This window comes from Arenibacter hampyeongensis (genome assembly GCF_002909255.1).
Classification (GTDB): Bacteria; Bacteroidota; Bacteroidia; order Flavobacteriales; family Flavobacteriaceae; genus Arenibacter; species Arenibacter hampyeongensis.
The window spans coordinates 1-57671 of the sequence record NZ_PIOB01000011.1 but is presented as its reverse complement, the minus strand read 5'-3'; the positions used below and the strand labels follow the sequence as shown (position 1 = coordinate 57671).

Here is a 57671-nt window from a genome sequence, read left to right as displayed (position 1 = left end):
GCATCCGACACCAAAATGGTTTTATCCGGCCCTTTTACCTTGTAAAAACTTCGGACTTCCTCCTTGGTCAAATGATATCCGTCTGCAATAATGCTGGGCGTAATCCGATCATCGGCCAACTGTGGCCAAAGTGGATTATGGTGTCTATTGATTTCGTTGGCACAGCCGTTACCCAAGTGGGTAGCCATTTTTGCCCCGGCATCTATGGCCCGTTCTATATCTTCTGCACTACCATTGTGATGCCCTAGTGCCACTGTTATGCCATTGGCCACACAATTGCGGATAAAGGGAATGGCACCGATCAACTCAGGAGCAAGGGTTATCAACTTTATGCCGTTATTGGCCGCCCGTTGCAACTCCTGAAATTCTTCCCAATCCGGATTTTTAATATACTTCTCCAAATGGGCTCCCCTAAAGCCTGGAAGTGGCGATATGTATGGTCCTTCCAAATGAAAACCGGGGATTGAACCTCCTATTTCCGGATCTTTTTGTGCCTGGGCAAGAATAGCAAAATTCTTTTTTAATCTATTGAAATCGCTAGTAATGATGGTTGGGAAATATGTGGTTACACCAGCTTTCCACAGAGCCTTTGTAGCTTTCCGAATCCCTTCAACCGTAAGATCGGGACCCGAAAAATCGACGCCCATAAATCCGTTGATCTGGACATCTATCAAACCTGGGGCAATATACATTTTGGATTTGTGGGATTCTTGGTCAAGGCGGTTAATTCCCGAAATTTTTCCGTTTGTGGTGGAAAGGGAGACCCATCCCTCATCGGAATACAAAACACCCTCTATCCCGTCAGTATCATTGGATTGTGCTGCTGCCATATTACAAAAAAAGAATAGTGCCAAAATTGATGTACATTTAAATATCATAACAATTTGTTGATTTTACAATTAGCTGAACAGAATCAAATAAATAAAAACTAATCATCCATTTTAATTTTACGAATCTTAATATTCCTAAACCAGGCATCGTCCTTATGGTTCTGCAGAACTATATGGCCATTTCTCTTTTCCAAAAACCCTGGAATATCCACATATTTGCTCTTTTTAAACAGCGAATCCAAATGTTGGGACCCAAATTCATAAGTCACTACCTTTTTACCGTTTAGCCAATGCTCCACTTGTTCACCATTGATTAGTATGCGACTTGAATTAAACATCCCAATTGGCCTGACAGTTGCATTTTCGGCTGCAATCATATCATAAAGACTCCCAGTATATTGGGAAGGTTTTAGTTTGCCCGCATAAAGGGTATCTGAATCATCCAGTAGCTGGTATTCAAATCCTAGAGCGGAATATTCTGAACCGTATTTTTGCGAGATTTCTTCGGATACATTGTACTTCAAGCCTGTATTGCCCGCTTTCAATATTTTCCATTCAAAATACAATTCATAATTATCAAAAGTATCTATGGTCATTAAATCACCACCCTCTATGGGTTGGCCATCTGGCATGGATGGTACCTCTCCGCTATTCAGTTTTCGTATGCTGCCATCCTCAATTTTCCACAGTTCGTTTTGAACATTTTTTCTGCCCAAACCTCGCCATCCCGTGAACGAAACCCCATCAAAAAGCAATTCCCAGCCTTGCTCCTTCTCCAAATGGGTCAGGCTATTATTCACTTCCTCTACAAGTTTTACTTCTTCCACCCTCCTTTCCTCCTTGAGTTTGCAACCAATAAATACCAAAACGACAATGAATGAAATTGCCCAATACCATGGATGCGACTTCTTGTAATACTTCATGACCATGATACAACGGATTCCCAATTACCGGAAATTATTGATTTTTGAAGCGCTTCCAGGACCGCAATACCATGAATGATGTTTTCATGGCTCCTGGGTTCCTTTCCTGTACTGAACATGGTCACCATATCCACATAATTTCGATCCGGATCCACCTTTTCCTTTTTGGATTTCAATTCCACCACCCCTTCATCTGTCTCAACAAAGGTCTGCCAGCCGTACTTTTTACTGGTTATTACCAAAGTCGCCATCCTACCATTTTCAAATACCAAGCTAGCACTACTGTTTAAATTTTCTTTATCATTTTTATTGAACCTAGCGGAAACAATTTTTTCATCAAACATATAGATAAGGGGTTCTACCATATGCACCCCATAAAAGAAAAAGCCACCATAAATGGAATTTATATCGGCCTTACCATAACAGGTTACCTGATTTATATCTTTCATTTTCGCCAATTGCTCTCTCATATCTTCTGTGCCGTAACTATGGGCTATGGAACTGTAGGAGGTAACCGGAGTCCCAACCGTTCTTGCCATCTCTAGAAATATTTTTGCCGCCTGGCTGCTATAGCAAAATGGCTTATCGATAAAGGTGGGTATCCCGGCTTGAACGAACGGTAGTGCAGCATCTAAGTGAAGATCGCCATGCCTATGATCTACGATCAGTGCATCGATCTTGCCCATCATTTCCACCGGGTCTTTTACAATAATGGGTATACCTCCTTCATCTTTGGCAAGTTGGGCAAACTCTTCCTTTTCGCCCCAAATGTATTTAACCTCCCAACCTGGAAACTTCTTATCCAGATTGAACATTTTCCCAAAACCTCTGCTGTGGGAGTTTTCAGCACCTATGATACCTATAATCTTGGTTTTCATTACCGACTTTTTCCTTGATTTCAGTTGAGAAAATAAGGGTGAAGGTAAGGACAGTGCCAATGTTGAAAAGGCGGCCCCTTTGCCTAGCTTTTCCAAAAACGATCTTCTATTTGCCATATTTTTATATTATAATTTCATTTCCCATCCTTTTTCATAAGAACGGCTCCATAATTTTTGAGCATCATTATCCTCCAAGATATGTCCATTCTGAGGATTTATGTTCAACGACCTGCCGGTACGTTGGGCAATATTCCCCAGCTGCACCAACAAGGTGCTTTTATGTCCAGAGTCTATGTCTGCATTTAGGGCTGTATCATTTACAATGGCATCGAACATATTCTGGATATGTAAAGCGTCCAGAAGTTCGGCCGGATTGGATTTATTCCTAGGGTCTATTTCTTGAGTGTTTTTCACCTCCTTTACAAGTTCACCCTCCAGATCGAAGATTGAATAACTATTACCACTTGGTATTAACATACTACCGCTTTCCCCATAGAACATGACACCAACAGCACTCCCCTCGATAGGCTTTCCATTGCAGCTCCTTCCTTCCCAGGACATGGACATTCCGTCGGCAAAATCCAAATTGATTACTTGTGTGTCCGGAGCCTCCCAATCGTCCTGATATCTATACCTGCCACCGTTGGAGCTCACCTTGATGGGATAGTCTACCTGCATGCCCCATCGTAGTAAATCGATCATATGGGTGCCATTATTAAGGGCTTCCCCAGTACCCCAATGCCATAACCAGTGCCAATTATAGTGAACAATATTGTCCTTGTAATTTTTTCTGGGTGCTGGACCTTGCCATAGGTCCCAATCCAACCACTTGGGAACCTCAACTTCCTTCCCTATCCCAATAGATTGCCGGTTGTTGGTATACCACCCCTTACCAAAATACACCCGTCCAATGGCACCAGACTGTAAGGCTTTTATACCTTCAACTACATTGGGCCACGAGCGGCGCTGGTTTCCCATCTGTATTACCTTTCCGTATTTTTTTGCGGCCTGCACCAAAATCTCTCCTTCATTCGGGTTGTGACCACATGGTTTTTCCACGTATACGTGTTTTCCAGCTTCCATGGCCAGTAGGGATGCCGGAGCATGCCAATGATCCGGTGCGGCTATTACCAATGCATCCACATCCTTGCTTTCCAAAGACTTTCGGAAATCGGTATAAGATTTTGGTACCCTGCCTTGACGCTCTTTTACGACAGACAGACAATTCGCTATTGCCCTACTATCCACATCACAAATATGGATGACCTCACTGTTCTTTTGACTCGCAAAATTTTGGGCCAAGGCCTTTCCCCTACTATTTACCCCCATCATGGAAACATTGATCCGATCGTTGGCACCGAGAATCCGGGCATAGCTTTTGGCACTAAATTGTGGGAGCATCCCCGTAGCCGCAATTAAAGCCGAACTGGCGGCAGTTTTTTTAATAAAACTTCTTCTTGAGTTTGAATTTGATTCCATTTTATTCAAGTTTGAACGTTAATTGTTTTGTTAATTTACTATGCTGCTAAAAACAGCTAGTAAAGCTTCGAAAAATCCTCCCCAAGGCTATTGATCTCTTGGTCGGAGACTTCCCCGGAACAGATTAGGGTACGAAAGGCGAAACGAACCGAATCTCCCTTTTTTAAGCTCAGATTCATTGATTCCTTACCGTCCGAAAATACATTCTGCCCTAATGGATTTATTGCAAAAAGGCCATAGCCCCTAGCGTGCCAATAAGCCGGATAACCAGGGTTCTTTTTATGGTCAAGAATCACCACTGCCACCTTTTCGTCCTTGTATTTTCCATAAAGTTTCATCCATTTGGCACGGGTACCCCAAACATCTCCACCTACAATTCCTTCGCTGCTTAGATAATCTCCAGAAACCGCATCATTATTAATTACTTTGATCGTTTCAGGATTTCCGTGTGCATCCGTTAGCGTTAGTGGATCATCGGATGGCAATTCCAGTTCACGACTCACCCTAATGGCAAACATACCTTCCTTAGTATCCTTGAATAAAATATCCTCTTGGGCCGTTAAAGTACTTATCCAATCAATGATCCTGACCTTGCCCTTATCCATAAAATGAAATACAATGTTTTCTGTAATTTGAGTACGTCCCCCGGCTTCCCAATTGGTTTTGACCCGAATAGTTCCCTGTGCATCATCGGCCTTGGCTTCAACTACCTCTTGATGTCTAATTACGCCACTAAATGCCTTCCTGTCTTCAGGGGTTGCCTCTGAATGCCCCCAATAGTCAATTCCATTTACATCCCCATAATTCATCCACATCCCAATATGGTGTGGGTGATCTGCACGCTCTCCGGCCACAGTTTTCAATGGATATTTACGTGTAATTTCCGTGCCTTCCGGTGTCACAATGGGCCACAAACATGGCTTCATAATATTGTCCGGGTAGATGTAGGAAGTAAACAATTCATCCCCGAAGTAGACATCCACTTTTTGTTCAGACACTTTATTGTCTACCCGTATTGCCGGCTTTTCAGCTTCCTGCTCAGGCTCCTCCTTATTCTTATTTGTTTTGCCATTTCCACAAGAACTCAGAATTAGGAGCAAAAGAATGCAAACCGGTATTCTTAATTTAAATCTCTTTTTCATTTCTTACAATTATTGAAAATTAATATAGTAGTCTACGTTTTCCTTTATAATTATATCCAAGGGCACATACTGCACAGCGGGAGGCGATTTTTTATAAACAAAAAAATCAAACAAAGTCCTCACCGCCATTACTCCTTGAAATACGGGTCTTTGAGAAATAATATAATCGATATTTCCATTCTTCAACTCTGCCACATTTCCGGGAACAATATCAAACCCCACCACCTTTATATCCAGTTCGTGCAGTTCGTGATACCTAGAAATCAGATGGGCCCTGGAATTACTGACAAACACCCCTTTGGTACCTGGATTTTTAATATAGTATTTAGTTAGTTCCCTGCTAACCTCTGTCTCGAGGGTAGAAGGTATGGTAATGGAATTAATTTTCCTATTTGCCAATGTTGAGGTGGTTTTAAAGAATTCCCTAAATCCCCTTTCCACAATTCCGGTGTGGGAACTATTCTCAAGGCCCTTTACCATGTTTACAATAAGAATATCGTCTGAAGGGCCCAAAATTGAGTTCAATAATTTACCTGCTATATATCCACTACCTTTTAAGTCCGGCCCAATATAACTCAGGTTTTTCTTGTTGGGAATATTGGCATCAATAAAGACATAGGGAATATTCCTTTCATCCAATCTTTTCATGAACCATAAACTTTCCTTTTCAAAAAGAGGAGCCAAGATTACTCCACTGGGATTCTTCCCTAAAATGATATCGGCATTATTAATAAAACTGGATTCGTCAAACAAACTGTACTCATATGAATCTAGCTCCAATCCAAAATCCCTATGCACTTCAATGGCCTGATCCACTCCAACTCTTGGTAGCGCCCAATAACTTTGGGAAGTGGTTGCTTCCGGAAAAAGAGTGCAAATTGTGAACTGCTTTCCCAAAGCCAAGGTCCTTGCCAATAGATTGGGATTAAAATTCAACTTCTCAATGGCTTCTTCCACTTTTTTTCTTTTGGCGATGGAGACCTTGCCCCTATTGTGCAAAACTCTATCAATGGTTCCAATGGAAACATTGGCATAGTCCGCCAAATCCTGAATAGTGGTTTTCTTATTTTTAACCATTGGGAATCAATCCTTACAAATACATGATATTTAATAATTTACAAAAGTGTGTAGGTACACAAATATAAAAATAATTAGGACATACAAGGTATTTCTTATAACAATTAGCGTATATTAAGTAGTAAAAACACACAAATGTGTAAGCACACACTTTGAGGGAAAAAGATAAATATGATTTCAGCCTAATCTACAGCGACCTCCTAATGGCGATAAACAAGAAAATAAATATGGAGTAAATAATAAAAAAAGGAACTATATAATCTACCCATCCCAAAACAAGCATAACGCTTATTGTCAATAGTTGAAACCCAAGTCCAAAGGTAGACACTGCAGTCATAAGCCAATTAGGCAGGCGTCTTCCGTTAGCGGCCTTGGCATCGAGCTTATAGATAATAAGGTCAAAGCTCCCATAAAACATTTTATACCACCAAAAAAGGATGTTCACATTTCGTTGTTGTTCCCCTACCATTGCCACGGGAGTCCCAGATTCAAAGATTCGACTAGTCACATCGCCCTGAAACCTATTTCGCAAAATTACATAATAGTAGTTATACAGCGTCCCCTGTAACTGAAGGCCTAAAAAAGCAAGAAGCGTTAAACCAAAATCAGTATTGGTAATACGCCAGAGCACCAAAAATATGAGGATATTCAATACAATATCGGAAACGGAATCAAAATAACGACCGGTATAGGAGGGTGTATCCTTTATTCTTGCCAACTCGCCATCAGCAGCATCCAAAATAGATTTTAAAATAAAAAACATGGCGGCGTACCAATTATAACCATGATACATACACTCAACAGCTATAACCCCGCAGATGAGGAATCCCAAGGTAACATGAATAGGGGTAACGGCAGTTGTCTTAAGTGCGTTCGCAATAAGCCTAGCTATTGGCCTCCCATAATCCGAAAGGTCTAAAAATTTATGGTCTTCCGGTAATTTAGACATTTCTAGCTTTTTTAATGGAGCATTTTTAATGACTTAGCTACCTAAATTTTAAAACAGCACACTATTTAATCGTTATTAAATATACGATTAAATAAGAAGGAAATATTTGCATCAATAAAAAACAAAGATATAATCCTTCCGGAATTCCCTAGAATTGGACAGGCTTTTAATAAATTTGGTAACAACCCCAAAAGCGACTAAATCCTATTTACCCTTCCAAAATCGCCAATTGCAGTAAAATATCATTTTCGGTAATAGGATATGGAATTCCTTCCGCAAGGGACTTATAGACATCTTCAAATAAATTAATATAGGACGATTTAGCAGATTCAATTTTTTCGACTTGTTTTTCGCCATTGGCTGTAATGGTAGTGAGTACACCAAACTTATCGGCTTCCTCGATTCCGAACAACGGGTCCACTGGATTCATTCCCGCCAACAATTGCTGCTCTTGAATATCCGTTCTCGGCTTAACAAAGGTACCCTTGGTGCCATTAAGAACAAATGAGGCCTGTGGCTGCACCACCAACATGCTCATGGTTATAAACACCTGTATCCCCTTGGGATACAACAAATGTATATGCGCATAATCATCGACTTGGGTCTTGGGCCTAAATTGCCCCGTATGCTTTCGCCACTCCAACGGATATCCAAAAAGTGCTATTGCAGCGTCCAATAAATGGGGACCAAGATCATACATTAGGCCGCTTCCGGGCACTGGGGTTTCCTTGGCTATTTTAGGACCTATATGATGGCGGTACCGATCGTACCGCATATGGGCTTCTACCAAAGAGCCAAGCTTACCGGCCTCCAATACACTTTTGACGGATAGAAAATCGCTATCATACCTTCTATTCTGATAGGGCAGAATGCAACGACCAACCTTTTTTGCTTCTGCAAAAAGTTCTTTGGCCTCTGAGCTGGTAACACAAAATGGCTTTTCTACCAAAACGTGTTTTTTGGCCTTTAGTGCCTTCAGTGCAAATTCGAAATGCGTAAAATTGGGCGTATTGACCACGACCAGCTCGATATCATTATCCGCGATGAGCTGGTCAACGGTATCGTAACTTTTAATATCGGGATAACTCTTGTTGGCCAGCTTTTTACTTCTCTCAACAACTGCCATTAAGTGAAACCCAGGATGCTCATCTAAAAATGGGGCATGAAATAATTTACCCGACATTCCAAAAGAAAGGATACCTGTTTTTATTATCTTCTTCGCCATTAACTGGATGCTTTAATTAAGTCATGTGTATTTTACTCACTAAGTGAGATTGGAATGCTACGACACTTGCCCGCCCGTATCGTTCAGGCGGGCGTCGAAATTTTATCAGTAGTTTCCACCCGATGCCTCATGGGCTTGCCCTGAGGTAATCCATTTAAACTGAGAGCCCCTTAATGATAAGGATTGCAAACAGCTACTCCAAACTGGCCAAACTTTTCTCCAAAGTATCCATTTTTGCAAGGGCATCGGCTTCCTTTTGCCTTTCCAGGGCTATAACCTGGGCAGGTGCATTGCTCACAAATCGCTCATTGGAAAGTTTCTTTCTTACCGAAATCAAAAAGCCCTTGGTATATTCCAATTCTTCTTCCAACTTTTTAATTTCAGCCTCAATGTCAATCGCCCCGATCATGGGAACAAAATATTCATTGGACTTCACCCTAAACGTCAAGGCGCCCTCCACCGCATTGTCCACATACTCAATTGCCGATAAATTGGTCAACTTGGCAATGACAACATCCCAATCTTGCGAAATGTCCCCATCATTCAAAACCGCCAGCTGAAGCATTTCCTTCATGGGAATATTCTTTTCCTTGCGAATGGTCCTAACTCCGGCAATTACCTCGGCAGCAAAATCAAAACCTTCGATCAGCTCCTCGTTTATAGCCTGCACGCTTGGCCATTTAGCGATAACCAATGCCTGCTCGGGAGTTCGTTCTGCAATATGCTGCCAAACTTCCTCGGTTAGGAAGGGCATGAAAGGGTGCAATAATTTTAAGTTTTCTTCAAAAATATGGATTACCGCATCAAACGTAGTTTTATCTATAGGCTGTTGGTAGGCGGGTTTTATAATTTCCAATAACCAGGAACTATAATCATCCCAAACCAATTTATAAATGGCCATTAATGCATCAGAGATACGGTATTTGCTAAAATGATCTTCAATTTCGGCAAGGGTCTTGTTAAATTTTGCCGTATACCAATCAATTCCCAACTTGGAAGCCTCTGGCTGTGGCAGATCGGCAACCTCCCATCCTTTAACCAAACGGAAGCCATTCCATATTTTATTGGCAAAGTTTTTTCCTTGTTGACACAATGCCTCATCGAACATTAAATCATTACCCGCCGCAGAGCTTAATAATAGACCAACACGAACTCCATCTGCACCGTAATCCTCAATTAATTTAAGGGCATCAGGTGAATTACCGAGCGACTTTGACATTTTACGTCTTTGCTTATCACGTACCAATCCAGTAAGATAAACGTTTTCAAACGGTTTTTCCTGTCGATATTCATATCCGGAAATAATCATTCTTGCCACCCAAAAGAATAGGATATCCGGACCAGTCACCAAATCGTTGGTGGGATAGTAGTACTCTATTTCTTTATTATTGGGTTCCAAAATCCCGTTAAAAACACTTATTGGCCAGATCCAAGAAGAAAACCAGGTATCCAAAGCATCAACATCTTGCTTAAGCCCATCCAAGGTCAAGTCCGGATTTCCGGATTTTTTCTTAGCCAAATCCAAAGCTGCTTCCTTGGTCTCTGCCACAACAAAATCGTCCTGTCCGTCCCCAAAATAATAGGCCGGAATTTGTTGTCCCCACCATAATTGTCTGGAAATATTCCAATCGCGGATGTTTTCCATCCAATGGCGATAGGTATTTTCGAATTTTTTAGGAAACAATTTAATATCGTCATCCTCCAAAACTGCCTTGATAGCAGGTTTGGCCAATTGTTCCATACTTAAAAACCATTGGTCGGATAATCTTGGCTCTATGACCGCTTTGGTTCTTTCCGAAGTACCAATTTTATTAAGATGCTGCTCGGTCTTTACCAAAAAACCCTTTTCTTCCAATTCCTTTGAAATGGATTTCCTTACCACAAAACGGTCCTGACCTTCGTAATGAAGTCCAAAACTATTTAAACTGGCATCCTCGTTAAAGATATCAATGGTCTCCAGATTATGTTTCTCTCCCAGAGCCTTGTCGTTAATATCATGTGCCGGTGTCACTTTAAGGCAACCAGTTCCAAATTCAACATCAACGTATTCGTCCTCAATTATAGGGATTACCCTGTTACAAATTGGTACGATGGCATTTTTACCCTTTAAATGGGCATAGCGTTCATCATTGGGGTTAATACAGATGGCAGTATCCCCTAAAATAGTCTCCGGTCTAGTTGTAGCAATGGTTACGGTTTCGTCAGAACCTTCTATTTTATAAGCTAAATAGTAAAGTAGACCTTGTCTTTCCTCATAAATTACTTCTTCATCGGACAAGGTAGTTTTCGCCTCTGGATCCCAATTTACCATACGGTAGCCCCTATATATCAATCCTTTATTGAACAGGTCCACAAAGACCTTGATAACCGAAGCGGACATATTGTCATCCATGGTAAACTTGGTGCGGTCCCAATCGCAGGAACAGCCCAATTTCTTTAATTGTTCCAAAATCACTCCACCATATTCATGGGTCCAATCCCAGGCATGCTTCAGAAACTCTTCTCGGGAGATATCTTTTTTATCTATTCCCTGTTCTTTTAATTTGGCGACCACTTTGGCCTCCGTAGCAATGGAAGCGTGATCGGTTCCTGGCACCCAACAGGCATTTTTACCCATTAAACGTGCCCTACGGATCAATACATCCTGCAATGTATTGTTCATCATATGCCCCATATGCAGTACTCCGGTGACATTTGGTGGGGGTATAACTATGGTATAGGGCTCCCTATTATCTGGGGTGGAATGAAAATAATTATGCTTTATCCAATAGTCGTACCATTGGCCCTCTATCTTCTGAGGCTCATATTTTGAAGGAATTTCCATTATTTGGAACAGTTTTTGCTAACCCATAACGGGCGATTACTAATTGAGTGCAAATTTAATGTTAAACATGAAGTAATTCTAAGGTTTTAGTCCAAATAGAAATACGAAACAAAAATAAGTAACGTTATTACATAACAAAAGAATTTTGGAGGTTCATTAAAAACATTTACTTTTGAAATTCACCAAAAACTAAAAATAATGAAAAAAATAGTACTAGTTCTATTTATTGGTCTCTTAGGTTTTGGCCTAACCGCTCAAGAAAATGTAGCGAAAATTAAATTCAAAGCAGAAACCGTTGATTATGGTGATATCGCTAAAGGAAGCGATGGTGTTAGGGTATTTGAATTTACAAATACCGGCGATGCTCCACTAGTTATAAGTAAAGTTAGCTCTAGCTGTGGATGTACCATTCCGAAAAAACCGGATGCTCCAATTTTACCAGGCAAAACAGGTGAGATACAAGTAAAATATGACACAAACAGAGTAGGTCCCATTGCAAAGGCAATTACTGTTATTTCCAATGCTGACACTCCTACGAAAGTCTTAAAAATAAAAGGAAAAGTATTGCCTGCCGAAGGCAAATAAATTCTTCCTTAAAAACAATAAGCTTGTTAGTACTTTATTAAGTATTTAACAAGCTTTTTTTATTCGTGAGATCCGTCTTTTAAAAGCCTTAGGCACATTGAAAGTCGATAGTCTTACGAATCCCGCCTTTTTGGCCGGGATTCCTGTTTAATACCCCGACCCTGAAATCGGTTCCCGAAAGTGACCGTGGCCCGCCTTGGTGTTTAATACACTTTATTTAAAAACGTCTTTAAGGACATAGGTAAGCAACATGTCCTTTTGGTAACGCTCTATTAAGACCTTCACCCTTTTACCTTCCTTCTCATTGAGCAAATGCAAGATTTGTTGGAGTTTGTAATTGTGAACCTTTTTCCCATTGACCGCGAGAATAATATCCCCTTCCTGCAAACCCGCTTCATGACCTGGACTTCCGGCACGTATTCCGGATACTATAATCTCCGGGACCACACTAAGTCTGGTTCTATTCTCAAAGAGAAGCTGCACATTCCCAAAAGATTTCCCATCATCCTTTATTACTACGCCCCTATCATCGGCTAAGCTTTCTGAAATATAACGCACGCCATTATGTTGAAGATCAATCCCACTCAAATTAAAATCGAATGGGTGATCAAAGAGAGCATTTTTACGCAAACTAAGCGTACGGTCTCCATAATTGAACACTAAGGTAAATCTTTTTAAGACCTCTCCGCCCAAACTGCCATTTCGATCTCCAAAGGAAGTTATGGAGTTAAAATACTGCAAATCAGGAAATGCCGCCTTCGCATCCTTAAGTTGAAAATTACCCAAACTAATACCTTCTATTTTTGTCCTCTTTCCAAAAATGCTGCCACTGAGTCCCTGACCCAAAAAATCCTCATAATTGTTTTTGGGGACACCCAGCCCTTTTTCAACATCTTCAAAAAGCCAAATGGCATCAGAACTACCGGAGTCTATTAACAGCTTAACAGGAATGCTGTGTTTATTTTTTATAAATACAGTCCCATGAACATAGGCCTTGTTTTGAACAATGTTCAAAGGCAGTGTTTGGGTCCTTGCTTTTTGCTTGGACTTGAATAATTTAGGGGAATGGAGTTTTAGATATTTTGAGGTATAATTCACCTCAACAACAAAATCCCTAAAGAGGTCATACCCTATAATTCCGTGAACCGGCAAACCCAGCCTGGGCGAGAGGTTCAACTCCTTATCCATGACTACATATAGCAATTGATCGGTATTGACTGCATTACCAATTTTAAAGACGTTGTCACTAGAACTCAAAGCATCAATGGCTTCACCATCTCCAAGACCTTTTATGGCAATCTCCGATACATTGTTAATTTGAATGGAATCCTTATCCAATAAATTAAAAAGTATGGGCCTGTTAACCCCTGAATCCAAAATAAATGAAAGTTTTGTCCCATTCACCTCTACAGGTAGAATAATGAGATTGTTGATCAGTTTAAACTTTACCTTTTGATACTTTTCACCTACAGGCAATTCGTAATTTTGGGAAAACAATAAAACTGGACAACACCAAATAAGGAAAACCATATGTCTTAAAAAATCCATCATTTTTCCATATTTCAGTAACCTATTCCCTTAAATTTACAAACAATAAATTATGCTGCAGAATGATTTAACATATTAATATGGAATCAAATAAGGCTGTTTTATTGTTTTGTCCATATTGATTTCCCATTTTTGCTTAAAATTACAACTCATATGCCATCAATTTCTCGGAGAGGCGCAGCAATGCCGGAATCTCCCATTAGAAAATTAGTGCCTTTTGCTGAAGCTGCGATAAAAAGAGGAATCAAAATAATTCACCTAAATATTGGTCAGCCCGATATAAAGACCCCTAAAATTGCCTTGGATGCCGTTAAGAACAATACCCTTGAGGTATTGGCCTATAGCCGAACCGAAGGAGCTGAAACCTATAGGCAAAAAATTGCTGGATATTACGCCAAGAACCACATACATGTAGCGGCCGACGATATTATAGTTACCACCGGAGGATCTGAAGCACTTTTCTTTTCAATGGGCACTATAGCGGATACTGGTGATGAAATTATTATCCCGGAACCCTTTTATGCCAATTATAACGGATTCGCAAATGAAACCGGAATTAAGGTAGTCCCGATCGTGTCACATATCGAGGATAATTTTGCATTACCTCCCATTGAGGAATTTGAAAAATTGATTACACCTAGAACAAAAGCTATCCTAATTTGTAATCCAGGCAATCCTACTGGATATTTATACAGCAAGGAAGAAATAAAAAAACTTGCCGATATTGTAAAAAAGCATAACCTATTCTTGGTCGCCGATGAGGTGTACCGTGAATTTACCTATGACAATAGGGAGCATTATTCCATATTACAGGAAGGTAGTTTGGCAGAACATGCCATTATAGTTGACTCGGTTTCCAAAAGATATAGCATGTGCGGCGCCAGAATTGGATACTTGGTCTCTAAAAACAAGGAGGTAATACAGACTGCCCTAAAATTTGGACAGGCACGCCTATCGCCACCTACCTATGCGCAGATTGCAAGTGAAGCTGCCTTGGATACCCCACAGAGTTATTTTGATGACGTAAAAAAGGAGTATGAGGAGCGTAGAAATATCCTTATCACTGAACTGAACAAAATTGAGGGCGCGGTAGTTGCCAAACCGCAGGGTGCCTTTTATTGTATAGTAGAATTGCCAATTGAAAATGCCGATACATTTGCAAAATGGCTATTGGAAGATTTCAATTTGGATGGGGAGACCGTAATGGTAGCGCCAGCTGCAGGTTTCTATGCCACTGATGGTTTGGGCACAAACCAGATCAGAATTGCCTATGTTTTGGAAAAAGAGGAGCTTAAAAGAGCAGTTCACATTCTAAAGGAAGCCTTAAAGGTGTATGCCAATTAATGGAAGTACAACGAGACATATCCCTTAAGAAGTACAATACTTTTGGTATAGAGGCAAAGGCAAAATTCTTTTGTGAAATAAACTCGATCGAGGGGCTTAATAAAGTTCTGTCGCTTAAGGATTATCCCAATTTTTTTGTCCTTGGGGGTGGAAGCAATATGTTGATCACAAGGGATTTGGAAGACCTGGTGGTGTATATTAATATGAAAGGTATTGATATATTATGGGAAAATGCGGACGAGGTATGTATTAAAGTCAATGCCGGTGAAAATTGGCATCAAATGGTGTTATGGACCCTGGATCAAAATTATGGAGGCCTGGAGAATTTATCCCTAATTCCAGGAAACACCGGTACCGCGCCAATTCAAAACATAGGTGCCTATGGGGTTGAACTCAAGGATACCTTTGTAAGTTGCGAGGCAATGGAAATAGCCAACCAACAAATTAAGACCTTTACCAAGGAAGATTGCCAGTTCGGATATCGGGATTCTTATTTTAAAAATGAAGGGCTTGGAAAATTTATAATAACTTCGGTCAATCTTAAATTATCCAAAAGAAATCATATTCTACATGTAGGTTATGGGGCCATTGTTTCAGAATTACAAAATAAGGGCATCACCAACCCAAGTATTAAGGACGTCTCCAACGCGGTTATAGCCATAAGAAAAAGCAAGTTGCCAGACCCCAAAGAATTGGGGAACAGCGGAAGTTTCTTCAAAAATCCAGTAGTAAGCAAGCGAGAATTCGATAAATTTACCAAGACATACCCTGAAGCCCCTTTTTATAAGGTGTCCGAAAAGGAATATAAGATACCGGCAGGTTGGTTGATTGAGCAATGTGGATTTAAAGGAAAGCGATTCGGGGATGCCGGCGTTCATAAGAATCAGGCGCTGGTATTGGTAAATTACGGCCATGCAACAGGCCAGGAGATAATCGATCTTGCGGAAAAAATTATAGAAAGCGTAATGAAAAGGTTTGGAATCGGAATTACCCCAGAGGTCAATATCATAAAATAGCCCCTGACACATAATGACAGGGGCTATACCAAACCAAACTAACCAAAAATTAAATGAACAGTTACCAGCTGTCCATTTATCCAATAAAACGCTAAGTATAACAATCAATTTTATAATTTAGCGTTTGTGTATATACGAGAAGAATTACGTTATTGGATGATTACCAAGAATCTTTTTTTTGAGAACACACTTATTATATGAGCATATTACTTGAAAATCATATTGTTGAGCTCCTTCAAGAGCGAAATGACAAGGCCATTTCACTCCTATATGAACACTATGGGGATACCTTATACGGTGTTGCTTACAAAGTGGTGCGCGATGAAGATTTGGCCCAAGACGTGGTACAGGAAAGTTTTGTTAAAATATGGAAGAAATCTGATTCCTACGACCCTACCAAAGCAAAATTATTTACTTGGCTTTTTAGGATTACCCGCAATACGGCCATAGACAAATTACGAAGTGCAAACAACAAATCCGACAAAGAAATCCAAATGGACGTTTCCGACGTATATAAACTAGGAACTGAAGGAATAATTCCCGAGTTGATGGACGTTCAGGATAATTTGGATAAAATAGATTCAAAATATCAAATTGTATTGGACGCCTTATTTTTTCAAGGAATGACCCAACAGGAGGCAAGCGATGAATTGGACATACCACTAGGCACTATTAAATCTAGATTAAAAATAGGTCTAAGGGAATTAAAGAAAATATATGGTTCAAGCATGGTGCTCGCACTTTTACTAAGTTTATTTATGAATTAAAGCACAACGTTGATTATACAAAGGCCCAACAATTCAGCTGACCTAAAAGCATATCCAACCCAGTGGTGCTACAAAAACAAAAGCCATGAAAGAGAAAATTAAAATATTTTTAGAAACAGACCTCCTTGAGAAATATCTCTTGGGAACAACCAATCAGGAGGAAGCATTGCAGGTAGAAAGATACATCGCCATGTATCCTGAAGTAAGGAATACCTACATTGAACTACAGGAAAACCTTGAAATATTTGCCAAGTTACACGCCATTAAGACTCCGGCAGGCCTAAAAGAAAGGATTCAAAATAGGGTCAAAGCGGAGAATTCCATCAGATCAAAATTCTTTAAGTACGCTATAGCGGCCAGTTTTGCTGCCCTATTATTTGCGGGAGCGTCCTATTTCTTTTGGAACCAGAACCAAAGTTTACAAGAGGAAAATGTTATTGTGAACAATAAGATTCAAAACTTGGAGGAAAATATGCGTTTGCAGTTGGAGGATGTTAGAAATCAATTCATAGTTCTTAACAATCCTAGAACAAAGCGACTGACGGTGCAGGGCAACAACAAGGCCAAAGAACTTAAGGCCGTGGCCTATGTTAATCCTGTAAAAAAACTATCCTATATTAATGTGAGTAAATTGCCCAACCTACCGGAAAACCAGTGCTACCAAATGTGGGCAGAGGTCAATGGCCAAATGCTTAACCTGGGAGTAATACAGGAAGCGAGCAACAGTGAAAAATTAATGGCCCTACCCTATGGAGAGAATGCTGTTGGATATATTACCATAGAACAAAAAGGAGGTAATTCCAGTCCTACAATAGAAAATATAGTGGCCAATATCTCCTATTAGGAACCAAGATTTAAAGTAATCCCAATCCTTCTTGGGAAGGTTATAAATTTCATATCTTTGCATTAAATAATGCAGGGATATGAAATTTTTACTTTTAACTATAGGGCTACTTGCACTTGCTTTTGCAGGTATAGCAATAAAAATATGGTCTAAAAAAGATGGCAAATTTGCAGGAACATGCGCCAGTCAAAGTCCATTTTTAAACAAGGAAGGTGAAGCATGTGGCTATTGCGGCAAACTTCCTACCGAACAGGACTGCAGAAAAGATTCCATAACACAATAGCCTTTATTGCACATTATATAAAACCTTATCTTGGACAAAACCGAAGAACCACTTCCCCAACTTATTGAAAAAGCCAAAATGGGCAATCAGATTGCCTTTAGCGCATTATTAAATAGCTTTTGGAACGACGTATACGGGTTTCAATTGATCCGGACCAAAAATGAGAATGATGCAGAGGATATAACAATCCAGACATTTTCCAAAGCTTTTGACAAGATTCACACCTTCGACGATTCCTACCAATTTAAAACGTGGTTGATAACCATTTCCAAAAATTTGCACATCGATTTAATTCGGAAGAGCAAAAGAAACGTCATACATGGCAACCAGGAAAACAGCAACGAAGCTATAAAGAAGGTTTTGGATGAAGGCCCTTCCCCTGAGGATAGTTTAATTACAGAACAAAACTTGGCCGCTCTGTTGGAATACATTAAAAGATTAAAGCCACATTACCAAGAAGTAATAAATCTTAGATATTTCCAAGAGCTCCCTTATGCAGAAATAGCTGAAAAATTGGGGGAACCCGTCAATAATGTAAAAGTGAAATTATTACGGGCCAAAAGGCTTCTAGCGGAAATTATTAAAAACAAACAATAGGCGGTTTTTTGGATCACTATACTTTGCCCCAAATTGGCATTTTAACTATATCCCATTTCGTATATTTGCATAAAATCATAGTATGAGTATTGAAACTACAGAAAGTGTGATTCCTCCAAAAGGCAAACCCAAATGGTTAAGGGTTAAACTTCCGACAGGTAAAAAATACACCCAATTAAGGGGATTGGTGGATAAATATAACCTTCACACCATCTGTACTTCGGGCAGTTGTCCCAATATGGGCGAATGTTGGGGAGAAGGTACCGCCACATTTATGATTCTAGGAAACGTCTGTACCCGCTCCTGCGGATTTTGCGGTGTAAAAACGGGAAGGCCAGAAGATGTGGACTGGGAAGAACCGGAAAAAGTGGCCAGATCCATAAAAATTATGGATATTAAACACGCTGTTATCACTTCTGTGGATCGGGACGACCTCAAGGATATGGGCTCTATAATATGGGCCGAAACGGTTAAGGCCATTCGGAGAATGAATCCCACCACTACATTGGAGACCTTGATTCCCGATTTTCAAGGTATCACAACCCATTTAGATCGCATACTTGCTGTTGGGCCAGAAGTAATATCCCACAACATGGAAACGGTAAAAAGATTAACTAGGGAAGTTCGAATACAGGCGAAATACGAAAGGAGTTTGGGCGTCCTTGCCTACTTAAAAGAAAATGGTGCCAACCGTACCAAGTCCGGAATAATGTTGGGACTTGGCGAAAGGGAGGAAGAGGTAATCCAAACCATGGAAGACCTTAGAGCGGCGAATGTTGACGTGGTTACCATTGGACAGTATTTGCAGCCGTCAAAAAAACATTTACCGGTGAAGGAATTTATTTTACCTGACCAATTTAAAAAGTATGAGGAAATAGGGCTTCAACTTGGTTTTAGACATGTAGAAAGTGGAGCTTTGGTCCGTTCTTCATACAAAGCGCACAAGCACATCAAGTAGGTTATTCCTACCCCCAACATCTAAAATATAATTCCGTATTTATACGGATAAAATGGCTTACCACTTTATATGAAACGGATTAACATTGGTATAAACGGCTTCGGCAGAATTGGTCGTACCCTATTTAGACTTCTTAGCGATCAACCCCATTTAAGGGTGGTGGCCATAAATGATTTGGCGGATGCACGTACATTGTCACATTTATTAAAGTATGATAGTATACACGGAGTATTTCAGAAAGAAGTCTCCCATAATGACAATCAAATTATTGTCGGGGATAATAAGGTAAGCTTGTTAAACCACAATTCTCCAAATGATATTCCTTGGTCCAACTATGAAGTGGATATTGTTGTTGAAGCAACTGGGAGGTTCAAGGACCGATCCACCTTAACCCAGCACTTGAAAAACGGGGCAAATAAAGTTATTCTTTGCGTACCACCAACGGAAGATGATATAAAAATGGTGGTATACGGAATAAACCATGAAACCATAGATCAAACGGATGACATTATTTCCAATGCCTCCTGTACCACGAACAATGCGGCACCTATGATCAAGGTAATTCAGGACTTGTGTGGTATAGAACAGGCCTACATCACCACTATACATTCCTATACCACGGACCAAAGTCTGCACGACCAGCCACATAAAGACCTAAGAAGGGCTAGGGCTGCCTCACAATCAATAGTACCTACGACCACCGGAGCCGCCAAGGCTTTAACAAGAATATTCCCAGAGTTATCCGATGTTATTGGAGGCTGTGGAATACGCGTACCTGTGCCCAATTGCTCCTTAACCGACATTACTTTTAATGTTAAAAGACAAACCTCAATAGAGGAAATTAATAATGCTTTTTTTAATATTTCGCAAAAGGAACTTAAAAACATTCTATATTACACAAAAGATCCCATAGTTTCTATCGATATAAACAATACTTATTACTCTTGTACGTTTGATTCTCTGATGACCTCGGTTATCGGCAAAATGGTTAAAATCATTGGATGGTACGACAACGAAACCGGGTATAGTAGTAGAATTGTAGATTTAATTAACTTTATAATACGTAAACAATACGTTTGAGACATTTATACTTACATATAAATTTGAACAAAAAATTATGGTTCCTAGCAGTTCTATTGTTTTTTTACTATAGCCATTCCTATTCCCAAGCAACCAAAGCAGCTGAAACAGATATAGAATATTATTTTGACAAAGCAAGGGAATTGGGCAATAAAAACAAAATTGAGCCAGCTCTTGAGGACTTGAATACGGCTATGGAAATTGCCTTCAAGAACAACGACCAAAAGGCACTTATAGACACCTATCACAAATTTGCCGTTTTATATTTAAGATTGGGAAAGGACGATAGTGCAGAATATTACGCAGATAGATCAAAATCCCTTTTAAAGGATATTTCCTACCCCTACGGCGAGGCAACACACAAGTACATAGACGCCATTATTTCCTATCGGGATGGCAAAAACTTCCTGGCCATATCCATGCTCAATGAGGCCAAACAAATAAACAATGACCGGAATTTACTGAATAATATCCTTTTTGTTGAGGGAAATATTTTTCTAAACCTGGAAAAATATGAGAGTGCCACAAAGAATTTCAATGCATTGGCCGTTAATACGGACATTTATGAAAAGGAATATCTGGCAGCCAAGTCCCATATCAGATTGGCCGAAGTTTATTTTAGAACTGAAAATTACGAGGAGAGCATTAAAAATGCAGAGAGTGCCTTAAAATTGGCCAAGGCGAATAACTTTTATCTTGAAAGATTGGAAGCCAACCAGCTACTCACCATCTCCAATGCAAAATTAGGACTATTTGAATCAGCACTGTTTTACAATAAAAACATAGTGAATATTAAGGATTCTATCTTTACTATTGAAAAAACGTTAGCAGAAACCAAAACAGCGGATGAGATTCAAACCAATTTTATGCGCGATGAAATTGGTAGGCAGGAAGCTAAGATCGAAGAACTTAATCAATCCAAAAATAGAACTGAAATAACCGCTATTTTAACAGCTGCCTTTTTAATAGTCATTTCCATATTGGCCATTTCACTTTATAGAAACAACCAAATTAAGCTTAAGACCAACGATTTATTACATACCAAGAACAATGAGTTGCAAACAGCAAGGGATGCAGCGGTAATGGCTATGGAGGCCAAAACCAACTTTTTGTCCACGGTAAGCCATGAATTGCGAACACCGCTTTACGCAGTAACCGGTCTAACCCATTTATTACTGGAGGAGAACCCAAGTGAAGCCCAAAAAGAACATTTAAAATCTTTAAAATTTTCCGGGGACTACCTATTGAATTTCATTAACGACATCCTTCAGATCAATAAAATAGATGCGGACAAATTGGAAGCACTTCAAATCGATTTCAACCTTAAAAAGGTACTTTCGGAAGTCATTAATTCATTGAATCAGAGTGCGAAAGCGAACAAAACAAAAATTGTATTGGAGTTTGATGAGGATATTCCTTCCCACTTATTGGGTGACCCATTAAAACTTTCCCAAATATTCATAAACCTTATTGGCAATGGTATAAAATTCACTAGGGACGGCCAAGTGACAGTTATCGCTAAACTTGCGAGAAAAGAAGATGAGAATTTGACCATTTATTTTGAAGTGAAGGATAATGGAATTGGAATAGACCCAGAACGCCAGCTTACTATTTTTGATAGCTTTGAACAAGGTTCTATCCAAATTAACAGGGAATACGGAGGTACTGGTCTAGGATTGACCATTGTAAAAAGTTTGTTAGGGCTATTTGGAAGTAAAATTCAGCTGAAGAGCGAATTGGGCAAAGGAAGTTCCTTTTTCTTTGAGGTGGATTTAAAAAGCAAGGATGATCTTATTGATGATATCCCATTCGAAATTACCGAAGTGGAATACGAATTTGCCGGGCTACACATATTGATTGTGGAAGACAATAAAATCAACCAAGTAATTACCAAGAAAATGTTGAGCAAAAAGGAAATTACCTGTGATATTGCCAACAATGGATTGGAAGCAGTGGCCATGGTCAGAAAAACAGATTACGACTGTATTTTAATGGATATCCATATGCCTGGTATTAGTGGGGAAGAAGCCACTATAGAAATAAGAAAATTTAATAGATTGGTCCCTATAATTGCACTTACCGCGATTTCCTTGGATGACAGTTTGGAAAGTTTTTATGCCGCAGGATGTAATGATGTGGTTACCAAACCTTTTAAACCAGAGGTATTCTATGCTAAAATAGGAGAGAACATTTTTGATATTAAAAAAAAAATTGAAGCCTAAGGATTAGATAGGCTATCATTTAGCAAATTCACCAATACCTTTTCCCCCTCATTCAAAAATTTGTGCCTTATCCCAATATAAAGTAGGTTTTTTATTTTGCCTTCCAGCCGTACATAATCCTTTTCAGTGGTAAGTATTATTTCCTTTGAATTGAACATAACTATTTCCTTATCCGAGAAAAAATGATGGTCCTGATAGGCCAAATGTTCAAGGACAATTCCTTGATCCGTAAGAAAACTTACCAATGGCTTTGGATTGGCTATCCCTGTCACTAAAGTCACTTTTTTATTCTTCATCTGGGACAGACTTAACTGTCCAGCATCACCTTTTAGGTCAATATCATAATCCAAATAGCTAAAAATAACCTTCTGGCTTGGAGTGGGACCTAATTTTTCCACAATGTCCTTTTGTTCCATGGCAGACAAATCTGGCGGGCATTTGGTAACAACTATAATATTCGCCCGTTTGGCTTCCCGTTTGCTGTCCCGAAGATTACCGGTGGGCAAATACCAATCATCAACATACAAATTAGCGTAGGAGGTCAACAGTACATAATGGTCACATCTTACTTTTCTATGCTGAAAGGCATCATCCAACAAAATAACATCGGGGCCAATGGTCTTCTCCAAAGTAGCAATTCCATGTTGCCGATCGGCATCGACCGCAACAAAGGCATTTGGAAATTTTTTATAGATCTGATAGGGTTCGTCCCCTAGGCTCTCCACACTAATCCCAGGCTCGGCCAACAAATACCATTTTGACCTTCTCCCATACCCCCTACTCAATACCGCTATTTTACATTGCTCCCCTATCTGGGAGATCAAAAACTCTATCATTGGGGTCTTTCCGGTACCGCCAACACTAAGGTTGCCTACACATATGGTTTTGGTAGAATACGATCTGGAAGAAAAAACGCCAATATCATAGAAATAATTACGCAGGTATACGACCATTGCGTATATCAGTGATATGGGAAAACCTAATTTTCTTAATAGCTGCATTAGAACGAAAATATAATATTTTATCTTTGGAAGACCATAAAATTGAAAAATGATCATAAAACAAGTTATCGATACCCTTGAAGAGTTGGCGCCACTGAATTATGCCGAAGATTTTGACAATGTTGGACTATTGGTAGGGAATGCAAATAATGAGGTAAGAGGTATCCTGGTAACATTGGACACTTTAGAAAATGTAGTGGATGAGGCCATAGTGAAGAAATGTAATCTAATCGTTAGTTTTCACCCTATTATTTTTGGTGGTCTAAAGAAAATTACGGGTGCCAATTATGTCCAAAGGGTAGTTATCAAGGCCATTCAGCACGATATTGCCATTTATAGTATGCATACCGCTTTGGATAATAGCAATAAAGGCGTGAATGCCAAAATATGCGAAGTATTGGGCCTAAAAAACACAAGCATTTTAATCCCGCAGACCGGTACCATTAAAAAATTGACCACCTATGTTCCCAAAGAGCATGAAAATACCCTTAAAACAGCTCTATTTGGAGCTGGGGCTGGAAATATAGGCAATTATAGCAATTGTAGTTTTAGTATGGATGGCATTGGAAGTTACCAGGCCAATACGGGAGCGAATCCTCATATGGGTAAAATTGGAGAAACACATTATGAGAACGAATCCCAAATAAGCGTTACCTACGCCAAGGCAAATGAACCAAAAGTTCTTGCCGCACTTTTTGGCAACCATCCATATGAAGAGGTCGCCTACGAAGTTCAAACTTTGGAAAATAAAAACCAAAATATAGGCATGGGCATGGTGGGAAATCTAGAAAAATCCATTGGTGAAGAGGAATTTTTTGAATTTCTAAAGAAAAAAATGAATGTTTCCTGTATTAGACACTCCGCTTTTTTAGGAAAAAAAATAAGAAAAGTTGCTGTTTTGGGAGGAAGTGGTTCTTTTGCCATTTCATCGGCAATGTCCGCCAACGCTGACGTTTTTGTGACTTCAGACCTAAAATACCATCAATTCTATGAAGCTGAAGGCAAAATACTTTTGGCGGATATTGGGCACTATGAAACAGAGCAGTTTACAAAAAATCTCTTAGTTGATTATCTTACGAAAAAAATTCCTAATTTTGCAATCTCTTTATCGGAGAGCAAAACAAATCCCATCAAGTATTTTTAAATATGGCAACAAAGACAGAAGCAACGGTAGAAGAAAAGTTAAGAGCACTATATGATTTGCAATTAATTGATTCTAGAGTTGATGAGATAAGAAATGTTAGAGGAGAACTTCCTCTAGAAGTAGAAGATTTGGAAGACGAGGTACTTGGCCTTAAAACAAGAATGGATAAGCTTAAAACCGATCTTGAAACCATTAACTACGAAATTGGTGCCAAGAAAAATCTTATTGATGAAGCCAAAACCTTGATCAAAAAATACGCGGAACAACAAAAGAATGTCCGTAACAGCAGAGAATTTAATTCATTGACCAAGGAAGTAGAGTTCCAGGAACTTGAAATTCAATTGGCTGAAAAGAATATAAAGGAGTTCAAGGCCCAGATAGATCAGAAAAAAGAAGTTATAGCTTCTACCAAAGAACGTTTGGGCGAAAGGGAATCACACCTTAAGCACAAGAAAAGTGAGTTGAACGCTATTTTGGCTGAAACGGAGAAAGAAGAAAAAGCTCTCTTGAAAAAATCGGAAGAATTCCAATCCCAAATTGAGGAGCGCCTGGTAAAGGCCTACAATAGAATCCGTAATAATGTAAAAAATGGATTGGCAGTAGTTCCAATTGAAAGAGGCGCTTCAGGCGGTTCTTTCTTTACAATTCCACCACAGGTACAGGTAGAGATTGCTTCCCGCAAAAAGATTATTAGCGACGAACACAGTGGACGAATTTTAGTAGACCCTGTTTTGGCCGAAGAGGAACAAGAAAAAATGCAAAAACTGTTCTCTAAATTATAGAATAAGCAGTTGACTAAAAAATAAAGCCATCCTTAAGGATGGCTTTATTTTTTTTCATACATCACATCGGATCCTACAAAAGACTTAGGATTTTCAGATCCACTTCTTCAGTATCCCATATTTCCTCTATATTGGGAATTTGCATTATTTGTTTCATTATCTTTTCCTGCGCATCGCCATTGGCCAAGGCCTCTACATAGGGCTTATCAGAAAACGTAACCCTGGAATAGGCCGGTATCCATTTATCAGGATATTTTTTGGCAAAACGCTTTTCAATCTTTTTCTGTAGTATAAAACTAGGGTCGGCCGTCATACTGCTCATCTCCACAAAATTCCTGTAACTAAGTTCCGCTATGGCATCCGCATTAGGCTTACGTTCTGTCTGGTAGGTACTAAAAATTTGCTCCCATTCATCCCCGAATTCGGCAATAATCTTATTCAAGGCATATATATCCTCAAAACCAGCATTCATTCCCTGCCCGTAAAACGGCACAATGGCATGGGCGGAGTCGCCCACCAGTGCCACTTTATCCCAGTAGGTCCATGGATAGCATTTTATGGTTACCAACGCACTAGTCGGATTTTTAAAGAAATCTGTTGTCAGGTCTTCAATGACCGGGGCAACATCGGGAAAATAAGTATTAAAGAAACCTTTGGCCTCTTCCTTGGTGTTTATTTTCTCAAAGGAAACCTCCCCCTCAAAAGGAAGGAACAAGGTACATGTAAAACTTCCATCCATATTCGGCATGGCAATGAACATAAACTTTCCTCTTGGCCAGATATGAAACGAATGTTTGTCCAATTTATGGGTACCATCATCATTTGCAGGTATAGTAAGTTCCTTGTAGCCCACATCTATAAATTCTTGATGGTAATTAAATCTACTACGGCGCTGCATTTTGTGCCTAACTCGCGAAAAAGCCCCGTCGCAGCCAAAAACAATGTCGTAGTCGTACTCTTTCCACTCCCCTTTTTCCGTTGCGCCCGTATATATTTTTCCTTCGGGCAGGTCAACGTCCCACACCTTTTCTTCAAAATGAAAATCGACCCCTGCCTCTTCGGCAAGATCGATCATTCTACGATTTAATATACCCCGTGAAATAGACCAGATGGCTTCCCCATCCTTTCCATATTTTTGATAATACTCCGGTTCCCCGGCAAGATGAATAGCGCGCTTGTCCAAAGGAATTGCAATTTTCTTCACCTCATCCTCAATACCCACCTCCCTTAGGGCCGTCCAGCCCCTATTGCTCATAGCCAAGTTTATGGATCTCCCTGAAAATTCAATATTTCTTATATCTGGTCTACGATCATATACCGTTATGCGGTGTCCTAACTTCCGAAGGTAAATTGCCAATAAAGATCCTACCAATCCCGAACCGATTATGGCAATTTTTTTAGGAGTTTGTGTCATACTAATGCAAATAGAAAAAGTAATTGTTAAGTAATAAATGTAGTAAAATAAAGTTACTTGATTAAAATAGATGCAATATCATCACAAAACACCTGCAATCGTCATATTTCCACACCCTACAGCATAGCCCACCAAGCAAAAACTCTTTTTTTTTGGTTTTTTAAGTTCCACGACATCCAAACCTTAGGTTTTATACGTATATAAAACACATACCGCTTAGGCGTCCATATATAAAAAAGTCCTTCACATTAAGTTTGTGAAGGACTTTTCCTTTTATATATAATTTAGAATAAAAATATTATTTACAAACAGCGAGCGCTTATTCCAAAATTCCGTCTACTATACCGTAGGTTATGGACTCTTCAGCGTTCATCCAATAATCCCTATCGAAATCCTTCATTACTTTTTCAAAATCCTGACCGCAATTCTCTGCCAATATTTTAGCACTAAGTTCACGTGTCTTGATTATCTCCTTTGCCTGGATCTCTATATTGGAAGCCTGTCCCCTGGCGCCACCACTAGGTTGATGGATCATTACCTGGGCATGGGGCTGAATAAAGCGTCTTCCCTTCTCCCCTACGGACAACAAAATAGAGCCCATTGAAGCTGCCAATCCAGAGCAGATCGTAGAAACCGGACTCTTTAATGATTTAATGGTGTCGTACATGGCAAAACCAGAAGTAACATAACCCCCCGGACTATTTATATACAATTGAATTTCTTTGTGGTTTTGCATATCCAAATACAATAAACGATCAATTACATGCTTGGCGGTATCATCATCTACCATTCCCCATAAAAATACTTTTCTTTCGCCCAACAGTTTTTCGTCTATTGCTTCTTGTATCTTTCCTTTTTTTGAACTCATTTTTTAATTTCTTATTAAGTTTCAAAAATAATGAATTTATTACGAATTATGGCAGGTAAATTGTTGTAGGGGAGATTCAATTTATTGGCACCTAAACATGGACACTGAATTTGCGAAAGATTGATAAATAATGAAGGGATTATCAATGTTGTATATGCAACATAAAATTGACGACCTTACTTCGTCGTAAACCGATCTTTATAAAAATCAAAAATGTAATTGGGCATTCCCAACTATTCTGCCAAAAACCTATTATCTTTATGTTAGAAAAAAAACCAAAAATGAAAAAACCACTACTAATAATTTTGTGCCTTACTTTGTTCCTTACATCCTGCAAAACCGATAATAAAACAAAGGTGGCCGATCTAAAAACGGACATTTCCATTTTGGATAAGGTTGCCAATGCTCATGGCTTTGATCAGTTCAGAAATGTAAAGGAAATTGCCTTTACTTTCAATGTTGATCGTGCTGACAGCCATTCCGAACGCAGCTGGGTGTGGAATACCATAACCAACGACATTAAATCCATTAACAAGGGGGATACTATTTCTTACAACCGGGCCAACATGGACAGTACGGCTACGAAAGTGAATGGAGGATTTATTAATGACAAATATTGGCTCATGGCTCCTTTTAATCTAGCCTGGGACAAAGATAATATCACCTATGACCATCAAAGCGATGTACCTGCCCCTATCAGTAAAAATCCTATGCAAAAATTGACCATAGTTTATGGTAACGAGGGAGGCTACACTCCTGGAGATGCCTACGATTTTTATTTTGGAAGTGATTATATGATTAAGGAATGGGTATTTAGAAAATCAAATCAACCAGAGCCATCCTTGACTACGACCTGGGAGAATTATGTGGATATAAATGGCCTCAAAATTGCAGAAATGCACAAAAATGAAGATGGGAGTTTTAAGCTGTACTTTACCAACATCAAAGTAACCTCAAAAAACCCATAAAGTTTTCAGCATCTATCTCCTTCTCCTATACAGACCATAGGTGGCGCCAAGTACTAAAAAGGCGCATATCAATAATATTACAAAGGTGTTCTTTAAGGAATAACTTTCGGCCACAAATCCAAGGACCACTGGGCCCAACAAGAAACCGGAATAGCCTGTACCGGCTATAAAGGAAACTCCTTGTGAGGAATCTACCCCCTTTACCGTACCGCCTATCCTAAAAAGTTCTGGAATAATTACCGAAAAGCCCAGTCCTATTAAAGCAAATCCGGCAATAGCCATATAAGTATGTGCAGCTAGAACAAAAAGAAATCCTATTATCGCAATTGAAGCCCCCAAGGCCACAATTTTAATGGAACCTATAGAGGCACTTATACTATCTCCCAGAAACCTGCCCAAAGTCATCATAACGGAAAAAGCCAAAAACCCCGTTCCGATCAGTGTTTCCGGAGCCATACTAATCTCCTGCAAATACAGCCCACTCCAATCCACAATGGCCCCTTCACCACCCATCACTATGAATGATACAATTCCCAGTACCAAGAGCGGTTTAAACAATTTTAGACTGAATGGTTCCTTCTCCACGGGCGCCGCTACAATATGCTTATAATGTTTATGGAAAATATAATTTATTACAAATACCAAAACAACAGCGTATAGCATATGCAAGGCAGGATTATTGATTGTAAATATCAAAAAGCTGCCCAATCCGGCAAACACACCCCCAAGGCTAAAAAAACCATGCGAGGCCGACATAAAGTTCTGTTGATCTTCCTTTTCAATTTCTGTAACCAGGGTGTTCATGGCTATATCCGTAATACCATTACTGGCTCCCAATAAAAAAAGAGCTGCCATCAAGGAATAATAATTAGGAGCCAACAAAGGTAGCAGGGCGGCCAAACAACTAAAAAGTATCCCATACCAAGTAGCCTTTCCCACCCCCAGCCAATTAATAATTTTGGCAGCAACCGGAAATATGACGAATACGCCCAAGGACAGAAAAAAGATGGCAATCCCCAAATCTGCCTTATCTATTCCCAATTTCTCCTTGACCGTGGGTATATAGATGGCCCAGGTACCAAATAAAATATTAATGCTGGCAAATACCCAAGAAGGTGCAAAATATCTAGGATTGGAGAGAATAAGACGAAGTGACTTCATAAATAGTGTAGCAGTAAGAGGATTAAAAACCTAGCCCTTGGACTGAATTCCGGATTTTAAAACTTGACCAAAATTGTACATATCCGCAAAGGAACAATAAAAAGGCGCCGGTGCCAAACGAATTACATTGGGCTCCCTCCAATCTGTTACAACTCCGTTTTCCATTAAATAATTAAACAGGTCCTTACCATGTCCATGTAAAAAAACAGAGAGCTGACAACCACGATCTTCAGGTGTGATAATTTCAAACGAACCGTCGGTCTCCTTATCTATCTCCTGAAGAATAAATTCCAGATAGGATACAATGAGCTTTCTTTTCGCAATCAGTGACTCCATACCTACCTCATTGAACATTTCCAAAGAGGCCAAATATGGGGCAAGTGAAAGTACCGGAGGATTGCTTACCTGCCAGGCATCGGCATTTTCCATGGGTTCAAAATCAGGCTTCATTAAAAATCTAGTGTCTTTCTTTGTTCCCCACCAGCCTTCAAAGCGGGGAATATCGCTCCTATTGAGATATTGCTCATGTATAAAAATGCCCGAGGCATTCCCGGGACCGCTATTCATATATTTATAGCTGCACCAGGCAGCAAAGTCTACTCCCCAGTCATGAAGTTTTAGGGCAACATTCCCAACCCCGTGGGCCAAATCCCAGCCTACGAAAGCATTATGGCTTTTGGCCGATTTTGTAATGGCCTCCATATCAAAGACCTGACCGTTATAGTAATTTACACCACCTATCAATACAAGTGCCAGTTCATCTCCAACCTCATTAATTTTATCAATGACATCTTGGGTATGCCAGAAATTCTCACCTGGTCTTTTCCTTACCTCTACAATGGCCTTTTCAGGATCAAAACCATGGAATTTGACCTGACTTTTCAACATATATTGATCGGATGGAAATGCTTTTTCCTCACAAATAATTTTAAATCTTTTCTCGTTGGGCCTGTAAAATGAGACCATGAGCATATGCAGGTTTACGGTTAAGGTATTCATCACAGAAACCTCTTCTGGCTTTGCTCCTACTACTTTTGCCAATGGCGCTGCCAAGCGTTCGTGATAATCCCACCAGGACTTCTCTGCATGGAAATGACCCTCTACAGCCAAGTCTTTCCAATCGTTCATGATATCATCCACAAACTTTTGGGTTCGTTTGGGTTGTAGCCCCAAGGAATTCCCGGTAAAATAAATTACATCCTTGCCCTTAACCTTCGGGAAATGGAATTCGTCACGGTATTTCCCAAGGGAATCAACCGCATCCAATTGCTGGGCAAACGCTAACGAATTTTGAAATTCCATATCCTAATTTTTATGCTAAAATACAACTTACAGATAGAAAGCAAATAGACCAATTCTATAATTTCATCATTCCCCATTTACCCTCATTTCCAAAATATGCTTTTTAAAACCCACTTTCTCATAGGCCCTAATAGCGGGTAGGTTGTCATTGTAAACTGTAAGTCTTATTTCATGGATACCTCTGGATTTGGACCACTGGACCAAGGATTCAACAATGGCCTTATTAATACCCCTACCCCGATGGCTTTCATGGGTATACATAAACCCTAGATAGGTATATTTTTCATGGTCCAAATAGGGCTTTGCATCCCTAATTAAGGCATAGCCGGAGCCGATAATACTGTGATTTACCTCAGCCACCATCACCTCAGCCTCCTGGGATAAGATCAATTGCTTAAGATCATAATAACTTATCGGATCCTTGTCCAAAGTTTCATCAAAAGGCCTTTCGGCACGAATAATTTCCTGCTCAAAGGACAACAGCGTTTTTAAATCGGCCAAAGTGGCCATTCTTACCACAAATTGTTGCATGATTACTATATTTGAAGGCCTAAATATACAAAGTATAACCCATGCATTTTTTATCCACTATTTTAGAACAATATATTGCAGACCATTCGCAATCGGAACCGGAATTACTTCAAAGACTTACGCGGGAGACCCACTTAAAGGTAATTCAGCCCAGAATGATTACCGGACATTTTCAAGGCCGTGTATTAAGCCTTTTGTCCAAAATAATGAATCCCGAAAATATTTTGGAAATAGGCACCTATACGGGTTACTCTGCCTTATGTCTGGCTGAAGGTTTACAAAAAGAGGGAACTTTGCACACCATAGATATCAATGAAGAACTACTTGCCATGCAAAGGCGGTATTTTGATGAAAGTGGTTTTGGAAAACAAATTGTACAACATACCGGTGATGCACTTAAAATTATACCCGACCTAGAGGTTGTGTTTGATCTCGTTTTTATTGATGCCGAAAAGGTAAGTTACGACCACTATTTTGAAGCCGCCTTAAAAAAATGTCGTCCCGGAAGTGTTATTTTATCGGATAACGTGCTTTGGTCCGGAAAAGTGGTGGAGCCTTTGGACCCCAAGGACAAGGCTACAAAAATTTTATTGGAATACAACAAAAAATTAAAAGATGACCCTAGGGTAGAAACCGTGCTTATTCCAATAAGGGACGGACTAACACTTAGTAGGGTGTTATAATCCGGTAGTTTGTATAATTTCCAGTCCTTTAGTGCTGTAACGTTTTCATGACCGTGGAGTCACTTCGACAGAGTCTCTTTTCGGGACGACGAGAAGTCGCACAAGATCAGTTTTGGACAGCCACCAATCAATCTGTGTTGTTAGATCAATAGTTGATTGTTCAATTCAAGTTCTGTATGAGCTACTTGTGTGATTTCTCCCTAAGGTCGAAATGACTATCACAGTCACTTCGACAGAGTCCCTTTTCGGGACGACGAGAAGTCGCACAAGATTAATTTTGGACAGCCACTAAATCAGTCTGTATTGTTAGCCCAATAGTTGATTGCTCAATTCAAGTTCAGTATGAGATACATGTGGGATTTCTCCCTAAGGTCCAAATGACTACCACAGTCACTTCGACAAAGTCCCTTTTCGGGACGACGAGAAGTCGCACAAGATTAATTTTGGACAGCCACTAAATCAGTCTGTATTCTTAGCCCAATAGTTGATTGCTCAATTCAAGTTCAGTATGAGCTACTTGTGTGATTTCTCCCTAAGGTCGAAATGACTATCACAGTCACTTCAACGGAATCCCACTTCCATTTAGGAAATAAAAAATCGATTAAAAATAAGCAAGAATTTTACTTTGCCATACCCTTCTTATGGTATAGCCTATAGAAGAGAATGGCAAAAAGAATGCCTACCGTTGCACCTACCAACAAATCCAAAGGATAATGTACACCCACATAAATACGGCTGGTCGCAAACAAAAGTGGCCAAACAAAAAAGACCCAACTCCACTTAAATCTATCCTTAAGAAATAGAAAAACGCTGGTAGTAATGCTAAAGGAACTGGATGCATGGCCGGAAAAAAAACTATATCCGTCGGGACTTTTAAGAATGCGGATCAAGGTGTTAATTTCCTCCGTGTTATTGGGACGCAGTCGCTCCACCCATTCCTTTGTTAATCCTGTAAGTGCAGCAACCAGCGCCAAGGTCAGCAGCACAGTTCCCAACACCCAAAACGCCTCCTTTTTAGGGTAAGCCCTAAAAATTAGTACTACAAATAAAATAAATAAGGGAATCCAAGTAGTGAAATTGGTGATATTGGACCAAAAGACATCATAATCTTCGATGCCCAAACTATTCAAGTAGATAAAGGTATCTCTATCCCAGTTTAGCAATAGCTCCAGCATTTTATTTTCTTTTCACTACGCCAGTTACTTCGTCAACGTTCTTCTTAACTTTACTGATCTCGTTCTTTATGTCGTCTGTAAAACTAGTATCTATACCTTGCTTCTCAGCACTTTTTTGAATCTCTTTCTTTATATCTTCGGTGGCATCTTTTAGTTGTCGCATGCCCTTTCCCAATCCCTTGGCTATTCCAGGAATTTTGTCGGCACCAAAAACCATTACCACGATAAACATGATAAAAAAGATTTCTCCTCCGCTAATAAATAGAATTATCGTACTTAACATAAGACAAATATAATGAGAAGTTTGACAGCTGCATAAAAAAATAGGTTAACTTTTTTTAGGACACAAGAACCCCATAAAATACAGTGAACACCTACCATTTAAAACATTTATAATCAAGCCCATATCCTTTAATTCCGAGATAAGCATGTACTTCCCTTGGATAAGACCGAAGAAGAATAACGCACCAAAATAAAACCCCGACACCTGTTTGGCCAATAGGCAATCCGGCATCGGGGCTATATAAAAATTCAAGAACAGTATCAAAAATGACGCTAACTCCTCATAAGGTCAATCCAATTTCAAAAAAATTTATTTCTCTTTTATATTCTCTTTAAAAAGTTCGAATTCGGACTTAACCTCCTTCATGGGCCATGAATTATTGGTGGTATCTATATCGGCAGTTTCGGCTTTTGGATCCACTTCAATCCCTACCAACTCCTTGGTAGAGGCAATGACACGTTTTACCTCCTTATCATTTTTTCTCCATATTTCCGGAGGATAGGTAATATTTTCCTTGGAACCATCCGCATAGGTATATTCAACGATCAAAGGCATTGGGATTCCTCCCGGCTTGTCAAAAGTAACCTCATAGAAATATTTTGGCTCTTCAACGGCATTGCGTTCTGCGGACGACATATTGTCCATCATAAATTCCTTTAGGGTTTTGGAATTTTCCGAGGGCGCTTTTCCTTTTAGGTTGGGATCAAAATCTTCACTTTCCTCTTCTGCCAAATATACCAAAGGTGGCAAATCCTCTTCCTTAATGTTCCTTGCCTCCATTAGCTCTCGCATTTGTTTGGAAGGCTTATTCGAAACATAATATTTTCTAACTCCCTTTACACCTATATCCACATAATCCGTAGTGTAGAACCAACTTCTCCAATACCAATCCAGATCTACGGCCGAGGCATCTTCCATAGTCCTAAAGAAATCCTCTGGAGACGGATGTTTAAACATCCATCGTTGTGCATAAGTCTTAAATGCATGATCGAACAATTCCTTACCCATTACAGTTTCCCTAAGGATATTTAGGGCAGTGGCCGGCTTGGCATAGGCATTGTTTCCCAATTGGTACACATTCTCAGGATTGGACATAATAGGTGCTATGGTACTTTGATCTCCGGACATATAGGGTATGATCTTCGTAGGCTCCCCTCTTCCGGATGGGTATTTGCTATTGGGAACAATGGCTTCGGGATAGGCTGCTCCAAATTCCTGTTCGGCCATATACTGCATAAAGGTATCCAAACCTTCATCCATCCAACCCCATTGGCGTTCATCGGAATTAACGATCATGGGGAAAAAGTTATGTCCCACTTCATGGATAATTACAGAAATCATCCCGTATTTTACCCGGTCCGAATAGGTGCCATCCTCGTTGGGCCTTCCGTAATTCCAACATATCATAGGATATTCCATTCCCTGATTTTTAGCGTGGACCGATATTGCTTTGGGATAGGGATAATCAAAAGTCTTATCGGAATAGGACCTCAAGGTATGCGCTACGGCCTTGGTGGAATACTCCTCCCATAAGGGATTTCCTTCCTTGGGATACATGGAAATCGCCATCACATCCCTATTGCCTATTTTCACGGCCTGCATGTCATAAATGAACTTACGGGAAGTGGCAAAACCAAAATCCCTAACATTTTCCGCCTTCAGCTTCCACGTTTTCTTCTTTTCCGAAAACCCTTTTTCGGCCTCTTCGGCTTCGGCCTGACTCACTATGATTACAGGCTTGTCATAGGTTTTTTTCGCCCTTTCATATCTATTTATCATTTCCTTGGAAAATACCTCCTTCATATTCTGAAGTTCTCCGGTACCATCCAAAATATGATCTGCGGGAACGGTGATATTAACCTCGTAATTACCAAAGGGAAGTGCAAATTCTCCGCTACCCCAGAACTGATGGTTTTGCCATCCTTCTATATCGCTATAGACGGCCATTCTAGGAAAAAATTGAGCTATAACATAAGCTCTATTTCCGTCCTTAGGGAAATACTCATATCCCGATCGGGCCCTGTTTACGGTATGATCTGGAATATTGTACCACCATTTTATAGAGAAGGAAACCTGTCCCTTACTTTTTAAAACTTCGGCAAGGTCTATCCGCATCATGGTCTGGTTAATGGTGTATGGCAAGGCTTTACCGTTGGCACCCCTAACATATTCAATATTGAATCCACCATCGAAAGTTTCAGTCAGATATTTAGTGGCAAAACTGGCCACTGGCTCGGCAACAGGTACTCCTTCACCATCACGCAGTGGAGATTTGGAGCTTTTGGAACGTACATTCTGATCCAACTGTACCCATAAAAATGTAAGGTCATCCGGTGAATTATTGGTATAGGTTATGGTTTCCGAACCATAGATTTTGGCATTTTTATCATCGAGCTCAATATCCATCTTATAATCGGCCTGTTGCTGATAATAATCAGGACCGGGAGCTCCAGAAGCCGACCTGTAGGTGTTTGGGGTAGCAAATTCTTCATAAAGTTGCTTAAATTTGCTTTGATTAAGATGGCCTGGTTCTCTTTCCTTTTTTACTTCATCCTGGGCAACCGCTAGAGCCGCAAACAGGAACAATGCCGAAGCAAAAACATGTTTCATTCTACTCATATTTGAAATTTATTTTTTAAGCGTGGGAATTTAACAATAATTGACTTAATTGTTATGAATTACTTTAAGTTTAACATACCTTTATTATTCTCACGGATCAGTACAAAACTCTTTTTCTGCCCCTTGAGTTTAAAATGGACTACATTTTTCTGTTCTTCAAACATATCCATTAATACTTCGTTCTGCACTGTAACCATGGCAACGGTGTCGATGTTAATTTTGGGAATCTCCAAGTAGATTATCAAAATATCATTTTCATATTTTTTACCCAAAAAATTATAGACCACATTCTTACTGTCGATCTCAATGGCAAACTTGGAGTTTAAATATTTCTCTATGTATTCATTGGCTAGGGAAGACTCATCCTTGTTGGCCAGATTACCCTTAATGCCAAAACGCTCCAATAGCAATTTATCCATATCATCGATAAAAACTCTGGTCGTAATCTGCAGTGCCTTGTCTTTATCGGAATATTCGATACTGGTTACACTTAAGTAAAATTTATGCGCTACCGTGAACGCCAACAGTGGCAACAACAGTATTAAAAAGGTCTTTTTTAGATATTGCATATTATTTTTTTCACATTTTATTGAACAATCATTGTGCCGTTTTTTTTTGACCCTTCGGTCATAATTTTAGTTTTAGATTATAAAGCGGTCAATTTATGTCAGGGACGTACCTATCGTCACTTCGAGTGGTTTTATGCAGCAGAGCGAAATAAAATTGTATCGAGAAGCTGTTCTCGATACAAAATGCCTACCGGCATTTCACTCGAACTGACGACTCAACACACAAAAAAGTTTAGAACTTTGAACATTCAACCTTGAACTTTAAACCGTTCTCTGCATTCGGTGGCTGAGCGTAGCCGAAGCCACTGCCAACTGTTCACTGAAAACTGTGCACTACCTTCAAAAGTTCTCGATACAAAATGCCTACTGGCATTTCACTCGAACTGACGACTCATCACACAAAAAAGTCTAGAACTTTGAACTTTGAACATTCAACTTTTAACTGATTACTGACTACCGACCACTCCATGCCAACTTCGATTTCGACTACGCCTGCTTACCGGCAGGCAGGCTCAATCTCCGTACTTTTCATCCAGTGGCTTCGACTACGCTCAGCCACCTGCCAACCGCCAACTGACCACTGAAAACTGAAAACTGTTCACTCCCCTTCAAAAGTTCTCGATACAAAATGCCCACCGGCATTTCACTCGAACTGACGCTAGTTCTTTTTACCGTCTATGCCACCTGTCAACTGCTTACTGAAAACTGCCAACTGATTACTGATTACTGCTCACTGAAAACTGTTCACTACTCAATCTTCATTGTTAATTGATCATTGATCATTGCTCCTCACTCCATGGCATTATTCTTCCTGTAGACAAAGCTTTTCTGTTTTATAAAATCCCAAATGGCAAATAGATCTTCGCTATCTACTGTAGCGTTAAAATTGGCATCGACCTCACAGTAATACAAAAAATCATCTATTTTTTCCATTGGAATTTTGAGTTGCAAAACAAACAGACTATCAGCAAATTCGGTTCGCAATTGTTGTGATTTATTGTATTTAACATCTCTTGCCACTCGTTTTTTCAACATTTTGGTTCGACCGGAAATGGCATTGATTATGGGATTGAACGGAATGCTGGTGAGCATACCAATGGATAACGGCCCCATGGAGGCTTCCCTCAGCAACCTTTCACTCTGCATCAAGGGCTTGACATGGGCATTGGGCAGCCCTAAACTAGTGGCGGAAACAATAGGTCCCACATCCATATTTCGCATGTCCCTTCCAAGTTCACCGGTCAGGTTATAGGGCATTACAATGACTTCGTCCAAAGCAATATTGGATTCCTCCAAAGGAACGGATAGGAACTTACTATCAAGGATACTGGCATTGACGACAATTTCCTTGCGTTTATATTGCACTGCAGAAAAAACAAGGGTATCATTAAGGCGCACCGCAATGGAGAAAAATCCGTTAATATCGGTTATCGCGGCTTTTTTTGTAGTGGTATTAAGCACGTGTGTCGCTGCCACATCCCCATCCTCACTATAGACCTTTCCTTCCAAGGTTTTGGAAAAATCCTGAGCCATTAAACCTTGGGTAAATACACCAAACAACATGAAAACCAAATATATTGGGATATTACGCACTACGTTCTATATTATTGAAGATTATTGTTCAACTTTGTTCTCTATTGAACTTATTTTGGACATTGAACACTGGATATTAGATATTAGATTTTAGATGCTAGATGCTAGATTTTAGATTTTAGACACTAGACATTCAACTTTAAACCTTGAACTTTCAACTTTCAACTTTGAACTGTTCTCTTCATTCGGTGGCTGAGCGTAGCCGAAGCCACTGCCCACTGTTCACTGTCAACTGTTCACTACCTTCAAAAGTTCTCGATACAAAATGCCTACTGGCATTTCACTCGAACTGACGACTCAACACACATAAAAGTTTAGAACTTTGAACATTCAACCTTGAACTTTAAACCGTTCTCTGCATTCGGTGGCTGAGCGTAGCCGAAGCCACTGCCAACTGTTCACTGAAAACTGTTCACTACCTTCAAAAGTTCTCGATACAAAATGCCTAATGGCATTTCACTCGAACTGACGACTCATCACACAAAAAAGTTTAGAACTTTGAACATTCAACCTTGAACTTTAAACCGTTCTCCGCATTCGGTGGCTGAGCGTAGCCGAAGCCACTGCCAACTGTTCACTGAAAACTGTTCACTACCTTCAAAAGTTCTCGATACAAAATGCCTACTGGCATTTCACTCGAACTGACGATTCAACACACAAAAAAGTTTAGAACTTTGAACTTTCAACTTTCAACTTTGAACTGTTCACTGCATCCGGTGGCTGAGCGTAGCCGAAGCCACTGCCAACTGTTCACTGAAAACTGTGCACTACCTTCAAAAGTTCTCGATACAAAATGCCTACTGGCATTTCACTCGAACTGACGACTCAACACACAAAAAAGTTTAGAACTTTGAACTTTAAACCTTGAACTTTCAACTTTCAACTTTCAACTTTAAACCGTTCTCTTCATTCGGTGGCTGAGCGTAGCCGAAGCCACTGCCCACTGTCAATTCCCTTCCAACTGCTCCAAATAGGTCTTGCTATGGGTTACCAAAAAATCGATCAACTGAAATTCATTGCGCTTTTGCAACAAAGACCTTTCTGGTAATTGGGTATCACAGTACAGTAAAAAATCGTCTATTTTATCCTGTGGCAGTTTAAGGTCCAACACAAAAAACTCATCATCATACACCTGCCTCAACACCTCACTTACCTTCAAAGGCTCCCGCTCAACATCCGTATCGTTCCCTTTGGCCGCCAGCATAAGGGCCTTAAATATATTCACAAAATTAAGTCCGTCCTTCATACCCTTATCGGCCTTGGACATGGCAATATTTTCCACCTCCGTTAAACGGTCCGTTTCATAATCATATTCCTTTGCCAGGAATTCCTTGTTTTGGGCCTGAAGAAATTTCTCCTGATTTTCTGGCGTCACTACCACTTCGTCCAGCTCGGTCACCTTTTCGTTCACCTCTACCACCAATCTGTTTTTGTCCAGGATTTCCTGGGTGATCTTAACCACCATAAGCTGATAGTTTATGGCCGTAAACACAAGTTCGTCACCATCTTTCACCAAAATCCCAAATTCCCCTTTATCATTGGTAATCGTAGCCCTTTCAGTGGTAACATTAATAACATTCTCATTAGGAACGTTCACATTTCTATAAAGTACTTGCCCTCTTAAATATTGTCTGTCATCATCCTGTGAATACGAAAATGTTGCACATAAAAGGAAAAGAAATAGGAGAATTCTATTTTGCATTTTTTTATTTAAAATTAGATAAATTAAGCATCAAATGTCCTATTTTTCTTAAAGAAATAAACAGAAAAAGCCATTTTATCCAATAAAGGCATAAAGAAAATGCAAGTTAAGATCATAAAAAAGGTATACACCTTTAAACTTTTGTTAATTTGTATTCCGCCTTTCCAATGGCAAGGGTTGGGGTACGGAAGCAGAGATCCCGCCTTCTTGTCGGGGATTGTTTAAACCATCGTATTTCAATGCGCAAAAAGCTTTTGAAATCCGGTCAGAAAATCATACTTCCGGTCCAAGGAACCGGATACCACTTTGGACCACGCCAAATGGCGTGGTTAGTTCGACCATCGTATTTCAATGCGCTTATGGCTTTTGAAATTCGGGTCTCACGAAAAATAAAACATATGAAAAAAATACTTTTGGCCAGTACCTCTACTCTCTTTGGACAGGCCTATTTGGAATATTTATTGGAAGAACTGCAATCCTTTTTTGGGGGTAAATCTACCATTACTTTTATCCCTTATGCCCGTCCCGGTGGCATTTCCCATGATGCCTACACCCAGTTGGTGCAAACGGCTTTTTCCAAAATAAACAAATCGGTGGTTGGCATCCACAGCTTTAAGGACCCCTTGGAGGGAATTGACAGTGCAGAGGCTATTTTTACAGGTGGGGGCAATACCTTTCTACTGGTACAGCAATTGCATCTGCTCGGCATTATGGGCCCTTTGAGGGAAAAAATAATGGCGGGCACCCCTTATACGGGAACCAGTGCTGGCAGCAATATAGCCGGTCCCAGTATGAAGACCACCAATGACATGCCCATAGTATATCCTCCCAGTTTTGACACCCTCGGGGTGGTAAATTTTAACCTTAATCCCCACTATTTAGATCCGGTCACCAACAGCAAACATAAGGGGGAAACCCGGGAGACTAGGATCCGAGAATTTCATATCTTTAATAGCACCCCGGTAATTGGCCTCCGGGAAGGCAACTACATAATGGTAGACGGAAACCGTAAGACCCTTAAAGGCAAGGGTACGGCAAGAATTTTTGAGGCGGGGAAAAAACCTTACGAAAGTGGAAATATTCCCTTTTAACGGTAAACAAATTCAGTTCACCTAGTACTAATGTATTTTACCCGATTAAACTGAGTTTATCGACCGATAATTTTACTTTTGTTAGCCCCGTGTTCCAAAGTACAAGTACCCTATTTGGAAGGGAATATGGATATAGGTGATCGGTGGCATGCCGTTGACCCAGAATCTTGAACCTTCTATTTTGAACTTTGGACCGAGTGATTTGAACCTAGGAGAAAAATTAAAAAATTGAAAATGAAAAACATATACTTCTTTTTATGCCTGCTATTGGGAATGGCGGTACAGGCTCAGATAAAGATTGGGGACAACCCACAAAACATAGACCCCAGTTCGGTATTGGAATTGGAAAGCAGTTCCAGGGTATTGGTGATTACCCGTGTAAACTCGGCCCAAATGAATGCCATTACACCCTCCTCAGGGGCTTTGGTATACAATACGGACATTCAATGTATCCATTATTATACGGGAACGGAATGGAAGGACATCTGTGATGCCGTAGCCGGCTCCATTACCTTTACTTCTGACGATGGAACGGTGGTAATTACCTCGACAGGAGGAAACAATTACGACCTTAAGGTAGGACAGATCACAGGGATGAATATTGTTAACGAAACTGTTTTTGGTGCCGATATTGCAACGGCCACCATTGGGGAGCGTGCCTTGGCCCCCAACTCCGTAGGTTCTTCTGAACTTCAGGACAATACCGTAGGTAAAGATGAAATACAGGAGGCTGCTGTGGGCACCTTGGAAATTATAGACGGCACCATTCAGCCCAGCGACATGCAGCCTGGTGCTTTTGATCAATTATTGACTACGGATTCCGTAGGAAATGTGGTATGGCTCAACAAAAACGATCTGGGCGCTACCCAGGCAGACCAGACTACGATTACCGGAGCTGGCACCACGGCCGATCCCATAAAGGTGGGCGACACCGTTTTGGGTGATATCTTGGCCAATAGCAATAGTATTACTGCCAACAATACTTTGATCAATAATCATATAACTGCCGATGGGGATTTGGATGACCAAAATGAATTCCAAGACCTTCAGGATGTCCTAAGTCGTGGCAATAGTGCCAATGGATCTGTTATTTCCAATTTAGCGGAACCCATTGCAGCACAAGATGCCGCCACAAGAAATTACGTAGACCAATTGGCAGGAGCGGCCAGCACTTTAGCAAATGGTAACATTTTTGTGGGAAGTACGGGCGATGTAGCCACAGGAGTGGCCATGAGTGGTGATGCTACCATTATTAATTCAGGAGCGGTTACCATTGCCAATCTTGCAATTACATCTCCAAAAATAGCACTCAATGCAGTAGGCACACCCCATCTTGCCGATAATTCCGTTATTGCAGCCAAAATATTAAACGGCAATGTAACCCCTATTAAAATTCAACCAGGAGCCGCCAATCAGATCATGACCACAAACACGCTTGGGGTGGTGTCATGGCAGCCGATTGCTGCGGTGGGTGGCAATCAGGATTTGGCAAGCGTTTTAGGTTTTGGAACAAGTGCAGCCAACAACCAAATAAACAATTTGGCGGACCCTACCTTACCCCAGGATGCGGCTACTAGGGCTTACGTTGATAGTCAGACCGATGGTTCCGAAACAGAAATAAATCCAGGAACAAACATTACTATTACTGGAAATGGAACCACTGCTACTCCCTATGTAATCAATGCAGCTGATGGTGTCGTTGCTGACGGTTCTGAAACGGAAATAAATCCTGGAACAAACATAACCATATCTGGAAATGGGACTACTGCAACTCCATATGTAATAAATGCTGCTGATGGTGCCGTTGCTGATGGTTCGGAAACAATCATAGACCCAAGTCCAAGTGTCGCCGTTACTGGAGTCGGAACCACATTATCTCCCTATGTTTTAACAGTAGATGGTACCGAAACAGAAATAAATCCTGGAACAAATATTACTATAACCGGAAATGGAACCACTGCTACTCCTTATGTTATCAATGCCGCTGATGGCGCAGTTGCTGATGGTTCAGAAACCATAATTGACCCAAGTCCAAGTGTAGCTGTTGCTGGAGCTGGAACCACATTATCACCTTATATTTTAACCGTTGATGGATCTGAAACGAATATAAGCACAAGTCCAAGTGTTGTTGTAACAGGTAATGGCACTACGGCAACGCCCTATTCCTTAGAGGTTGATGGTTCGGAAACCATAATTGATGCCGTTAATTCAACCATTGGGATAACTGGAACTGGAACAAGTGGCAATCCCTATGTATTAACGGGTGCTGCAGGCAATCCTGATGCAACGGACGTGAATTTCACATCCTATATTTCTATAACTTCTCCCAATGTTCAGGGAGCTATTCAACAGCTTAAAGACGAAGTAGATGGCATTGTGGTTTCTGGTGGAGGAAATCCAACAGATGAATTACAAGATTTACAATTAACTGGAAGTGTTTTAACAGTAACCAATCCAGCAACGGGTGGCAATCAGGTGGATCTTGATACACAATTCGCAACTGATGCCGAATTATTAGCTTCAATTTCTGACGGATCAGAGACCATCATAAATCCAAGTGCCACCGTAACTGTAGCAGGTACCGGAACCACAGCAGACCCATACATTTTAACTTCGATTACAGCAGATGGTTCGGAGACCGTAGTGAACGGAAGCACCACCGTGACCGTTACTGGGACAGGTACATCGGGCGACCCATATATTCTTACAAGTGCCGATACATCTGACGGATCGGAGACCATCATAAATCCAAGTGCCACCGTAACCGTAGCCGGTACCGGAACCACAGCGGACCCATACATTTTAACTTCGACTGCAGCAGACGGCTCGGAGACTGTAGTGAATGGAAGCACCACCGTGACCGTTACGGGGACAGGTACAACGGGAGACCCATATATTCTTACAAGTGCCGATACATCCGATGGGTCGGAGACCGTCATAAATCCAAGTGCCACCGTAACTGTAGCAGGTACCGGAACCACAGCAGACCCATACATTTTAACTTCGATTACAGCAGATGGTTCGGAGACCGTAGTGAACGGAAGCACCACCGTGACCGTTACTGGGACAGGTACATCGGGCGACCCATATATTCTTACAAGTGCCGATACATCTGACGGATCGGAGACCATCATAAATCCAAGTGCCACCGTAACCGTAGCCGGTACCGGAACCACAGCGGACCCATACATTTTAACTTCGACTGCAGCAGACGGCTCGGAGACTGTAGTGAATGGAAGCACCACCGTGACCGTTACGGGGACAGGTACAACGGGAGACCCATATATTCTTACAAGTGCCGATACATCCGATGGGTCGGAGACCGTCATAAATCCAAGTGCCACCGTAACCGTAGCCGGTACCGGAACCACAGCGGACCCGTACATTTTAACTTCGACTGCAGCAGACGGCTCTGAGACTGTAGTGAACGGAAGCACCACCGTGACCGTTACGGGGACAGGTACAACGGGAGATCCATATATTCTTACAAGTGCCGATACATCTGATGGATCGGAGACCGTCATAAACCCAAGTGCCACTGTTACTGTGGCTGGAACAGGGACAACAGGGGACCCGTACATTTTAACTTCGACTGCAGCAGATGGCTCTGAGACTGTAGTGAACGGAAGTACCACCGTGACCGTTACGGGGACAGGTACAACGGGCGACCCATATATTCTTACAAGTGCCGATACATCTGATGGATCGGAGACAATCATAAATCCAAGTGCCACCGTAACCGTGGCAGGAAGCGGGACAACAGGGGATCCATATATTCTGACCAGCCTTGGAGGGGCCGATGGGTCAGAGACCATTGTCAACGGAAGTACTACGGTGGCCGTCACAGGTTCTGGAACCGGGGCAGATCCCTATGTCCTGACTAGTGCCGACACTTCGGACGGGTCCGAGACGATCATAAATCCAAGTGCCACTGTAACCGTGGCAGGAAGCGGGACAACAGGTGATCCATATATTCTGACCAGCCTTGGAGGGGCCGATGGGTCAGAGACCATTGTCAACGGAAGTACTACGGTGGCCGTCACAGGTTCTGGAACCGGGGCAGATCCCTATGTCCTGACTAGTGCCGACACTTCGGACGGGTCCGAGACGATCATAAATCCAAGTGCCACTGTAACCGTGGCAGGAAGCGGGACAACAGGTGATCCATATATTCTGACCAGCCTTGGAGGGGCCGATGGGTCAGAGACCATTGTCAACGGAAGTACTACGGTGGCCGTCACAGGTTCTGGAACCGGGGCAGATCCCTATGTCCTGACTAGTGCCGACACTTCGGACGGGTCCGAGACGATCATAAATCCAAGTGCCACTGTAACCGTGGCAGGAAGCGGGACAACAGGTGACCCTTATATTCTGACCAGCCTTGGAGGGGCCGATGGGTCAGAGACCATTGTCAACGGAAGTACCACGGTGGCCGTCACAGGCTCGGGAACCGGGGCAGATCCCTATGTCCTGACTAGTGCCGACACTTCGGACGGGTCCGAGACGATCATAAATCCAAGTGCCACCGTAACAGTGGCAGGAAGCGGGACAACAGGTGACCCTTATATTCTGACCAGCCTTGGAGGGGCCGATGGGTCAGAGACCATCGTAAACGGAAGTACCACGGTGGCCGTCACAGGCTCGGGAACCGGGGCAGATCCCTATGTCCTGACTAGTGCCGACACTTCGGACGGGTCCGAGACGATCATAAATCCAAGTGCCACCGTAACAGTGGCAGGAAGCGGGACAACAGGTGACCCTTATATTCTGACCAGCCTTGGAGGGGCCGATGGGTCAGAGACCATCGTAAACGGAAGTACCACGGTGGCCGTCACAGGCTCGGGAACCGGGGCAGATCCCTATGTCCTGACTAGTGCCGACACTTCGGACGGGTCCGAGACGATCATAAATCCAAGTGCCACCGTAACAGTGGCAGGAAGCGGGACAACAGGTGATCCTTATATTCTGACCAGCCTTGGAGGGGCCGATGGGTCCGAGACCATTGTAAATGGAAGTACTACGGTATCCGTCACAGGTTCGGGAACCTCAGGTGACCCATATATTCTTACAAGTGCCGACACTTCGGACGGGTCTGAGACCATAGTAAATGGAAGTCCCACAGTAGACGTCTCAGGTTCAGGAACTGGTGCAGATCCATATGATATAGGTGTTGCCGCTGGTGCCATATCAAACTCACATATTTCAACAACAGCCAATATTGCTGGAACAAAAATAGATCCGGACTTCGGTAATCTAGATATAAGCACAACGGGAACTATCACTGCTACAGGTGACATAACAACTAATAATGATTTTATTTCTAATAGTATTGTATTAAATGTTCCTGACTACGTCTTTCAAAAATATTTTAATGGGTATTCTAGTTTAAATGACATTTATTCGTTTAAATCTTTAGAAGAAATAGAATCATTTATCAAGATAAATTACCACCTACCTGGAATTAAATCGGCTGCCGAAATAAAAAAACAAGGTTATTGGAGTTTAACTGAGGCTTCCCAAAAAAACCTCGAAAAAATCGAGGAATTGTTCCTGCATACCATAGAGCAGGAAAAGAAGATAGATCGGCTTAAAAATGAAAACGAATCCCTGTCCGCGGAACTGCAGTCGCTCCGCAAGGACATGGATGAAATAAAGGCATTATTACAAAAACAATAGAAAGAACTAGATTTAATAAATAGTTCCAAGAACATGAAAAGTATCATCTCCATACTCGCTCTTTTGCTACCCATAGGGATACTGGCCCAAACGGCCCTGTACAACTCTGGCAATATCAGGATCCACAATGAGGGGCAGATAGGGTTTCATACCGATCTGATCAACAATGCAGCCTTTGATCAAAATTTAGGTTTAGCAGGTTTTTATGGCAGTAGCATGATCAGTGTTTCGGGGGCCTTTATGCCCGTATTCTTCGATACCGAGATCGCCAATGACAACGGAGTGATGCTCAACACTGGCATGAGCGTCAGCTCCAATACCAATTTTGTGGCGGGCAACTTTATGACCCCAAGGGCACAGCAGGATATTTATTTTAATTTTCTGCAGGATGCCTTTTATGTTGGGGAAGCCGATCTTTCTAAAGTGGACGGCTATGTGACCATTAACAACGAACAGAATTTTGTTTTTCCTGTGGGCGATGCCCAACAATTACGATCCTTGACCCTCAATAGTGCCGGCACCAATACCTTTGCCAAATGTGCCTACTATTTAGAAAATGCCACCAACCCGGCCACCTTTCCCGAAAGTTTTGACCCTACCAAAAAACCAAGGACCATGGGCGATATTAGTCAGGTGGAATTTTGGCATTTGGAGGGCAGTGTATCTTCTTCAATCCAGATCAGCTGGAACGCACGCAGTAATATGGTCGCCCTAACCGAGGATGTGGCCAAGATCATCCCCGTAGGATGGAGTATTGGGGGCAGATCATGGGTAAACCTGGGTGCGGCCTCCGTGGTGGGCGACCTAACACAGGGATTTTTAATTTCGGATAATTTTGTACCGGACAATTACGCGGTCATCACTTTTGCCTCCGAGGCCACTGCCAAAGAATTGCTTACGCTGGACAATTATTTGGTAACACCAAATGGAGATGGTATAAACGATGCCCTTTATATAGAGGAATTGGAGCTATCCGATGACGATATCATCAGTATTTATAACCGCAGCGGTCAGAAAGTATACCAGGAAAGCAATTACACCAACGGCTTTACGGGCTACTCCAACCTAAATAATATGGTTATAAACCGGGCAGCCGGTCTTCCCAATGGGGTCTATTTTTACATTATAGAAATGAAAGACCTTAAACTTAATTATCAGGGATTCCTGTACTTGGAACACTAAATAGGTTCAAGGTTCAAGGTTCAAGGTTTAAAGTAGTGGGCAGTTTGCAGTAGTCAGTTTCTAATTTCTAGTTTCTAGTTTCTAGTTTCTAACATCTATAAATTTAATAATGCGAATCCAATAGCTTAATTCAAAAACTGCTTAAACGTTAAATCGATAATTTGGCAACTTAATGTCACTTAAAAATCAAGATTTCTTTTAAGCTTCCTATAAAAATAATCTCGATTAAAAACCTTGAAATTTCAAACTTGGAAGAAAAGGAAACACCAGTAACTACACTTGTTCTGTAAGTCTATTCTTTCATTTTTTCCCTCGATTAACTGCCGATTTTATAGCCCAAATTTTCAATTATGTGGGTACACAACAGGTTTTATCCCATTCACAACATTTATTGAGAATCTGATACTTAGTCATCTAAATTTGGGTTTATATAGGTCGTTATACCCAAATTTTGCCTTGCATGGACTTTAAAAAATTACTAGTTCTCCTATTTTTGATTGTAAGCTGTTACGCAACTGCCCAGGTTAAAATCGGAGAAAACCCCAATAGTATCAATGCCGCTTCCATAGTTGAATTGGAAAGTACTACAAAGGCATTTGTTCTTACCCGAGTATCAAATACTCAAATGCAAAGTATTAGGCCTCTTCGTGGGGCAATGGTGTTTAACATCGATTCACAATGCGTTTTCTTTTACAACGGAACCCAATGGAATAACCTTTGTACAGGTGGTTCAACAGCAACTGGGGGCGTTGGCATACGATCTACAATCGATAACGGCAATGGTACATTTACTTTCAATTATACAGACGGAACAAATTTTACAACATCAAATCTAACAGGTCCTCAAGGGCCTGCTGGTATTTCTGGTAGAGATGGTGTTGATGGAAACGACGGTGCAACCGGAGCTAAAGGCGACAAAGGTGATACCGGAGCTACTGGAGCCGATGGAAACGACGGTGCCACTGGTGCTGACGGAGCTAAAGGTGATACTGGAGCAACTGGTGTTCAAGGACTACAAGGTGAAACTGGTGCGACCGGAGCCAAGGGCGATCAGGGCGACAAAGGAGATACAGGTGCCACAGGTGCTACAGGAGCAGCTGGTACTAATGGTACCAACGGAATAGACGGAAATGACGGAGCTACCGGCGCCACTGGTGCTGACGGAGCTAAAGGTGATACGGGCGCTACAGGAGCCTCCGGAGCAGCTGGAACCAACGGAATAGATGGAAATGACGGAGCTACCGGCGCCACTGGTGCTGACGGAGCTAAAGGTGATACGGGCGCTACAGGAGCCTCCGGAGCAGCTGGAACCAACGGAACAGATGGAAACGACGGCGCTACAGGAGCCAAGGGAGACCAAGGTGATACGGGTGCACAAGGAATTCAAGGTGTAACTGGTGCGACTGGGGCAGCTGGAACCAACGGAATAGATGGAAATGACGGAGCTACCGGTGCAACCGGAGCAGATGGAGCTAAAGGTGACACTGGTAATACAGGTGCCACTGGTAATACAGGTGCCACTGGAGCAGCTGGTACTAATGGTACCAACGGAATAGATGGAAATGACGGTGCCACTGGTGCCACCGGAGCTGATGGAGCTAAAGGAGACAAAGGTGACACTGGTAATACAGGTGCAACTGGTGCAGCTGGTACTAATGGGACCAACGGAGTAGATGGAAATGACGGAGCCACTGGTCCCACAGGAGCCAAGGGAGACCAAGGTGATACGGGTGCACAAGGAATTCAAGGTGAAACTGGAGCCGATGGTGCAAAAGGAGACAAAGGAGATACTGGTAATACAGGAGCAACCGGTGCTACGGGAGCAGATGGAACCAACGGAACAGATGGCAATGACGGTGCCACTGGTGCTGACGGAGCTAAAGGTGATACTGGTGAACAAGGAATTCAGGGTATACAAGGTATTCAAGGTGAAACTGGTGCGACCGGAGCCAAAGGAGATACTGGTGCAGCTGGCACCAACGGAACAGATGGAAACGACGGAGCTACCGGCGCCACTGGTGCTGATGGAGCCAAAGGCGACCAAGGTGATACCGGAGCAACAGGTGCCACTGGAGCAGCTGGAACCAACGGAATAGATGGAAATGACGGTGCCACCGGCGCTACAGGAGCCAAGGGAGACCAAGGTGATACGGGTGCACAGGGAATTCAAGGTGTAACTGGTGCGACCGGAGCTAAAGGTGACAAAGGAGATACAGGTAATACAGGAGCCACTGGTGCAGCTGGTACTAATGGAACCAACGGAATAGATGGAAACGACGGTGCAACCGGCGCCACTGGTGCTGACGGAGCTAAAGGAGACACTGGTAATACAGGAGCAACTGGTGCCACAGGAGCCAAGGGAGACCAAGGTGATACAGGTGCACAAGGAATTCAAGGTGTAACTGGAGCCGATGGAGCCAAAGGCGACAAAGGAGATACCGGTGCAGCTGGTACTAATGGTACCAACGGAATAGATGGAAATGACGGAGCTACCGGTGCCACTGGTGCAGCTGGAGCCAACGGAACAGATGGAAATGACGGTGCAACTGGAGCAACCGGAGCTGATGGAGCTAAAGGAGACACTGGTAATACAGGAGCAACTGGTGCCACAGGAGCCAAGGGAGACCAAGGTGATACAGGTGCAGCGGGTACAAATGGAGTTGATGGAAATGATGGAGCAACTGGTGCAACCGGAGCTAAAGGTGACAAAGGAGATACAGGTAATACAGGAGCCACCGGGGCAGCTGGAACCAACGGAATAGATGGAAACGACGGTGCCACTGGTGCAACCGGAGCTGATGGAGCTAAAGGTGAAACTGGTGCGACCGGAGCCAAAGGCGACCAGGGCGTCAAAGGAGATACAGGTAATACAGGAGCCAAGGGAGACCAGGGTGATACAGGTGTACAAGGAATTCAAGGAGCAACTGGAGCCAAAGGAGACCAAGGAGATACTGGTGCAGCTGGAACCAACGGAGCTGATGGAAACGACGGTGCAACCGGAGCTAAAGGTGATACCGGAGCAACTGGGGCGACTGGTGCCCAAGGACCAATAGGGATAAGCATAACAGGAGCTAAAGGAGACAAAGGTGACACTGGTAATACAGGTGCCACTGGAGCAACTGGTGCTACAGGGACAGCTGGAACCAACGGAACAGATGGAAACGACGGAGCTACCGGCGCCACTGGTGCTGACGGAGCTAAAGGCGACCAAGGTGATACCGGAGCAACAGGTGCCACTGGAGCAGCTGGAACCAACGGAGCTACCGGCGCCACTGGTGCTGATGGAGCCAAGGGAGACCAAGGTGATACAGGTGCACAAGGAATTCAAGGAGACAAAGGTGACCAAGGAGACAAAGGCGACAAAGGAGATACTGGTGCAGCTGGTGCTAATGGTACCAACGGAACAGATGGAAATGACGGTGCAACCGGAGCTAAAGGAGATACTGGAGCCAAAGGCGATCAGGGCGACAAAGGAGATACGGGTAATACAGGAGCTACTGGTGCTACTGGTGACCAAGGAATTCAAGGTGAAACTGGTGCGACCGGAGCCAAAGGCGACCAGGGCGACAAAGGAGATATAGGTAACACAGGAACCACTGGTGCAGCTGGTACTAATGGAACCAACGGAATAGATGGAAATGATGGTGCCACCGGCGCTACAGGAGCCAAGGGAGACCAAGGTGATACGGGTGCACAAGGCATTCAAGGTGCAACTGGAGCAACTGGAGCCAAAGGAGACCAAGGCGACAAAGGAGATATAGGTAACACAGGAGCCACTGGTGCAGCTGGTACTAATGGAACCAACGGAATAAATGGAAACGACGGTGCCACCGGCGCTACAGGAGCTAAGGGAGACCAAGGTGATACCGGTGCACAAGGAATTCAAGGTGCGACTGGAGCCGATGGTGTAAAAGGTGATATCGGAGCTACTGGTGCCACTGGAGTAGCTGGTACTAATGGAGTTGATGGAAATGATGGGGCTACTGGTGCAACCGGAGCCAAGGGAGACCAAGGTGATACTGGAGCACAAGGAATTCAAGGTGTAACTGGAGCTAAAGGCGACAAAGGGGATACAGGAGCTACTGGAGCAACGGGAGCAGCTGGAACCAACGGAATAGATGGAAACGACGGTGCAACCGGAGCTAAAGGAGATCAGGGCGACAAAGGAGATACGGGTAATACCGGAGCAACTGGAGCCAAGGGAGACCAAGGAATACAAGGTGTAACTGGTGCAACCGGTGCAACCGGTGCTGATGGAGCCAAAGGCGACAAAGGAGATACTGGTGCAGCTGGTACTAATGGAACCAACGGAACAGATGGAAACGACGGAGCTACCGGCGCCACTGGTGCTGACGGAGCTAAAGGTGATACTGGTGCAACCGGAGCAGCCGGTACTAATGGTACCAACGGAACAGATGGAAACGACGGTGCTACGGGAGCCAAAGGTGATACTGGTGCAACCGGAGCCAAGGGCGACCAAGGTGATACAGGTGCTACAGGATCTGCTGGTCCAGCGGGATCAGATGGTATTGATGGAGCCATTGGCCCTAAAGGTGATGACGGGGCAACAGGCGCCGCAGGAACTAATGGTACTGACGGAGCTACTGGTCCAACAGGGGCTACTGGTGCAACAGGAGCCAAAGGCGACCAAGGTGATACTGGTGCACAAGGCATTCAAGGTATACAAGGTGCAACTGGTGCAACTGGAGCCAAAGGCGACCAAGGCGACAAAGGAGATACGGGTAACACAGGAGCCACTGGTGCAGCTGGTACTAATGGAACCAACGGAATAGATGGTAATGATGGAGCCACCGGCGCTACAGGAGCCAAGGGAGACCAAGGTGATACGGGTGCACAAGGAATTCAAGGTGCAACTGGAGCCGATGGTGCAAAAGGAGACAAAGGAGATACAGGTGCAGCTGGTACTAATGGAACAGATGGAACAGATGGAAATGACGGTGCCATTGGAGCAACTGGAGCTAAAGGCGACAAAGGTGATACAGGAGCTACTGGAGCAACGGGAGCAGCTGGTACTAATGGAACAGATGGAATAGATGGGAACGACGGTGCAACCGGTGCTACAGGTGACCAAGGAATTCAGGGTATACAAGGTATTCAAGGTGAAACTGGTGCGACCGGAGCCGATGGTGCAAAAGGAGACCAAGGCGACAAAGGAGATACGGGTAATACAGGAGCAACAGGTGCTACAGGAGCCAAGGGAGACCAAGGTGATACAGGTGCACAAGGAATTCAAGGTGTAACCGGTGCCGATGGTGCAAAAGGAGACAAAGGAGATACTGGTGCAGCTGGAACCAACGGAACAGATGGAATTGACGGGGCAACTGGTGCAACTGGAGCCGATGGAGCTAAAGGTGACAAAGGAGATACAGGTAATACAGGTGCTACAGGTGATCAAGGAATTCAAGGTGTAACTGGAGCAACTGGTGCGACCGGAGCCAAAGGAGATACTGGTGCAGCTGGTACTAATGGTACCAACGGAACAGATGGAAATGATGGTGCCACCGGCGCTACAGGAGCCAAGGGAGACCAAGGTGATACGGGTGCACAAGGAATTCAAGGTGTAACTGGAGCGACTGGTGCAGATGGAGCTAAAGGAGATAAAGGAGATACTGGTGCAGCCGGAACCAACGGAGCTGATGGTAATGATGGGGCAACTGGTGCAACAGGTGCAGCTGGAACTAATGGAACAGATGGAATAGATGGGAACGACGGTGCAACCGGTGCTACAGGTGACCAAGGAATTCAGGGTATACAAGGTATTCAAGGTGAAACTGGTGCGACCGGAGCCGATGGTGCAAAAGGAGACCAAGGCGACAAAGGAGATACGGGTAATACAGGAGCAACAGGTGCTACAGGAGCAGCTGGCACCAACGGAACAGATGGAAATGACGGTGCAACCGGAGCTAAAGGAGATACTGGAGCCAAAGGCGATCAGGGGGATACCGGAGCAACTGGTGCGACTGGTGCCCAAGGACCAATAGGGATAAGCATAACTGGAGCTAAAGGAGACAAAGGTGACACTGGTAATACAGGAGCAACTGGTGCCACAGGAGCCAAGGGAGACCAAGGTGATACAGGTGCAGCGGGTACAAATGGAGTTGATGGAAATGATGGAGCTACCGGTGCCACTGGTGCTGACGGAGCTAAAGGTGATACGGGCGCTACAGGAGCCACTGGAGCAGCTGGTATCAACGGAATTGATGGAAACGACGGTGCCACTGGTGCAACCGGAGCTGATGGAGCTAAAGGTGACACTGGTGCGACCGGAGCCAAAGGCGACCAGGGCGTCAAAGGAGATACAGGTAATACAGGAGCAACTGGTGCCAAGGGAGACCAAGGAGATACCGGTGCAGCTGGTACTAATGGTACCAACGGAATAGATGGAAATGACGGAGCTACCGGCGCCACTGGAGCTAAAGGTGACAAAGGTGATACAGGAGCAACTGGTGCGACTGGTGCCCAAGGACCAATAGGGATAAGCATAACAGGAGCTAAAGGAGACAAAGGTGACACTGGAAATACAGGTGCCACAGGAGCAACAGGTGCTACAGGAGCAGCTGGAACTAACGGAACAGATGGAAACGACGGAGCTACCGGCGCCACTGGTGCTGATGGAGCCAAGGGAGACCAAGGTGATACGGGTGCACAAGGAATTCAAGGTGTAACTGGAGCCACTGGTGCAAAAGGAGACAAAGGAGATACTGGTGCAGCTGGTACTAATGGTACCAACGGAACAGATGGAAACGAAGGAGCCACTGGTGCAACCGGAGCTGATGGAGCTAAAGGTGATACTGGTAATACAGGAGCCAAGGGAGACCAAGGTGATACGGGTGCACAAGGAATTCAAGGTGTAAAAGGTGATACCGGAGCTACTGGTGCAACAGGTGCCACCGGAGTAGCTGGTACTAATGGAACAGATGGAAACGACGGTGCCATTGGAGCAACTGGAGCCAAGGGAGACCAAGGTGATACAGGAGCACAAGGAATTCAAGGTGTAACTGGAGCGACTGGTGCAGATGGAGCTAAAGGAGATAAAGGCGACAAAGGAGATACTGGTGCAGCCGGAACCAACGGAGCTGATGGTAATGATGGGGCAACTGGTGCAACCGGAGCCAAAGGCGATCAGGGAGATACCGGAACAACAGGTGCTACAGGAGCAGCTGGTACCAACGGAATAAATGGAAATGACGGCGCTACAGGAGCCAAGGGAGACCAAGGTGATACGGGTGCACAAGGAATTCAAGGTGTAACTGGAGCGACTGGTGCAGATGGAGCTAAAGGCGACCAGGGCGACAAAGGTGATACTGGAGCAGCTGGTACCAACGGAGCAGATGGAGCTAAAGGAGACAAAGGTGACACTGGTAATACAGGTGCCAAGGGAGACCAAGGCGACCAGGGCGACAAAGGAGATATAGGTAACACAGGAGCCACTGGTGCAGCTGGTACTAATGGAACCAACGGAATAGATGGAAATGATGGTGCCACCGGCGCTACAGGAGCCAAGGGAGACCAAGGTGATACGGGTGCACAAGGAATTCAAGGTGTAACTGGAGCGACTGGTGCAGATGGAGCTAAAGGAGATACTGGTGCAGCCGGAACCAACGGAGCTGATGGTAATGATGGGGCAACTGGTGCAACCGGAGCAGATGGAGCTAAAGGAGACAAAGGTGACACTGGTAATACAGGAGCCACTGGAGCAGCTGGTACTAATGGTACCAACGGAATAGATGGAAATGACGGTGCCACCGGCGCTACAGGAGCCACGGGAGACCAAGGTGATACTGGTGCACAAGGCATTCAAGGTATACAAGGTGCAACTGGAGCAACTGGAGCAACTGGAGCCAAAGGCGACCAGGGCGACAAAGGAGATATAGGTAACACAGGAACCACTGGTGCAGCTGGTACTAATGGAACCAACGGAATAAATGGAAACGACGGTGCCACCGGCGCTACAGGAGCCAAGGGAGACCAAGGTGATACAGGTGCACAAGGAATTCAAGGTGTAACTGGAGCCGATGGTGCAAAAGGAGACAAAGGAGATACAGGTAATACAGGAGCAACCGGTGCTACAGGAGCAGCTGGTACCAACGGAACAGATGGAAACGACGGAGCTACCGGCGCCACTGGTGCCACTGGAGCAGCTGGTACTAATGGTACCAACGGAACAGATGGAAACGACGGTGCAACCGGAGCAGATGGAGCTAAAGGCGACAAAGGTGATACAGGTAATACCGGAGCTACTGGTGCTACTGGTGACCAAGGAGACAAAGGAGATACTGGTGCAGCTGGCACCAACGGAACAGATGGAAACGACGGAGCTACCGGCGCCACTGGTGCTGATGGAGCCAAAGGCGACCAAGGTGATACCGGAGCAACAGGTGCCACTGGAGCAGCTGGAACCAACGGAATAGATGGAAATGACGGTGCCACCGGCGCTACAGGAGCCAAGGGAGACCAAGGTGATACGGGTGCACAGGGAATTCAAGGTGTAACTGGAGCGACTGGTGCAGATGGAGCTAAAGGAGATAAAGGAGATACAGGTGCTACAGGAGCAGCTGGAACCAACGGAACAGATGGAAATGACGGTGCAACCGGAGCTAAAGGAGATACTGGAGCCAAAGGCGATCAGGGCGACAAAGGAGATACGGGTAATACAGGAGCCACCGGGGCAGCTGGAACAGATGGAAACGACGGTGCCACTGGTGCAACCGGAGCTGATGGAAACGACGGTGCAACCGGCGCTACAGGAGCCAAGGGAGACCAAGGTGATACGGGTGCACAAGGAATTCAAGGTGTAACTGGTACGACCGGAGCCAAAGGAGATAAGGGAGACAAAGGAGATACTGGTGCTACAGGTGATCAAGGAATACAAGGTGCTACAGGAGCAACTGGTGCAACCGGTGATCAAGGTATACAAGGTGTAACTGGTGCGACCGGAGCCAAAGGCGACCAGGGCGACAAAGGTGATACTGGAGCAGCTGGAACCAACGGAGCAGATGGAGCTAAAGGAGACAAAGGTGACACTGGTAATACAGGTGCCAAGGGAGACCAAGGCGACCAGGGCGACAAAGGAGATATAGGTAACACAGGAGCCACTGGTGCAGCTGGTACTAATGGAACCAACGGAATAGATGGAAATGATGGTGCCACCGGCGCTACAGGAGCCAAGGGAGACCAAGGTGATACGGGTGCACAAGGAATTCAAGGTGTAACTGGAGCGACTGGTGCAGATGGAGCTAAAGGAGATACTGGTGCAGCCGGAACCAACGGAGCTGATGGTAATGATGGGGCAACTGGTGCGACCGGAGCCCAAGGCGACAAGGGCGACAAAGGAG

General features: G+C 42.8%; 40 protein-coding genes (1 of these 40 running past the window's edge). 18 read left to right on the top strand and 22 right to left on the bottom strand.

Annotated features, from left to right (window positions below):
* From CWD91_RS19755 to CWD91_RS19715, 9 genes are all read right to left on the bottom strand, one after another.
* Nucleotides 1-854 carry the 5' portion of an N-acetylglucosamine-6-phosphate deacetylase gene (locus CWD91_RS19755; protein ID WP_192877702.1) on the bottom strand. 340 nt of this gene lie to the left of the window's left edge, so only the first 854 of its 1194 coding nucleotides appear in the window; it begins with the start codon at nt 852-854; its stop codon lies off the left edge, out of view.
* A 74-nt stretch (nt 855-928) separates the two neighbouring features.
* Nucleotides 929-1753, bottom strand: coding sequence for a 3-keto-disaccharide hydrolase (locus tag CWD91_RS19750; RefSeq protein ID WP_157943849.1), 825 nt, complete (start codon nt 1751-1753; stop codon nt 929-931).
* Nucleotides 1750-2748, bottom strand: coding sequence for a Gfo/Idh/MocA family protein (locus tag CWD91_RS19745; RefSeq protein ID WP_103442707.1), 999 nt, complete (start codon nt 2746-2748; stop codon nt 1750-1752). Before CWD91_RS19745 ends, CWD91_RS19750 begins: the two co-directional genes overlap by 4 nt.
* A 9-nt stretch (nt 2749-2757) precedes the next feature.
* On the bottom strand, nt 2758-4110 hold the full coding sequence (locus tag CWD91_RS19740) for a Gfo/Idh/MocA family protein (RefSeq protein WP_103442706.1): 1353 nt from the start codon (nt 4108-4110) through the stop codon (nt 2758-2760).
* Between the two features lie 56 nt (nt 4111-4166).
* The gene (locus CWD91_RS19735; RefSeq protein ID WP_103442705.1) at nt 4167-5252 is read right to left on the bottom strand and encodes a DUF6807 domain-containing protein; all 1086 of its coding nucleotides are present in this window, start codon (nt 5250-5252) and stop codon (nt 4167-4169) included.
* Nucleotides 5253-5261: 9 nt separating this feature from the next.
* Nucleotides 5262-6329, bottom strand: a complete 1068-nt coding sequence (locus CWD91_RS19730) for a substrate-binding domain-containing protein (protein WP_103442704.1) — start codon at nt 6327-6329, stop codon at nt 5262-5264.
* Between the two features lie 187 nt (nt 6330-6516).
* Nucleotides 6517-7278, bottom strand: a complete 762-nt coding sequence (locus tag CWD91_RS19725; RefSeq protein ID WP_103442703.1) for a CDP-alcohol phosphatidyltransferase family protein — start codon at nt 7276-7278, stop codon at nt 6517-6519.
* A 208-nt stretch (nt 7279-7486) separates the two neighbouring features.
* Entirely contained in the window at nt 7487-8503 is a 1017-nt protein-coding gene (locus CWD91_RS19720) for a Gfo/Idh/MocA family oxidoreductase (protein ID WP_103442702.1), read from the bottom strand.
* Between the two features lie 193 nt (nt 8504-8696).
* Nucleotides 8697-11327, bottom strand: coding sequence for a valine--tRNA ligase (locus CWD91_RS19715; protein ID WP_103442701.1), 2631 nt, complete (start codon nt 11325-11327; stop codon nt 8697-8699).
* A 198-nt stretch (nt 11328-11525) separates the two neighbouring features.
* Here CWD91_RS19715 and CWD91_RS19710 point away from each other — a divergent pair, with 198 nt between their 5' ends.
* A complete protein-coding gene (locus CWD91_RS19710) occupies nt 11526-11912 on the top strand; it encodes a DUF1573 domain-containing protein (RefSeq protein WP_103442700.1) in 387 nt (128 codons plus the stop codon).
* A 213-nt stretch (nt 11913-12125) separates the two neighbouring features.
* On the opposite strand, the gene CWD91_RS19705 is transcribed toward CWD91_RS19710, so the two are convergent.
* On the bottom strand, nt 12126-13463 hold the full coding sequence (locus tag CWD91_RS19705) for an aspartyl protease family protein (RefSeq protein WP_239985880.1): 1338 nt from the start codon (nt 13461-13463) through the stop codon (nt 12126-12128).
* A gap of 150 nt (nt 13464-13613) precedes the next feature.
* Here CWD91_RS19705 and CWD91_RS19700 point away from each other — a divergent pair, with 150 nt between their 5' ends.
* The 9 genes from CWD91_RS19700 to CWD91_RS19660 all read left to right on the top strand — a co-directional run bounded on the left by CWD91_RS19700 (nt 13614) and on the right by CWD91_RS19660 (nt 22571).
* Nucleotides 13614-14804, top strand: a complete 1191-nt coding sequence (locus CWD91_RS19700) for a pyridoxal phosphate-dependent aminotransferase (RefSeq protein ID WP_103442699.1) — start codon at nt 13614-13616, stop codon at nt 14802-14804.
* Complete coding sequence (gene murB, locus CWD91_RS19695; protein ID WP_103442698.1) at nt 14804-15820, top strand: UDP-N-acetylmuramate dehydrogenase; 1017 nt, start codon at nt 14804-14806, stop codon at nt 15818-15820. Before CWD91_RS19700 ends, murB begins: the two co-directional genes overlap by 1 nt.
* Before the next feature lie 197 nt (nt 15821-16017).
* Nucleotides 16018-16587, top strand: a complete 570-nt coding sequence (locus CWD91_RS19690; RefSeq protein ID WP_103442697.1) for an RNA polymerase sigma factor — start codon at nt 16018-16020, stop codon at nt 16585-16587.
* Nucleotides 16588-16672: 85 nt separating this feature from the next.
* Nucleotides 16673-17431, top strand: coding sequence for an anti-sigma factor domain-containing protein (locus CWD91_RS19685; protein ID WP_103442696.1), 759 nt, complete (start codon nt 16673-16675; stop codon nt 17429-17431).
* A gap of 79 nt (nt 17432-17510) precedes the next feature.
* Complete coding sequence (locus tag CWD91_RS19680; protein WP_103442695.1) at nt 17511-17714, top strand: membrane or secreted protein; 204 nt, start codon at nt 17511-17513, stop codon at nt 17712-17714.
* Between the two features lie 30 nt (nt 17715-17744).
* Nucleotides 17745-18311: an RNA polymerase sigma factor gene (locus CWD91_RS19675; protein ID WP_103442694.1), complete on the top strand. Its 567-nt coding sequence runs from the start codon at nt 17745-17747 to the stop codon at nt 18309-18311.
* An 82-nt stretch (nt 18312-18393) separates the two neighbouring features.
* Nucleotides 18394-19269, top strand: a complete 876-nt coding sequence (gene lipA, locus CWD91_RS19670) for a lipoyl synthase (protein WP_103442693.1) — start codon at nt 18394-18396, stop codon at nt 19267-19269.
* Between the two features lie 69 nt (nt 19270-19338).
* A complete protein-coding gene (gene gap / locus CWD91_RS19665; RefSeq protein ID WP_103442692.1) occupies nt 19339-20349 on the top strand; it encodes a type I glyceraldehyde-3-phosphate dehydrogenase in 1011 nt (336 codons plus the stop codon).
* Nucleotides 20350-20372: 23 nt separating this feature from the next.
* Nucleotides 20373-22571, top strand: coding sequence for a tetratricopeptide repeat-containing hybrid sensor histidine kinase/response regulator (locus tag CWD91_RS19660; RefSeq protein WP_239985879.1), 2199 nt, complete (start codon nt 20373-20375; stop codon nt 22569-22571).
* On the opposite strand, the gene lpxK is transcribed toward CWD91_RS19660, so the two are convergent.
* A complete protein-coding gene (gene lpxK / locus CWD91_RS19655; protein WP_103442691.1) occupies nt 22568-23572 on the bottom strand; it encodes a tetraacyldisaccharide 4'-kinase in 1005 nt (334 codons plus the stop codon). The two genes, CWD91_RS19660 and lpxK, sit on opposite strands and share 4 nt — an antisense overlap.
* Nucleotides 23573-23621: 49 nt before the next feature.
* Here lpxK and CWD91_RS19650 point away from each other — a divergent pair, with 49 nt between their 5' ends.
* A complete protein-coding gene (locus tag CWD91_RS19650; RefSeq protein WP_103442690.1) occupies nt 23622-24716 on the top strand; it encodes a Nif3-like dinuclear metal center hexameric protein in 1095 nt (364 codons plus the stop codon).
* 2 nt (nt 24717-24718) lie between these two features.
* Nucleotides 24719-25498, top strand: coding sequence for a zinc ribbon domain-containing protein (locus tag CWD91_RS19645; RefSeq protein WP_103442689.1), 780 nt, complete (start codon nt 24719-24721; stop codon nt 25496-25498).
* A gap of 73 nt (nt 25499-25571) precedes the next feature.
* On the opposite strand, the gene CWD91_RS19640 is transcribed toward CWD91_RS19645, so the two are convergent.
* Nucleotides 25572-26912 (bottom strand): FAD-dependent oxidoreductase, encoded by a 1341-nt coding sequence (locus tag CWD91_RS19640; protein ID WP_103442688.1) that lies wholly within the window; start codon nt 26910-26912, stop codon nt 25572-25574.
* 319 nt (nt 26913-27231) lie between these two features.
* Nucleotides 27232-27780, bottom strand: coding sequence for a ClpP family protease (locus CWD91_RS19635; protein ID WP_103442687.1), 549 nt, complete (start codon nt 27778-27780; stop codon nt 27232-27234).
* Nucleotides 27781-28061: 281 nt separating this feature from the next.
* Between CWD91_RS19635 and CWD91_RS19630 the strand changes: the two genes are divergently transcribed.
* Complete coding sequence (locus tag CWD91_RS19630; RefSeq protein ID WP_103442770.1) at nt 28062-28748, top strand: hypothetical protein; 687 nt, start codon at nt 28062-28064, stop codon at nt 28746-28748.
* 12 nt (nt 28749-28760) lie between these two features.
* Here CWD91_RS19630 and CWD91_RS19625 read toward each other — a convergent pair whose 3' ends face one another.
* The 3 genes from CWD91_RS19625 to CWD91_RS19615 all read right to left on the bottom strand — a co-directional run bounded on the left by CWD91_RS19625 (nt 28761) and on the right by CWD91_RS19615 (nt 31742).
* On the bottom strand, nt 28761-29909 hold the full coding sequence (locus tag CWD91_RS19625) for an MFS transporter (protein WP_103442686.1): 1149 nt from the start codon (nt 29907-29909) through the stop codon (nt 28761-28763).
* A 30-nt stretch (nt 29910-29939) separates the two neighbouring features.
* Nucleotides 29940-31211 (bottom strand): kynureninase, encoded by a 1272-nt coding sequence (kynU, locus tag CWD91_RS19620; protein ID WP_103442685.1) that lies wholly within the window; start codon nt 31209-31211, stop codon nt 29940-29942.
* Between the two features lie 66 nt (nt 31212-31277).
* Nucleotides 31278-31742, bottom strand: coding sequence for a GNAT family N-acetyltransferase (locus CWD91_RS19615; protein WP_103442684.1), 465 nt, complete (start codon nt 31740-31742; stop codon nt 31278-31280).
* Nucleotides 31743-31783: 41 nt separating this feature from the next.
* On the opposite strand from CWD91_RS19615, the gene CWD91_RS19610 reads away from it, so the two are divergent.
* The gene (locus tag CWD91_RS19610) at nt 31784-32425 is read left to right on the top strand and encodes an O-methyltransferase (RefSeq protein ID WP_103442683.1); all 642 of its coding nucleotides are present in this window, start codon (nt 31784-31786) and stop codon (nt 32423-32425) included.
* A 620-nt stretch (nt 32426-33045) separates the two neighbouring features.
* Here the strand turns inward: CWD91_RS19610 and CWD91_RS19605 are convergent.
* The 6 genes from CWD91_RS19605 to CWD91_RS19575 form a co-directional block, all read right to left on the bottom strand.
* A complete protein-coding gene (locus CWD91_RS19605) occupies nt 33046-33600 on the bottom strand; it encodes a phosphatase PAP2 family protein (RefSeq protein ID WP_103442682.1) in 555 nt (184 codons plus the stop codon).
* A 1-nt stretch (nt 33601) separates the two neighbouring features.
* Nucleotides 33602-33883: a Sec-independent protein translocase subunit TatA/TatB gene (locus tag CWD91_RS19600; RefSeq protein WP_103442681.1), complete on the bottom strand. Its 282-nt coding sequence runs from the start codon at nt 33881-33883 to the stop codon at nt 33602-33604.
* 309 nt (nt 33884-34192) lie between these two features.
* Nucleotides 34193-36502: a M1 family metallopeptidase gene (locus CWD91_RS19590; RefSeq protein ID WP_103442679.1), complete on the bottom strand. Its 2310-nt coding sequence runs from the start codon at nt 36500-36502 to the stop codon at nt 34193-34195.
* Between the two features lie 59 nt (nt 36503-36561).
* Nucleotides 36562-37071 (bottom strand): DUF6702 family protein, encoded by a 510-nt coding sequence (locus CWD91_RS19585; protein ID WP_103442678.1) that lies wholly within the window; start codon nt 37069-37071, stop codon nt 36562-36564.
* 789 nt (nt 37072-37860) lie between these two features.
* Nucleotides 37861-38634: a carboxypeptidase-like regulatory domain-containing protein gene (locus CWD91_RS19580; RefSeq protein WP_103442677.1), complete on the bottom strand. Its 774-nt coding sequence runs from the start codon at nt 38632-38634 to the stop codon at nt 37861-37863.
* Between the two features lie 976 nt (nt 38635-39610).
* Nucleotides 39611-40366 carry a carboxypeptidase-like regulatory domain-containing protein gene (locus tag CWD91_RS19575; RefSeq protein ID WP_103442676.1) on the bottom strand — a complete coding sequence of 252 codons (756 nt, stop codon included), beginning with the start codon at nt 40364-40366 and terminating at the stop codon, nt 39611-39613.
* A 398-nt stretch (nt 40367-40764) separates the two neighbouring features.
* Here CWD91_RS19575 and pepE point away from each other — a divergent pair, with 398 nt between their 5' ends.
* From pepE to CWD91_RS23155, 4 genes are all read left to right on the top strand, one after another.
* Complete coding sequence (gene pepE / locus CWD91_RS19570; RefSeq protein WP_103442769.1) at nt 40765-41457, top strand: dipeptidase PepE; 693 nt, start codon at nt 40765-40767, stop codon at nt 41455-41457.
* A gap of 234 nt (nt 41458-41691) precedes the next feature.
* Nucleotides 41692-47133 carry a hypothetical protein gene (locus tag CWD91_RS19565; RefSeq protein WP_103442675.1) on the top strand — a complete coding sequence of 1814 codons (5442 nt, stop codon included), beginning with the start codon at nt 41692-41694 and terminating at the stop codon, nt 47131-47133.
* Nucleotides 47134-47166: 33 nt separating this feature from the next.
* Entirely contained in the window at nt 47167-48315 is a 1149-nt protein-coding gene (locus CWD91_RS19560; RefSeq protein WP_103442674.1) for a gliding motility-associated C-terminal domain-containing protein, read from the top strand.
* A gap of 460 nt (nt 48316-48775) precedes the next feature.
* Nucleotides 48776-57671: hypothetical protein (locus tag CWD91_RS23155; RefSeq protein ID WP_103442673.1), on the top strand; the 8896-nt coding region annotated here is incomplete at its 3' end.

What these genes read in the sequence shown, in the direction of transcription:
- CWD91_RS19750 (WP_157943849.1), bottom strand. Translation starts at nt 1,753, where the DNA reads ATGAAGTATTACAAGAAGTCGCATCCATGGTATTGGGCAATTTCATTC.
- CWD91_RS19745 (WP_103442707.1), bottom strand. Translation starts at nt 2,748, where the DNA reads ATGGCAAATAGAAGATCGTTTTTGGAAAAGCTAGGCAAAGGGGCCGCC.
- CWD91_RS19740 (WP_103442706.1), bottom strand. Translation starts at nt 4,110, where the DNA reads ATGGAATCAAATTCAAACTCAAGAAGAAGTTTTATTAAAAAAACTGCC.
- CWD91_RS19735 (WP_103442705.1), bottom strand. Translation starts at nt 5,252, where the DNA reads ATGAAAAAGAGATTTAAATTAAGAATACCGGTTTGCATTCTTTTGCTC.
- CWD91_RS19730 (WP_103442704.1), bottom strand. Translation starts at nt 6,329, where the DNA reads ATGGTTAAAAATAAGAAAACCACTATTCAGGATTTGGCGGACTATGCC.
- CWD91_RS19725 (WP_103442703.1), bottom strand. Translation starts at nt 7,278, where the DNA reads ATGTCTAAATTACCGGAAGACCATAAATTTTTAGACCTTTCGGATTAT.
- CWD91_RS19720 (WP_103442702.1), bottom strand. Translation starts at nt 8,503, where the DNA reads ATGGCGAAGAAGATAATAAAAACAGGTATCCTTTCTTTTGGAATGTCG.
- CWD91_RS19715 (WP_103442701.1), bottom strand. Translation starts at nt 11,327, where the DNA reads ATGGAAATTCCTTCAAAATATGAGCCTCAGAAGATAGAGGGCCAATGG.
- CWD91_RS19710 (WP_103442700.1), top strand. Translation starts at nt 11,526, where the DNA reads ATGAAAAAAATAGTACTAGTTCTATTTATTGGTCTCTTAGGTTTTGGC.
- CWD91_RS19705 (WP_239985880.1), bottom strand. Translation starts at nt 13,463, where the DNA reads ATGATGGATTTTTTAAGACATATGGTTTTCCTTATTTGGTGTTGTCCA.
- CWD91_RS19700 (WP_103442699.1), top strand. Translation starts at nt 13,614, where the DNA reads ATGCCATCAATTTCTCGGAGAGGCGCAGCAATGCCGGAATCTCCCATT.
- murB (WP_103442698.1), top strand. Translation starts at nt 14,804, where the DNA reads ATGGAAGTACAACGAGACATATCCCTTAAGAAGTACAATACTTTTGGT.
- CWD91_RS19690 (WP_103442697.1), top strand. Translation starts at nt 16,018, where the DNA reads ATGAGCATATTACTTGAAAATCATATTGTTGAGCTCCTTCAAGAGCGA.
- CWD91_RS19685 (WP_103442696.1), top strand. Translation starts at nt 16,673, where the DNA reads ATGAAAGAGAAAATTAAAATATTTTTAGAAACAGACCTCCTTGAGAAA.
- CWD91_RS19680 (WP_103442695.1), top strand. Translation starts at nt 17,511, where the DNA reads ATGAAATTTTTACTTTTAACTATAGGGCTACTTGCACTTGCTTTTGCA.
- lipA (WP_103442693.1), top strand. Translation starts at nt 18,394, where the DNA reads ATGAGTATTGAAACTACAGAAAGTGTGATTCCTCCAAAAGGCAAACCC.
- gap (WP_103442692.1), top strand. Translation starts at nt 19,339, where the DNA reads ATGAAACGGATTAACATTGGTATAAACGGCTTCGGCAGAATTGGTCGT.
- lpxK (WP_103442691.1), bottom strand. Translation starts at nt 23,572, where the DNA reads ATGCAGCTATTAAGAAAATTAGGTTTTCCCATATCACTGATATACGCA.
- CWD91_RS19650 (WP_103442690.1), top strand. Translation starts at nt 23,622, where the DNA reads ATGATCATAAAACAAGTTATCGATACCCTTGAAGAGTTGGCGCCACTG.
- CWD91_RS19645 (WP_103442689.1), top strand. Translation starts at nt 24,719, where the DNA reads ATGGCAACAAAGACAGAAGCAACGGTAGAAGAAAAGTTAAGAGCACTA.
- CWD91_RS19640 (WP_103442688.1), bottom strand. Translation starts at nt 26,912, where the DNA reads ATGACACAAACTCCTAAAAAAATTGCCATAATCGGTTCGGGATTGGTA.
- CWD91_RS19635 (WP_103442687.1), bottom strand. Translation starts at nt 27,780, where the DNA reads ATGAGTTCAAAAAAAGGAAAGATACAAGAAGCAATAGACGAAAAACTG.
- CWD91_RS19630 (WP_103442770.1), top strand. Translation starts at nt 28,062, where the DNA reads ATGAAAAAACCACTACTAATAATTTTGTGCCTTACTTTGTTCCTTACA.
- CWD91_RS19625 (WP_103442686.1), bottom strand. Translation starts at nt 29,909, where the DNA reads ATGAAGTCACTTCGTCTTATTCTCTCCAATCCTAGATATTTTGCACCT.
- kynU (WP_103442685.1), bottom strand. Translation starts at nt 31,211, where the DNA reads ATGGAATTTCAAAATTCGTTAGCGTTTGCCCAGCAATTGGATGCGGTT.
- CWD91_RS19615 (WP_103442684.1), bottom strand. Translation starts at nt 31,742, where the DNA reads ATGCAACAATTTGTGGTAAGAATGGCCACTTTGGCCGATTTAAAAACG.
- CWD91_RS19610 (WP_103442683.1), top strand. Translation starts at nt 31,784, where the DNA reads ATGCATTTTTTATCCACTATTTTAGAACAATATATTGCAGACCATTCG.
- CWD91_RS19605 (WP_103442682.1), bottom strand. Translation starts at nt 33,600, where the DNA reads ATGCTGGAGCTATTGCTAAACTGGGATAGAGATACCTTTATCTACTTG.
- CWD91_RS19600 (WP_103442681.1), bottom strand. Translation starts at nt 33,883, where the DNA reads ATGTTAAGTACGATAATTCTATTTATTAGCGGAGGAGAAATCTTTTTT.
- CWD91_RS19590 (WP_103442679.1), bottom strand. Translation starts at nt 36,502, where the DNA reads ATGAGTAGAATGAAACATGTTTTTGCTTCGGCATTGTTCCTGTTTGCG.
- CWD91_RS19585 (WP_103442678.1), bottom strand. Translation starts at nt 37,071, where the DNA reads ATGCAATATCTAAAAAAGACCTTTTTAATACTGTTGTTGCCACTGTTG.
- CWD91_RS19580 (WP_103442677.1), bottom strand. Translation starts at nt 38,634, where the DNA reads ATGTTGTTTGGTGTATTTACCCAAGGTTTAATGGCTCAGGATTTTTCC.
- CWD91_RS19575 (WP_103442676.1), bottom strand. Translation starts at nt 40,366, where the DNA reads ATGCAAAATAGAATTCTCCTATTTCTTTTCCTTTTATGTGCAACATTT.
- pepE (WP_103442769.1), top strand. Translation starts at nt 40,765, where the DNA reads ATGAAAAAAATACTTTTGGCCAGTACCTCTACTCTCTTTGGACAGGCC.
- CWD91_RS19565 (WP_103442675.1), top strand. Translation starts at nt 41,692, where the DNA reads ATGAAAAACATATACTTCTTTTTATGCCTGCTATTGGGAATGGCGGTA.
- CWD91_RS19560 (WP_103442674.1), top strand. Translation starts at nt 47,167, where the DNA reads ATGAAAAGTATCATCTCCATACTCGCTCTTTTGCTACCCATAGGGATA.